The following is a 55,983-nucleotide window of genomic DNA, read 5'->3' as shown; positions in this document are numbered from 1 at the left end:
CACGCGCTGGGCTTGACAGATCGTCACCGAGGGGCGGCAGGACGTGAGCGAGGGGTACGAGGGCAACACCGGCAGGGCCTGCGCCACAGGCCCCCAGGACCGCAGACGGTCCACCGGTGGCACAGGAACAACCTCTGACCACGCGGGAATTCCGTTCCTGGGGCACGTAATCCGGGTATCGGAGTTTCGGCGGGACCAACTGCACCTCTGGCGTGCAGCCCCGGACGGATGGATTCGACACGCGTGACGGAGCAGCCGACCTCCTTCGAGCGCCCGCAGCCGGGCGTCGACCCCGCGGACCCCCGCGGGGCGCTCGTGCATACCTCGACACCGGCGCATGCGCCCGGTGCCGGCGCCTTACCGGTACAGGGCCGCTGCGGCGGCGACGTCAGCGCTCCGCTCACGACGGCGCACGCCACGCCGGGCACGTCGGAGCCGGGCACCTCCACGCCGTTCGGCAAGGGCAAGGACACCGTGAGCGACCCCGCCTCCGAGCATTCCCAGCCGGGTACCGAGCAGACCGCCGAGCGCGACACTCCTCGGCCTCGGCCCGCCCCCGAGGGCATTCCGGTCCAGCCGGCCGACGAACAGGACCGGCCGACGCCCGGTCCAGACGGGCAGGAGCGCCGCAGCGGCCAGAGTCTGCCGCCCGGCCGGCCCACGCCGATGCGGCGGGACGGCGACCGGCTGCGCTTCGTGGGTGCCGCCACGCGGCGGATCGCCCGCGGTATCGATCTCGACGAGATCGTGATGGGGCTGTGCCGGGCCACCGTGCCCACGTTCTCCGACGCGATCCTGGTCTATCTGCGCGACCCGCTGCCCGTCGGCGACGAGCGGCCCACCGGCCCGCTTGTGCTGCGGCTGCGCCGCACCGACCGGATACCGGCGGAGCGCGACACGGAGAACGGCTTCCTGCCGGCCGCGCAGCCCGAGCCGAACGAGCTGGACACGGTCGGCGCCGAGCTGTGCGAGGTGCGGCCCGGCAGCGCGCTGGCCGAGGTGCTGCGGGGCGTGCGCCCGGTTTTCACCGACGCCCCCGCGGCCCGTGCCGCGCTGCCCGAACTTCTCGGTGACGGCGGCGAGTTCGCCGTGCCGGACGGACAGCGCGCGATCCTCGCCCCGCTGCGCGGCCGGCGCCGGGTCATCGGTGCCGCCCTGTTCCTGCGCCGTCCCGAGCGCATCGCCTTCGAGCCGGACGACCTGCTGGTGGCCGCCCAGCTCGCCACGCACAGCGCCCTGGGCATCGACAAGGCCGTGCTGTACGGCCGCGAGGCCTACATCGCGGACGAGCTCCAGCGCACGATGCTGCCCGAGACGCTCCCCCGCCCCACCGGCGTGCGGCTCGCCTCGCGTTACCTGCCGGCCGCGGAGACCGCCCGGGTCGGCGGCGACTGGTACGACGCCATCCCGCTGCCGGGCAGCCGGGTCGCCCTGGTCGTCGGCGACGTCATGGGCCACTCCATGACCTCGGCCGCCATCATGGGCCAGCTGCGCACCACCGCGCAGACCCTCGCCGGTCTCGACCTGCCGCCGCAGGAGGTCCTGCACCACCTCGACGAACAGGCCCAGCGCCTCGGCGTGGACCGCATGGCGACCTGCCTGTACGCGGTCTACGACCCGGTATCGCACCGCATCACCATCGCCAACGCCGGCCATCCGCCGCCCGTCCTGCTCCACCTGGGCGGCCGGGCCGAGGTGCTGCGCGTGCCGGCCGGTGCCCCCATCGGGGTCGGCGGCGTCGACTTCGAGGCCGTGGAGCTGGACGCGCCCGCCGGCGCGACCCTGCTGCTGTACACCGACGGCCTGGTCGAGTCCCGGCTGCGGGACGTGTGGACCGGCATCGAGCAGCTGCGGGAGAAGCTCGCCGCGACCGCGCAGCTCACCGGGCCGGACCATCCGCCGCCCCTGGAAGCGCTGTGCGACGAGGTGCTCGACATGCTCGGCCCGGGCGACCGGGACGACGACATCGCGCTGCTGGCCGCCCGGTTCGACGGGATCGCGCCGAGCGATGTGGCGTACTGGTTCCTGGAGCCGGAGGACGCGGCACCCGGCCGGGCCCGCCGCCTGGCCCGCCGCGCGCTGTCGCGCTGGGGCATGGAGGAGCTCAGCGACTCCGTCGAGTTGCTCGTCAGCGAGGTCGTCACCAACGCCGTGCGCTACGCCTCCCGCCCGGTCACCCTCCGACTGCTGCGCACCGACGTGCTGCGCTGCGAGGTCGGCGACGACGTACCGCAGCTGCCGCGTCTGCGGCAGGCGCGCGCCACGGACGAGGGCGGGCGCGGGCTGTACCTGGTGAACCGGCTGGCACGGCGGTGGGGGGCGACGCGGCTGAGCACGGGCAAGGTGGTGTGGTTCGAGCTCAACCGCAGCTGACCCACCGGGGCAGTTGCCAAGGACGCCCCACCGAACCCGCAGTCGGCACGCGCCCGGCCCCGGGCAGGGGCGGCGAGCCTGCCGGCCAGAAGTTGCCACCGGCTTCCGGCAGGCGCCCGCCCCCATCCGGCGGACGCCTGCCGACCTGGTGAACGGCATGGCCGGGAGGGGACGACCCGGCTCTCCGCCCACGAGGCGGTCTGCCTCGCCCCCCGGCACGCCCATCGCGTCCGGCCGCCTCCGGTCACCGGCCGGTGCGTGCGAGAGGGCCGGGCCCCGGCTCTCTGGCCGGCGGTGTGGACCCGGCGGACAGCGGATCGTCCGTGTTCCACGGATGGCCGCGCGGCGGGCATGACCCGCCCCCCTGTTCGAGTGGCATTTGCGGCCTGCTGCGCAAGGCGCGTTGCGCTGCGGGATTCCGGCGCCTGGAATGACTCGCCAGTGCTCCTGAGGCCGAGCACCCACAGCCACACCCAGGAGGATGCATGCCCTCTGCCATTTTCCGCCGCGCCGTGACCGCCGGCGCCCTGACCGCCGCAGTGACCCTGTCGCTGACCACGACAGCCACGGCGGATGTCGGGGACGAAGACGTCGTGCGGGTCAAGTTCACCGGCATCACCGCGATCGACACGCAGGAGCGGTGGCTCGATCCAGGCGACAGCTGGGTCAGCTACCTGACCCTGTACACCCCCGAGAAGAAGTTCGCCGGCGATGCCAGCTCGCGGTGCACCGCCGTCGAAGCCAACGACAAGCGGCTGACAGCCCAGTGCACGCGGGTGCTCCGCCTGAAGCACGGGGAAATCACCCTCCACGACATGATCACCCGCGAGGGCGACAAGCCCGTCACGGCGAAGACCGCCATCGCGGGCGGCACGGGAATCTACAACGACGCCGAGGGAGAGGGCTACATCACCCTGGTGGGTGACCGCATCCTCTTCGATCTTTACGTCGATGACTGACCGGTGCGCCTCCCCCGGCGGCACGCCGGACGTTCCGCCGCACGACGGGTCCGTGCGCTCCGGCCACGCGGGGCGCTTCGCCCGGCAGGAACGAACTTCGTGGAATGACTCGCCCATGCTCCGGAATGCCTGGGGCACCCTGTTCGGCCTGGAGGTTCCGTGATCAGATCAGCTGTCCGTGGTGTTGCAGTCACCGCCCTCACCACGACGCTGGCCCTTCTTCCGACGCTGGCGCACGCCGAGGGGAAGGACAAGGACAACGACATCGAGAGGCTCGAGCTGACCGGCATCACCAAGCTCGACACATCGCCGTGGCGCCTCGTGGCGGGTGACAGCTGGACGACCCACCTGGCGCTGTACACCACGGAGAAGAAGGCGGGCAAGAAGCAGCTGCGGTACGCCGGTGACGGTGAGTCGGAGTGCAACGCGATCCGGGTCAACACCGAGCTCCTGACCAACCACAAGTGGCTGACGGCCCAGTGCACACGCGTTCTGCGCCTGAAGAAGGGGACGCTGACACTCAGCGACATGATCACGTACTACAGCCACAAGCGTGTGACGGCCAAGACCGCCATCATCGGCGGCACCGGCCATTACCGCTCCGCCTATGGTGACGGCTACATCACCCTGGACGGTCGGCACGTCCACCTGGAGCTCAACGTCGACGAATGACGCGGGGCACACTCCAACCGGTGCGGGGACGCGATTCGCGTCCCCGCACCGGCGTCATTTCAGCTGCCTTCATTCACTTCATTCACTGATGCCAGAGGTTTTCTCGATGAGACGGGTGAAAACGACGAGGGCTCCCAGCGCGGGAAGGAGGCTCGCCAGCGTCCACAGGATGCAGAATCCCGCTGCCGCCCCGGCCATCATGCGCAAAATCGTCGGGGCATCCTCGGAAATTCCGGCCACGATCAGCAGGAAAATAGTGGACAACACTCCCATGGCGATAATGGTGAAGAACGGCCACAGGTAATTAGTGATGGGCAGAATGCGCGCTTTTCTTGCTTTCCGCAGAAAAGTGTTGTCGCAGGCACGGGTGATCATCGCCAGGATGGCGAACACGGCCCCGATGATGACACCCACCATGGAGACGGCGACGCCCAGCACCTCATGCAGCGGCAAGTCGTCGTCATGACCGAGCCAGGCTCCCCCCGCCCCGCCGAGGATCGCCCCCAGCGGCTCCCCCCACCACCAACTCCTCAGACTCACGTGCACGAGACTCGTGAACTCCTTGAAGTACTTGTCGCCCAGGGTGCGCCCACTGGGTTCCTCCGGGTACGAGTCGAAGTCTGTCCGCTTTTCCGTGCCCATCAAAGCCCCACCCACTGGCGGCCGCTTTCACCGAGCCGCCCTGTGCGGCTCCGTCTTTGTAGCACCAACCTCCTTACGGACTGCGCAAGAGGCCGTCACCGTCGTCCCTGTGATTTTCTGCTTCTCTTCTCGATCCATACGCACTCATGTCCCGTATGGCGTCGTACAGCGAAGCGCAGCGCTCATCGGACGTTTCCGTCTCCGGCTCGGCTTCCGAAATCCCGGCAGCACGATCGAGACGGGTCAGGGGGATCTTCGGGTTGAAGTCGCGCGTGCCGACATCGCGTTCGCCGAGCTCTCGAAGAGAATTGTCCATCGCTCGTGCACCTTCCATGTGCGTGCCGGCCGGCACACCGGGAACGGGACTGAAGCATGCGCTCAACCATAAGCCGGTGCCGTTGACCGGGCCCGTCATGGTGACATTCGGGTGAACATCGAGTGAACTTCCCGCTCCGCCCGGCACGAGGAGGGCGCCCGGTGTGCACCGGGCGCCCTCCCGCCTTCCCTACCCCTCGTCGCCCGGCTTGACCGGGTCGAACGGGTCGCCGCCGCCGCCGTCGTCCGGCGGTGTCGTCTCCGGGGACGTCGGCGGAGTGAAGGTGGGCGGTGTCGTCGACGGAGTCGGCGGCGGTGAGCTGCTCGGCTGCTCCGTCGTCGGCGGCGGTGACGACGACGACGGCTCCTCGGTCGTCGGCTCCTGCGTCGGCTCCTTGGTCGGCTCCCGCGTGGGGGTCGGCGTCCAGGTCGGCTTGACCGCCGCGCCCTGCTGGGTGTCCAGCTCGAACTTGCTGACGTCGCCCATCACGCCGAAGGTGTACGCCGCCCAGATCTGCGCCGGGAAGCCACCGCCGTTGACCCGGGGCTCGCCGCCCGCCTTGTACATCGGGACCTGGGCGTGGGTCTTGGCGTCCTCGCCGAACAGGCCGACGGAGGTGACCAGGTTCGGTGTGTAGCCGGTGAACCAGGCCGACTTGTTGTTGTCGGACGTACCCGTCTTGCCCGCGACCTGCTGGCCGTCGCGCTTGGGGTTGTTGCGCACGGACGCCTGCGCCGTACCGTCGTCGACCACGCCGGTCAGCACCGAGGTCACCGAGTCGGCGGCCTCGCGGGTGATGGCCCGGTCGCCGACCGGGTCGGGCATGGTGACCGCCTTGTTCAGGTGCTCCGCCGACTTCACGAGGGCCGGGGTGACCTTCTTGCCGTGGTTGGCGAGGGTCGCGTAGACACCCGCCATATCCAGGGGGCTCGCGCCCATGCTGCCCAGGGTCTGGGCGGGCACGGCCTCCATGTTCTTGGTGTCCATGCCGAGCTTGCCGGCGACGTCCACCACGTTGGTCATGCCGACGTCGACGCCCATCTGCGCGAAGACGGAGTTGACGGACTTGTTCATCGCCGTCTGGACGGTGATCTTCCCGTAGTTCTCGTCGTCCTCGTTCTCGGGGGCGAAGCCGACCTTGCTGCCGTTTTCCACGACCTGGCGCTTGCTCGTGCCGTCGTAGATCGTGTTGGCGGTGATCGGCTTGCCGTCCTGCGTCTTGGCCTGCTCGTCCAGGGCCGCGGCGAGGATGACCGGCTTGAAGGTGGAGGCGGGCTGGTAGTCGGAGCGGGTGGCGTTGTTGGTGTAGTGCTTGAAGTAGTCCACGCCGCCGTACATCGCGACCACGGCGCCCGTCTTCGGGTTCACGGACGCGGCACCGGCCTGGACGTCCCCGTCGACCTTGCGCTTGTCCGGATCGAGCTTGCTGGTCAGCTGCTGCTTGACGGACTTCTCCAGCGCCGCCTGCTTCTTCTTGTCGATGTTGAGCGTGACGGTCCAGCCGCCGGCGCTGACCATCGCCTCGGCTTCCTTGGTGCTGCCCGCGGTGCCCTCGGCGACGAGCTGCTTCTCCAGCGCCGCGTTGGCCGCGTTGACCAGGTAGCCCTTCTGGCCCTCCATGCCGGGAGCGGGCCTGGGCTCCTTCGGCACCGGGAACTTCATGGCGTCACGCTCGGACTGGCTCAGCCAGCCCTCCTCGACCATGTTGTTCAGGACGTAGTTCCAGCGGGCCTTCACCAACTTCTTGCCCGTCGGGGAGGCGACCGCCCAGTCGTACTCGCTCGGGGCCTGGAGCAGCGCGGCGAGGTAGGCGCCCTGCGCGACCGTGAGGTCCTCGGCGTCGGTGCGGTAGTAGGCCTGGGCGGCGGCCTGGATGCCGTAGGCGTTGCGGCCGTAGTAACTGGTGTTGATGTAGCCGGCGAGGATGTAGTCCTTGGACTTCTCCCGGTCCAGCTTCAGCGAGATGACCAGTTCCTTCAGCTTGCGCGAGACGGTCTGTTCCTGCGTCAGGTAGTAGTTCTTGACGTACTGCTGGGTGATCGTCGAACCGCCCTGCGCGCCCCTGCCCGAGAGCGTGTTGAGCAGGCCGCGGGCGGTGCCCTTGAGGTCGACGCCGGCGTCCTTGTAGAAGGTCTTGTTCTCGGCTGCGACGAAGGTGAGCCGCACGTCCTTGGGGACCCTGGACAGATCGACGACCTCGCGGTTGACCTTGCCGTCGCGGGCCATGATCGTGCCGTCGCCGTACTTGTAGATGTTGCTCTGCCGCTTGGCGTCGGCGTTCCCCTCGGGGATGTCGATCACCATGTACAGCACGATGAAGGCGCCCATGCCGAGCAGGCACAGGCCGAAGAAGGTGCCGAGGAGCTTCTTCCAGGTGAAGAGCCTGCGTATGCCGCTCTTCCCGGCCGCGCCCGACGAACGGCGGCGCTTGGGTGCCGCCCGGCGCCCACCGCGCTGTCGGGCGCGTCTCTCTTCCGCTCGTCCCATGGGTCCGATCCGCTCCGCTTCGTTCATGTGTGCTCACATGTCACACGGGTTCGCCGCTCAGGTCAGCTCAGAAAGCTAACACCGGGAGATATGAGATAGGGCTGCCGATCCAGCCCTTTGCGGGCGTGACAATCAGCACCCATCCCAACGGAACCGACGTTCGAGACACGCGTAGGGTTGCCATGGCGGGAAAAAGTGATATCACTTAGATAGATGGAAGCTATGCAGGTGTGGCTTCCCTGGAGGAACGGGGGATCACCCATGTCCACACACCAACCGCAGGTCACCGCCGACGTGCCCGAGATGCCGGCGCCCCGCGTGCGGGAGGTCGCCGCGCACAGCATCGGCGGCGGACTCGCCCTGCTGCTCGGCCTGCTCGGTCTGCTGGCCGGCGCCGGGCTGATCACGGCCGCCACCTCGGTCGACGGGGGCGGGGCGAAGGCCGCCCTGATCATCGGCGGCATCCTGGTCGGGCTCGCGGCGTTCCTGGCCATGTGCGGGCTGAACATGGTGGCGCCCGGCGAGGCCCGGGTCGTCCAGCTCTTCGGCCGCTACCGCGGGACGATCCGGCAGGACGGCCTGCGCTGGGTGAACCCCCTCACCTCGCGCACCAAGATCTCGACGCGCGTCCGCAACCACGAGACCGCCGTCCTGAAGGTCAACGACGCCTACGGCAACCCGATCGAGCTCGCCGCGGTCGTGGTGTGGCGGGTCGAGGACACCGCGCAGGCCGTCTTCGAGGTGGACGACTACGTCGAGTTCGTCTCCACGCAGACCGAGGCGGCCGTGCGGCACATCGCCATCGAGTACCCCTACGACGCCCACGAGGAGGACGGCCTCTCGCTGCGCGGCAACGCCGAGGAGATCACCGAGAAGCTCGCGGTCGAACTGCACGCGCGCGTGGAGGCGGCCGGGGTGCAGATCATCGAGTCGCGTTTCACGCACCTCGCGTACGCCCCCGAGATCGCCTCGGCGATGCTCCAGCGGCAGCAGGCCGGAGCGGTCGTCGCGGCCCGGCGGCAGATCGTGGACGGGGCGGTGGGCATGGTCGAGGCCGCGATCGCCCGGATCACCGAGCGGGACATCGTGGAGCTGGACTCCGAGCGCAAGGCGGCGATGGTCTCCAACCTCATGGTCGTGCTGTGCGGTGACCGCGCCGCGCAGCCGGTCCTCAACACCGGGACCCTGTACCAGTGACGGTGCCTTCCGAGGGTCCGGGTTCGCAGCGCCGGCCGCAGCAGCAGCGCAAGCAGGTGCTGCTGCGGCTGGACCCGGCGGTGTACGAGGCGCTGGCGCGGTGGGCCGGGGACGAGCTGCGGTCGGCCAACGCGCAGATCGAGTTCCTGTTGCGGAAGGCGCTGGCCGAAGCGGGGCGCCTGCCGCGGGAGACCGGGCCGCTGCCCCGGCGCGGGCGACCGCCCGGGGGCTCCCCTCCCAGGCCCCCGTCGGCCTGAACGGCCTCACCCTCAGGCGTCGGGATGGGGACTGCTGCCCGGCCCCGCGGTGGAAAGCCGCTGTTGCAAAACCGTGACAACCACGCCCGACCTGCGCTTCCACACACCCGGCCATGACCTGGACACACACCGCGTATACATCATGCGTATACACCCCGTGTACAGTCCCGGTCATGTCCATTGGTCACGCTCTCCTGGGACTCCTGGAGTCCGGCCCGCGTCACGGTTACGACCTGAAGCGGGCCTTCGACGAGAAGTTCGGTCACGACCGGCCCCTGCACTACGGCCAGGTCTACTCGACGATGTCCCGGCTGCTGAAGAACGGGCTCGTCGAGGTCGACGGCATCGAGGCGGGCGGCGGGCCCGAGCGCAAGCGGTACGCGATCACCGAGGCCGGTATCACCGACGTCGCGCGCTGGCTCACCACGCCGGAGAAGCCGGAGCCGTACCTCCAGTCGACCCTGTACACCAAGGTCGTCCTCGCGCTGCTCACGGAGCGGAACGCGGGCGACGTCCTCGACACGCAGCGCTCGGAGCATCTGCGCAGCATGCGGATCCTGACCGACCGCAAGCGCAAGGGCGACCTCGCCGACCAGCTCATCTGCGACCACGCGCTGTTCCACTTGGAGGCGGACCTGCGCTGGCTGGAGCTGACCGCGGCGCGCCTCGACAAGCTGCGTGAGGCGGTGTCCGCATGAGCTTTCCTCCCGGCTCCCTGCTCACCGCCGAGAACCTGTGCAAGGCCTACGGGCCGACTTCCGCGCTCGACGGCGCCGAGTTCTCCATCCACCCCGGTGAGGTCGTCGCCGTGATGGGCCCCTCCGGGTCCGGGAAGTCGACGCTGCTGCACTGCCTCGCCGGAATCGTGACGCCGGACTCCGGGTCGATCACGTACAACGGACGCGACCTGGCGACCATGAGCGACGCCAAACGCAGCGCCTTGCGCCGGTCCGAGTTCGGCTTCGTCTTCCAGTTCGGTCAGCTGGTGCCCGAGCTGACCTGCGTGGAGAACGTGGCACTGCCGCTGCGGCTGAACGGCACCTCCCGCAAGGAGGCCGAGCGGGCCGCCCTCAGCTGGATGGAACGGCTCGAGGTCGATCACCTGCGCAAGCAGCGGCCCGGCGAGGTGTCCGGTGGTCAGGGACAGCGGGTCGCCGTCGCGCGGGCGCTGGTCACCAACCCGCGGGTGCTGTTCGCCGACGAGCCGACCGGCGCGCTCGACTCCCTCAACGGCGAGCGCGTGATGGGGCTGCTGACGGAAGCCGCCCGGTCCACCAACGCGGCGGTCGTGCTGGTCACGCACGAGGCGCGGGTCGCCGCGTACTCCGACCGCGAGATCGTCGTACGGGACGGCAAGTCCCGGGACATGGAACGCGCCATATGAACGCGCGCCAGTGGTCTCGCGACCTGGGCATGGGAGCCAGGTTCGCCTTCGCCGGCGGGCGGGAGGGGTGGACGCGGATGCTGCTCACCGCCGTCGGCGTGGGGCTCGGCGTGGCACTGCTGCTGCTCACCACCGCGGTCCCGAACGCGCTGGCCGTCCGGCACGACCGGGAGGAGGCGCGCACCGACCTCACGTACAACAACCCGCCGATGCGGAAAGCGGACGACACGCTGGTGGTCGGCGAGGCCAGGACGACCTTCCGCGACAAGGAGGTGCGCGGGCGGGAGTTGCAGCCCGACGGCCCCAAGGCGCCCTTGCCGCCGGGGGTCTCGGAGCTCCCGGCAGTGGGCGAGATGGTGGTCTCCCCCGCGCTGAAGCGGCTGCTGGAGTCCGGCGAGGGGAAGCTGCTGCGGGAGCGGCTGGCGGACCGGATCGTCGGCACCATCGCCGAGCCCGGACTGATCGGTTCCCAGGAACTCGCCTTCTACCGCGGCGCCGACAACCTCGTGGTCAAGGAGGGGTACGGCCTGGTCGCCCGCATCGACCGGTTCGGCGACCCCCATCCGACCCCGGAGAAGACGGACCCCGTCCTGGTCCTGCTCGTCCTCGTCGTGTTCCTGGTGCTGCTGATGCCCGTCGGTGTCTTCATCGCCGCGGCCGTGCGGTTCGGCGGCGAGCGCCGGGACCGGCGACTCGCGGCCCTACGGCTGGTGGGCTCGGACACCCGGATGACCCGGCGGATCGCCGCGGGCGAGGCCCTCGCCGGCGCCGTGGCGGGCCTGGTCCTCGGCACGGTCTTCTTCCTGATCGCCCGGGACATGGCCGGCTCCGTGGACCTGTTCGACGTGAGCGTGTTCCCGAGCTATCTGACTCCCTCCCCGCTGCTCGCCCTGCTGGTCGCGGTCGCGGTCCCCGCGGCCGCCGTGCTGGTCACCCTGTTCGCGCTGCGGGGCGTGGTGATCGAGCCGCTCGGCGTGGTGCGCACCGCGAAGCCCCCACGGCGTCGGCTGTGGTGGCGGCTGCTGCTGCCGCTGGGCGGGCTCGGACTGCTCTCCCCGATGATCGGCAACGGCCGGCACAGCGGGGAGTTCAACCAGTACCAGGTCACCGGTGGCGTCCTGTTGCTCCTCGTCGGGGTGACCGCGCTGCTGCCGTGGGTCGTGGAGACGGTCGTGAGCCGACTCGACTCCGGCGGGGTCGCCTGGCAACTGGCCGTCCGCCGACTTCAGTTGAGCAGCGGCACGGCCGCCCGCATGGTCAACGGCATCGCGGTCGCGGTGGCGGGCGCCATCGCCCTGCAGATGCTGTTCTCCGGGCTGGGGGGCCAGTACACCAGGCACTCCGCCAACGACCTCACCCGGGCCCAGATGGGGGCGACCCTGCCGGACGAGGTCCCGCTCGCCCGGGCGGCGGCCGATTTCAAGGCGACCAAGGGCGTCGAGAAGGTCTACGCCTACGACGAGGGCTTCATCGCCGACCGACGCGAGAACTCCGACTACTCCGCCCAGGTCACCATCGCCGACTGCGCGTCCCTGCGCCAGGTGGCTTCCCTCCCCTCCTGCCAGGACGGTGACTCCTTCGTCGTCCGGGGTGGCGACGACGACGAGGCGGCGCCCGGCATGTCCGAGCCCGGCAGCACGCTGTGGTTCGACTCGATCGACGACGAGTTCGTTCACAGGCCGGCGCCCTGGACCGTACCGGCCGACGTGAAGCAGGCGCGGTCGATCAAGGACCCGACCGGGTACAAGCGCAGCGGTTTCCTGCTGACGCCGGGCGCGCTGCCGTCGGGCGCCGCGCGGGGCGTCTCCGGGCACGTCTACCTCGCGCTCGACCAGGGGATGGCGAACGCGCCCGAGTACGCACGGAACACGGCCCGCCGTCTCGGCCTGCCCACCGATCCGACGACGTGGGTGTCCAGCAAGCGCACGGAGACCTACGACTCCATCCGCACCGGCCTGTTCGTCGGCGCCGCGTGCGTGCTGGCGCTGATCGGCGCGAGTCTGCTGGTGTCGCAGCTGGAGCAGCTGCGCGAGCGCCGCAGGCTGCTGTCGTCGCTGATCGCCTTCGGCACCCGGCGCCGCACGCTGACGCTGTCCGTGCTGTGGCAGACGGCGATCCCGATCGGTCTCGGACTGGTGGTGGCCACGGCGGTCGGGCTCACACTGGGCGCGGTGCTGCTGAAGATGACGGACCAACCGCTGGGCGTGGACTGGGAGAGCGTGCTGTCGATGACCGGCATCGGCGCCGGTGTCGTTCTCGTGGTGACCCTGCTGAGCCTGCCGCCGCTGCTGAAGCTGATGCGGCCGGACGGCCTGCGGACCGAGTAGAACGCCGCAAGGGCCGCGTCACGCCTCCTGGTCCAGGACCCGTACGGGCAACGGCCGCAGCGCCTCCCGCAGTGCGGCCGCCAGTTCCTCGTACTCGGCGCCGCGCGCGGCCCCGGCCCGCATCGCCAGAGCGACCCGGCGGGTGGGGGCCGGGTCGGTGAAGTACCCGGTGAGGAGCTGGCTGCTGCGGGAGATCTCGACCTTGAGGGCGGTGCGCGGCAGCAGCGTGACGCCGAGCCCGCCCGCGACGAGCTGCACCAGTGTGGACAGCCCGGCGGCGGTCGTGGTGACCGGCGCGTCGTCGCGGCCGGCCTCCCGGCAGATGTCGAGTGCCTGGTCGCGCAGGCAGTGCCCCTCGTCCAGCAGCAGCAGGTTCAGCTCGCGCAGCGCCTCGCGCGGAATGCCCTCGCGGCCGCCGAGCCAGTGGTCGAGCGGCGTGACGAGCACGAAGTCCTCGTCGAACAGCGGCAGTTCGGCCACACCCGGCACGCCCAGCGGCACGGCGAGCAGCAGCAGGTCGAGCCGGCCGTTGGTGAGGCCGTCGAGCAGGTTGGCGGTCTGCTCCTCGTGCACCTGGAGATCGAGGTGCGGATACCGGTCGTGGACGAGCCGCAGCACGGTGGGCAGCAGATACGGCGCCACGGTCGGGATGACCCCCAGCCGCAGCACTCCCGTGAACGGGGCCCGGACCGCCTCGGCCTCCTCCATGAGGGCGCCCATCTCGGCCAGCACCGCCTTGGCCCGTACGGCGATCCGCTCGCCCTCGGGTGAGAGCAGCACCTTGCGCGTCGTACGCTCCAGGAGCGTCACTCCAAGTGTCTCCTCCAGCGCCGAGACGGCCCCCGAGAGGGAGGGCTGGCTCATGCCGATCGCCCCGGCGGCGTCCCGGAAGTGCAGGCGCTCGGCGACGGCTGCGAAGGCCCGCAGCTGGGCGAGGCTGGGCTGCCTGCGCTTATTACCCACAGTCACTGATAACTACCTCCGATCAACCCGACCGAGTGTAGCTATTTCCGTAATCAATCCTCCCTGTGCCAACATCAATAACGTCCAACCCATGGGAAACACCCGCAATCCGGGTGTTTCTTCGCTGCAAGGAGAGTGTGTGCTCACCGTCGGTGACAAGTTCCCCGAGTTCGATCTGACCGCCTGCGTCTCGCTGGAGAAGGGCAAGGAGTTCCAGCAGATCAACCACAAGACCTACGAGGGTCAGTGGAAGGTCGTCTTCGCGTGGCCCAAGGACTTCACCTTCGTGTGCCCCACCGAGATCGCCGCCTTCGGCAAGCTGAACGACGAGTTCGCCGACCGCGACGCCCAGGTCCTCGGCTTCTCCGGCGACTCCGAGTTCGTCCACCACGCCTGGCGCAAGGACCACGACGACCTGCGCGACCTGCCGTTCCCGATGATGGCCGACCCCAAGCACGAGCTCATGCGCGACCTCGGCATCGAGGACGAGGACGGCTTCGCCAAGCGCGCGGTGTTCATCGTGGACCAGAACAACGAGATCCAGTTCTCGATGGTGACCGCGGGTTCGGTCGGCCGTAACCCGAAGGAGGTCCTGCGGGTCCTGGACGCGCTCCAGACGGACGAGCTGTGCCCCTGCAACTGGTCGAAGGGCGACGAGACCCTCGACCCCGTCAAGCTGCTGGCTGGTGAGTGAGGCATGTCCCTCGACTCCCTGAAGTCCCGCGTACCGGACTACGCCAAGGACCTGAAGCTCAACCTGGGCTCGGTCATCGGCAACTCCGACCTGCCGGCCCAGCAGCTGTGGGGCACGGTGCTGGCGACCGCGATCGCCTCGCGCTCCCCGATCGTGCTGCGCGAGCTGGAGCCGGAGGCGAAGGCGAACCTGTCGCCGGAGGCGTACACGGCCGCCAAGTCCGCCGCCGCGGTGATGGCGATGAACAACGTCTTCTACCGCACGCGGCACCTCCTTACGGACCACGAGTACGGCAACCTGCGCGCGGGCCTGCGGATGAACGTCATCGGCAACCCCGGCGTCGACAAGGTCGACTTCGAGCTGTGGTCCTTCGCGGTCTCCGCCATCAACGGCTGCGGCATGTGCCTCGACTCCCACGAGCAGGTCCTCCGCAAGGCCGGCCTCGACCGCGAGGTCGTCCAGGAGGCGTTCAAGATCGCGTCCGTGATCCAGGCGGTCGGCGTGACGCTGGACGCCGAGGCGGTGCTGTCCGAGTAACCCTCGGCTGTCCGCCACGAGTTACAGGGCCCCGCCCACCGACAGGTGGGCGGGGCCCTGTTGCCTTTCGAGCCAGGCGTCTTCTCCGACCGCTTCGGGCAGCGGGTGGGCATAGCTGGGGTCCAAGGGGCGGAGCCCCCTGGGAGGCCCGGGCTACTCCGACGGCACCTCGGAAGTGCCGGGCTGCTCCGCCGCCCCCGCTGCTGTCGCCCCGCGAGGCCGCACCGAATGCCGCAACGCCGACTGCCGCGAATACGCCCGCAGATACCCCGCCACCGTGTTCGTCACAGCCACCAACGGCACGGCGACCACCGCACCCCCGATCCCGGCCATCATCCCCCCGCACGCCACCGACAGCACCACAGCCAGCGGATGCACCCGCACCGCCCGCCCCAGAATGAACGGCTGCAGGATGTGGCCCTCGATCTGCTGCACCGCCAGCACCACCGCCAGCGTCATGACAGCCGTGAACACCCCCTGGGTGACCAGCGCGACCACCACCGCCAGCGCCCCGGACACCACCGCACCCACCAGCGGGATGAACGCGAACAGGAAGATGAACACCGCCAGCGGCACGGCCATCGGCACATCGAGGAAGTAGATCCCCAGCCCGATGAAGATCGCGTCGATCAGCGCGACGATCACCGTGCCCCGCACATACGCCGTCAGCGTCCGCCACGCCGCGGGCCCGGCCCCGGCCACGCCCGGCCGCGCCGCCGCCGGCACCAGCTTCAGCGTCCACTGCCAGATCCGCTTGCCGTCGTAGAGCAGGAACAGCGTCGAGAACGCCGCCAGCAAAATCCCCGTCAGCGCCTCGACGACGACCGTCACGCCCTCCAGACCGGCCGAGGTGATCTGGTCGGTGTTCGCGCCGACCGCCTCCCGCAGGTTCTTGGCGATCTCGTTGATCTGTTTGTCCGTGACGTGGAACGGGCTGTTCAGCAGCCAGTTCCGCAACTCGTCGATGCCGTCCTGGATCTGGCCCGAGAGGTCGTCGATGTTCTCCATGACCTGCCAGGTCACGAACCAGCCGATCAGCCCCATGACGACGAAGCCGAGGATCGCGGTCAGCGCCGTGGCCGGCCCACGCGGCACCCCCAGCCGCCGCAGCCGCGCCACCGCCGGCTGGAGAAGCGCGGTGATGAGCAGTGCGCTCGCGAACGCCAGCACCACCAGCTGGACGGCGCTGATGATCCGCATCAGCACCCACAGCGTGCCCGCGAGGACGAGCAGCCGCCAGCCGGCCTCCGCCGCGACCCGCACCCCCCACGGCACGGCCAGCGCGGGATCGGGCCGGGCGGGAACGTCGGGCGCGTAGTCCGGGGGCGGCGGCACCTGTTCGTCGGACGACGTCCGGGACTCGGTCTCGTCCCGCTCCCGTTCGGCCTCGGCGCGGCGTTCGTTCCACCGTTCGCTCATCTCGGTCAGTCCGGCACCGAGCCGGCCGAGCCACCCTGGCACTCGCGACATGATCCGTCCTTTTCCCCCGTCTCTCCGCACCACTCCCCCACCTGGAGTCGTCCGTCAAGACCGTACATGGCGCGAGCCCCTCACCGTACGACGGTGAGGGGCTCGCGCTGAGGAGTGGCTGCGGCTCAGGGCCGCGGGCTCAGTACCAGTTGTTGGCCTGCCAGAACGACCAGGCATCACACGGGCTGCCGTAGCGGTCGTTCATGTAGTTCAGGCCCCACTTGATCTGGGTGGCCGGATTGGTCCGCCAGTCGGCACCGACGGACGACATCTTGGAACCGGGCAGCGCCTGGAACATGCCGTAGGCCCCGGAGGAAGGATTGACCGCCTTGTAGTTCCAGTCGGACTCGTGGTCCACGATGTTGCTGAAGCACTGGAACTGACCCGCCGGCACCATCTGCCGCGCCATCGCCTGGATCTGCGCGATGGTGTAGGAGGTCGCGACGGGGAAGTCGGAGATGTCCTTGGAACGGCTGGCGGCCTCCTTGGCCTCCGCGCGCTCCTTGGCGGCCTTCTCGGCCGCGGCGGCCTTCTCGGCGGCTTCCTTCTTCTTGGCGATGGCCGTCTCGGCGGCAGCCTTGCGGGCGGCCTCCTCGGCGTCCTTCTTCGCGCTCGCGTCAGCGGCGATGGCCTGTGCGTCGGCCTGCTGGGTCAGCGACGCCGTCTGCACCTGGGCCTGCTGGCCCGCGGGGATGTCCGCGAGCAGCGTGGTGCCGCTGGCCGTCGCTTCGGCGTCGTTGTTCTGCGCGGTGCTGCCAGAGGCAACGCCGACGACGCTTCCGACAGCGGTGACCGCCGTGGCCGAAGCCACTGCGAATCCCCGGACCGAGATCCGGCTCACACGGTTTTCCTTCCAGCATCGCCCGCTTCGGTGACCCTCGCGGACGCAATCGTGCCCCTGGCACTGGCCTCCCCAACTGCGGGGTCACGGGAGGCGCGGGCCCGGTGGGCAACTCCCGCGTGGGGAGTGCCGCGTAGTGCTCGGGCGGCATACGACATCGCTATGCAGTTGACGCTGTGCTTTTAGTGGTGCCGTACCGCTGGGGGTACAGGTGTGTCGTATGCGGGGCCTGACAGGAGTGAGACTCTGCCGTAACCCGACGGGGCAAGGCAATTCCCAGTTGCGTGTGAAAGCTCACATCCCGTTTGACGCGGGAGATTCACAGGAACTGCCACATGCGAAGGCGCCGCCCGGCTAGGCTCTTCGCCTTTCCGGACGGCGCCAACTACTGCGTAACCGCCCCCGCTTAGGGCATGACGGTCAGATCTGCCCGTCTTCGAGCATTTCGGTCACAAGGGCGGCGATCTGCGACCTCTCGGACCGGGTCAGGGTCACATGCGCGAACAGCGGATGCCCCTTCAGCTTCTCGACGACGGCGACGACACCGTCGTACCGGCCGACCCTGAGGTTGTCCCGCTGGGCCACGTCATGGGTGAGAACCACCCGTGAATTGGCCCCGATACGGGACAGAACGGTAAGAAGTACGTTCCGTTCCAGCGACTGGGCCTCGTCGACGATCACGAACGCGTCGTGCAGCGAACGGCCGCGGATGTGAGTGAGCGGCAGCACCTCCAGCATCCCGCGGGCGGTGACCTCCTCGATGACATCCCGGCTGGTGACCGCCGACAGCGTGTCGAACACCGCCTGCGCCCAGGGGCTCATCTTCTCCGCCTCGGTGCCGGGCAGATAGCCGAGCTCCTGCCCGCCCACCGCGTACAGCGGACGGAAGACCATCACCTTCTGGTGCTGACGGCGCTCCAGCACCGCCTCCAGACCCGCGCACAACGCCAGCGCCGACTTGCCGGTGCCGGCCCGGCCGCCCATGGACACGATCCCGACGTCCGGATCGAGCAGCAGGTCCAGCGCGATCCGCTGCTCGGCGCTGCGGCCCTTGACGCCGAACGCCTCACGATCCCCGCGTACGACACGGATGTTGCCCTCGGGCGTGACCCGCCCGAGCGCCTTGCCGCGCTCCGACTGGATCATCAGGCCTGTGTGCACCGGCAGGTCGGCGGCCTCGGGGACGTAGACGTGCCCCTCCTCGAAGAGGATGTCCACCTGCTCGCCGGGCAGGGTCAGTTCGGACATTCCGGTCCAGCCGGAGGAGTCCGTGATGGCGAGTTCCGCGCGGTACTCCTCGGCGAGGAGCCCGACGGAGGACGCCTTGATCCTGAGCGGGAGGTCCTTCGACACGACGGTGACGTCGAACCCCTCGGCCTGGAGGTTGCGGGCGACCGCGAGGATGCGGGAGTCGTTGTCCCCCAGGCGGTAGCCGCTGGGCAGCACGCTGGGGTCCGAGTGATTGAGCTCGACACGGACGGTTCCGCCGAGGTCCCCGGTCGGGATGGGGGCATCGAGGCGGCCGTACCGCACCCGGAAATCGTCGAGCAGGCGCAGGGCCTGCCGGGCGAAGTAGCCGAGTTCGGGATGGTTCCGCTTGGCCTCCAGTTCCGTCACCACGACGATGGGAAGCACGACCTCGTGCTCGTCGAAGCGGCTCAGGGCGTTCGGGTCGGCCAGCAGGACGCTGGTGTCGAGAACATAGGTGCGCCGGTCGGGCTTGTGGCGCTTTGTGCTGGTCACCACGGAAGGACGTACCCCCTCGGATGAGGTCGGGGAGCGACGGAATGGAGCTGGACCGGTCGTCGGCCGCCCTGCGCGGGCCGAGAACCGGCCCTCCGCCTCTTCGTCCGTGCTGTGACCGCACGATCGGGCTGGTGCAAAGGGCCTCCCGGGCGGACGGCCCCGTGCCGTCCGCTGAGATCCGACACCCGGGGTTCGGGCGTCGACCTGACTGGCTTATGCCCTCGAACGAGCGTCGCCATGCCACGGCATATGACGGCGGTCCGGTGAACTCCGTGTTACGCGCGTCTTCGGAGGGGTACCGGAAACGATTGCGACGCACGGGGAAGGACTGCGACGCACCGGGGAGGTTTGCGACGTGCGGTGACCGCGGTGCCCGGCGGCCTGCGGGGCCGCGCGAAGTCCTCGCGCCGGGCGCAGTGCGCCGGGGTGCTGCTCGTGCGGCTCCTGCCGGCTCGTGCGGCTCAGCCGCCGTAGCGCCGGTGGCGGGCGGCGTAATCGCGCAGGGCGCGCAGGAAGTCGACCTTGCGGAAGGCCGGCCAGAACACGTCGCAGAAGTAGTACTCGGAGTGCGCGGTCTGCCAGAGCATGAATCCGGACAGCCGCTGCTCGCCGCTGGTGCGGATCACCAGGTCGGGGTCGGGCTGGTCGCTCGTGTAGAGGTGACGCCCGATCATGTCGATGTCGACGGCCTCGGCGAGCTTCTCCATCGAGGTGCCCCGGTCCTGGGCGTCGAGCAGCATGGAGCGCACGGCGTCGGCGATCTCCTGGCGGCCGCCGTAGCCGATGGCGACGTTGACCACTATTCCGTCGACGTGCGCGGTGGTCTCCTCGGCCTCCTTCAGGACCGTCTGCATCCCGGAGGGCAGCAGGTCGGGCGTGCCCACGTGGTGCACGCGCCAGCGGCCGTCGGTGGCGAGGGTGCGCACGACGTCCTCGATGATGCCGAGCAGCGGGACGAGCTCCTCCTGCGGCCGGTCGAAGTTGTCCGTGGACAGCAGCCAGAGGGTGACGACCTCGACGTCCGTCTCGGCGCACCAGCCGAGGAACTCCTCGATCTTCTCGGCACCTGCCCGGTGACCGTGGACGGTGCTGGAACCGGCGGCCTTCGCCCAGCGCCGGTTGCCGTCCATGATGACGCCGATGTGCTTGGGCACCTGAGCGTGGTCCAGGTGGCCTTCCACCCGGCGTGCGTACAGCCTGACCAGCAGGCCACGCAGCTTGTCGCGCAGGTTCACGTGATTGTCAGCCCCTCCGTACGGATCGGACAGGCCGCGGCGTGCGGCCCGGTCGTGGCCGCGGGCGGTCCCTGCCCGTGTGGCGGTCCCCGGGGTCGAAGCCTACCCCCGCTGCCGCCGTGGGCCGCCCACGGGTGCGGAACGCAGAATTCCGGCCGGTACTTCAAGCCGTGCCCGAGGCACAAAAAAACGGGCCGGTCCGTGGGGGGGAGACGGACCGGCCCGAGGGGGGGCTTCCACCATAACCCTTCGTAAGTGATGCTGCGTGCATCGGCGTGCCACAACTACTCTCCGGAGCCACCCGGCGACGCGGCGATGTCCGCGGAACCTCTCGTTCACGGCTCGCTCCTGGCCGAAACTCAGCCCCTACGGAGCCCGTGCGCAGCCCGGATGCAGCCCAGCCGCAGGGGAATCGTCCGCCACGAGGCGGCCTTCTGCGGACTTGCCACATTTTGGGGCGCACTCGCCGACTTGTCCCCGTATCCCCCCGACGGGTGACCCCGACCGCGAACGCCCGCTTGACTTCCCGCGCCGCCTCGATCCCGAGGCCCTGGCACCGCGCAGCCCCCTCCGCTGCGCGGTACCGCCCGCGCAGCCACTCTTTGCTCACGCGAATTACCTTGGTCTGAACTTACGCGAGGCGCGGCACGGAGGCGAGCCGCGGGCGATAACGATGTGAAAAACCTCGTCTGAAGATGCGCAAGGGAATCGGGTTGCGGGGAATCGGTTCGCACCGATGAGGCACGGCCCTTAGGACAGTATCTGTCCTCTTTCCGATCTAGCGTCGTCCCATGACGACCTTGAGGATCACGTGGGACGCGGCGAGCGCACGGCGGATCGGGCGGCAGTTCCTGACCGGGCCGGCCGGGAGCGGGACGCCGGTCGCCGAGGTGGTCGGCGCGATGATGGGGGCGCACGCGCAGGTGCTGTCCGCGGCCGAGGTGTCGGTGGGGGTACGGACATCCGCGCTGACACGGGCGGACGTACGGACGGCACTCCGGGACGAACGGTCGCTGATCAAGACGTACGGCCCGCGCGGAACGGTCCATCTCCTTCCGGCGCGGGAACTCCCCCTCTGGTCGGCCGCGTTGACCGCGGTCCCGACCGGGCCCAGCCCTTTCCCGCCCGACGTACGGCTCACCGGGGAACAGGCCGCCCAGGTCGTGGCGGCGATCGGGGAAGCGCTCGAAGGCACGTGCCTGACGCTCGACGAACTGACCGAGGAGATCATCGCGCGGACGGGCCCATGGGCCGGCGACCGCGTGATGCCGGCCTTCCAGGGCATGTGGCCGCGCTGGCGGCAGGTACTGCACCGGGCGGGCTGGGCGGGCACGCTGTGCTTCGGCCCGAACCGCGGCCGGAAGGCGACGTACACGCGTCCGCCGGTTGCGGGGGCGGCAGGCGGGGGCACGGGCGAGGGGACCGGCGGCGCGTTGGGGACGTTCGTACGCCGTTATCTGCACGCGTACGGCCCGGCGACCCCGCAGCACTTCGCGAAGTGGCTGGCGGCGCCGACCGGCTGGGCCGGCACCGTGTTCCGGGAACTGGCCGCCGCGGGCGGCATCGAGGAGGTCGACTTCGAGGGCACGCGGGCGTGGGTGGCCGCGGGTGACACCGAGTTCCCGGACGGGCCCGCGCGGGGCGTACAGCTGCTGCCGTACTTCGACGCGTACGTCATCGCCGCGCAGCCCCGCGAGCGGCTGTTCCCCGGTGCGGCCTACGAGCGTGCCCTGGCGGGCGGCCAGGCGGGCAACTACCCCGTGCTGCTGGTCGACGGTGTGGTGGCGGGCGTCTGGCACCAGCGGCGCCAGGGCCGTCGTACGACCGTCACGGTGGAGCCACTCGTCCGGCTGACGGCACGGCAGGAACGGGAGCTGGAGGAGCAGGTGGAGCGGGTGGGTGAAGTGCTGGAGGTGAAGGCGGAGTTGGTGGTGGGCGAGGTGAGAGTGGGGCCCCATGCTTGAGGCGCGACTGATCAGGGGGATGAGGCGCCGGTGTCCGGCTTGCGGGCCTCGAAGAGGTGCCGGGTGCTGTGGGCGACGAAGGGTCCTTCGGCCTGGATCCGCTCGTGCAGCGCGCGGAGCTGCGGCTCGTAGGCCGCGACGGTGAAGCCGGGCACCATCCACACCACCTTCCGCAGGAAGTGCACAACCGCCCCGATGTCGTGGAACTCCATGCGGAGCCGCTCCGCCCGCAGATCGACGACATCGAGCCCCGCGCCCTCGGCGTCGGCCCGCTCCCGCTCGGGATGACGACCGCCGCGCACCTCGTCCGGCTGGGGACCGAGGAAGTGCTCGACGAGCTCGAAGACGCTGCCCGGCCCCACGTGCTGGGCGAAGTACGTCCCACCGGGCTGGAGGACCCGGGCGATCTCGTCCCAGTGCGGGCGGACGGGATGCCGGCTCACGACCAGGTCGAAGGCCGCGTCGGCGAAGGGCAGCGGGTCGTTCTCGCGCACGGCGACGACCGGGACCCCGCGCGGACGGAGCAGGGCGGTCGCCTTGGCGACGTTCGGCGGCCAGCCCTCGGTGGCGACGGCGAGCAGGGGCCGCTTCGGGGCGTTGGCGAGAGCGAAGTCCAGCACTTCCCCGCCGCCGGTCTGGATGTCGAGCACGGCACTCGCCCGCCCCAGCCGCCCGGCCATCGACATCGCATACCCCCAGGAGGGCCGCGCCTCGGTGGCCCGCCCCTCGAACCAGGAGAAGTCCCAGCCTTCTGTTGGGACGGAGGCGCCTTCGGCGACGAGGTCTTCGAAGGATTCAAAGGATTCGAAGGAGCGGTGCGGGCTGCCTGTCATGTCAGAACGAACAGGACATGCTCGTCGTCTCCGTACCGGACGGTGCCGGCAGGACGGAAGCCGTGCTTCTCGAGGAGACGTACGGAACCGGTGTTGCCGCTGAAGGGGTCGGCGTGCAGGGGCCGGTTCTTCTCCCGCTCCAGGAAGAGTCCCAGGGCCCTGCTGCCGATGCCGCGCCCCCAGTAGGCGCGCCCGAGCCAGTACCCCAGGAAGCGGCGGTCCTCGTCCCACCAGGCGACGAAGTTGCCGGCGACGTCACCGCCCACGGTCACGGTCTGCACGAAGCAGCTGTCGTCCCCGAGGACCCGCTCCTTCCAGTGGGACATGAAGGCCTCCCGCGGCCGGGGTGTGAACCTCGACCGCCGGGCTGCCTCGGGATCCTGCTCGTAAGCGCAGAACGCGTCGAGATCGCTCTCCACGACATCACGCAGCCGCACGTCTTCGATACTCATGCCGGTGAGTGTGGCACCCGGCACTGACAATGCGATTGTGGAAGCCGCCACGGTCCAGACCTACGGCACGAGCGGCCGCACTTCCTCGGCGGCGAACCGTACGAAACCCTCGGGGCCGGTTCGTCATGGGTGCCGCAGGACCACGCTGCCGGCCCCGGCCGGCCTCGGCCAACCGCTCGACGGCCTTGGTAATGGCACCGGCGTCCCCGGCGACACCAAGATCCGGAACGAATTCGAGCCTCCGCACGCACACAGGATCGGTGGCGGCGGCGAGAACGGTCCCGTCAGCGACCTCCCTGGTGAGCCGCAGCGAACGCGGCCCCGTGGCGCCCGCCAGCACGCCGCCCCCGCCACCTGCCCCATCCAGTCCTGCAACGCCGTGCTGGTCCAATTGTCCTACGCATCGACCAGCGGCGACTCGAAGCTCGTGAGTTCCGCAATCTGCCGCAGGATCTCGCGGTACTGCTCGCGTCGCCCGACCTCCGGCGTGCTCATCATCAGGACGGCCATGCGCTTGCAGTCCGGGTGCGGGAGGTAGGCGTGGATCTGGAGCAATGGGGTTGGCGGAAGGCCGGATTCAGGAGTCGGCGTACGCACCGTCTCGCCCATGGACGCGGGACCACTGGGCAGGTCCAAGTACTCGATGTGGGAGTGCTGCTCCGCTGTGGCCACTGCCCGCGCCGCACTCACCGACCGTGGAGACCAGGCGATGTCTCGCCAGGACACCGTGAAGAGTGAGTGGAGGATTCCTCCGCTGCCGCCGTCCACGTCGTCGCGGTGCACGCCCATGGAGCAATGGACAGTGCCCACCTCACGCAGTGCGTGTAGGAGTTGCTGGCCCGATCCCAACTGGGCGATGAACTGCTGACGGGTGACGCCGTCCGGAATGGCTTCGACCAGCGGAGCGAGTGCTTCCCGGAGCCGGTCCGCCTCCGCGGAAGCGGGCGGGGCGAGGAGAACGTCGAGCGGCAGCTCGGTGAAGCCACCGGGCACGGCGAACCAGATACCCGAGCTGGGGTCGTGCACGGAATCATCGATGACGACGTGAGATGTCATGTGGTGGCATTTCCGGATGGTTGGCCGGGTGAAGGATCAGGTGCGGGCCGAGCGGACGCCGGCGCGGCGACCACGTTCGATGTCCTCGGCAGTGGCTCCCCAGTCCGCGACAGAACGGCGGCCTCCGTCCGATCCCGTCTGCTGGCTCAGGAAGCGCAAGCGGCGGGGCGTCGACGCGTCGGAGGCCGGCGCGGCGATCACGCCGATGAAGCGAGGGTCTCCCGCGAGCCACACCACGCCGATCTGGGCCTTCAGTTCAGGCTTCGCGCGAGGGGCCATCCGGCGGTTCCACCAGCCCACTCCCCAGTGTCGGGGAAACACCATGGGCAGCAGCTCCTCCGGGCGGGCCGGGTTCGGGAACTCGAACCACCCGTTCTGCCTACCGACGACGTCGGGCCGGTCGGCAAGTCCGTGCGGGGCGTCGCTGTACAGGCGCCACGGGTATTCCTGCAGGACGAGTCTCATCCGAAAGACGGTCGGAAGGACGAAGAGCTGGAGGAACGCGCGGTAGAAGCTGTACAGCAAGAAAGGCACGAAGAGGATCGTGTACCCGGGAGACAGGAACACCACCAGGATCGCCAGCAGGGCAGCCCACAGGGCGATCCAGCCGAGGAGAGCGATCGCGTTCGCAGCCAACTGCTTCGACCAGGCGCGCCGGGTCGGCGGGTGCTCCCAAGCAACGGAATGATCTGTTGGGTTCATATGAGCTCTCTTATCTCAGACACTCCTTCACTCCTGCAGCCGAAGCAATACGCGTCGTCTGCCAGGCCCCGTCACTGTTCTTCTCCAGCCGAGTGTTATAGAGGATGAAGTCCTCATCGGAGGGGGTAGTGACCTTGGGCTTGTTCGTCTTAAGGTCAGTGAGCCTTTTCCATCCTCAGTCTGAGCTGGCCAGATGGAGGATGGAAAAGGCTCAGTGAAGATCTACTCAGGCAGCTGCCGCAAGACACCTCCCTTCGGCGGGCGTATGTGACACACCTTCAATCTGGACGACACTGGCATGCACGCACCGGCTGGATAGCCTACTGACCGGCGGCGAACCGGGCCAAACACGCGTCCACCGGCTCCACAAGCCGGATCCTCAGCCCTTGCCTGGGCAGCACTCCGCCACCAGCTGATCAGCTCAGGCTGAGGTTGGAAAGGGCTCAGTGGCGTACCCCTTGCTCTCGTCGGCACAGAACACGACCGACGCCGCTTTGCTGCCGTCGAGCGTCACAGTCCGGTCGTAGTACCGGATGGTGCCCGTGATGCCAAGGTTGGCCTTCTTGAACTTCTCCACCCAGACGGCGGCCGCCTCCAATGCCCTGCCGGTGTTGTAGAAGTTCATTGCCTTCGCTGCGGGGTCCGTTCCGGCAATTGCCGCGTTGACCGCACGCATACGCTCGGCGTTGTCAGCAAGTACGGCGTCCTTGACGGCATCGCCCGTCTTGCCGCCCTCGAAGTTCATGGTCAGGTCGGACGGCAGCTTGATCTCCGGGCGACCGGCGGCCTGCGGAGCCGATTCGGTGGGCGATGTGGAGGTATCGCCCCTGCCATCAGCCCGGGCCCTCTGGTCGTTGTCCTTGCTCTTGGAGTTGTCATCGCTCCCGCACGCGGACAGCGTCAGCGCAGCAGTCGCGGTCAGCGTGAGCGCTGCGAGGAGGATGGGGCGGCGGTTCACGGTCGGCTCCTGGTAAGAGGCGAGGCTTCACTTGCCCCCAAAGCTATCCAGCGGTGCGGAGCCGCACCAGAGTGAAGTTGTCAACTCTTTCCGTCATGAACAAGCAATGGGTGCGCGGCATGGGTACGTGGGGGCCTGCTTCGGTGCGAGGAATTGGTCACGCACCGGGCGGGCGGAGACCGGCCGTTAACGTTCCATATCGCGTTCTCGGACCGTGTCTGCTTCCAGGGGATTATCGAAGCTGACCGACTCGGCGATCTGTCGGAGAATCGCGCGGTACTCCTCGCGATGAGAGGTAGCCGTTGTGCTGATTGTGAGGACGGCCAAGCGCTTGCAGTCAGGGTGCGGCAGGTGGGCGCGCATCTGCAGCAAGGATTGCAGCGGAAGACCGCGCCGACCGAAACCAAATTGCTCCAGAAGTCGGCATCGAACTCTTGTTTGGTGAAGCCGTCTTTCAGAGACGCCCATGTTTCGGCATCCGAAATCCTCAGCGAGAAGGCTGTCAGGCTGATCGCCGAAGACGTAAGCATCAATCCCGCCACCGTCGCCAGGCTCCACCCCAACGGCCCTGCAAGGAGTAGTGCTGCAACAGCGATCAGGCCGGCCGTAAAACTGAGAATGTCAGGGAGGTTGTCACCCAGCCAGTCAAGCGTCTTGTCGAACCACCCCGGCTCCTGCGGTGCGAGTTTCTTCGTCGCGTCGCGGATCTTGCCCGCCCGGTACGCGGCCTGGTGCTCATGTTCCTCAGCGAGCTTCTTCGCCTTGCCGATGATCTTGTCGAGTTCGGCCTGCGCCTCTTCGACGGCGCTGTTCGCACGGGTCAAAGCCTTCTGCGCGGCGTCGCGATCAGTCCCCTTCTCGTGAAGGTCAGGGCTGTCCTTTGCCGCGCTCGCCCGCCCATGTGCGCGGTCTACCGCAGCCTGGGCTTCCTTGGCGTCCTCCTCGAGACGCTTGGCCCGCCGTTGGAAGTCGTCAATTTCTCCTTCCCAGCGCGCGAGCTGTCTGGCCGCCTTGCGGATGGAGTGGGCGGCGTTCTTCAGGTTGAGCGGCAGCGGACCACCGTCAAGCTGTTCGCGAAAGGCGACGGCCGCGTCACCCTCCCAGTAGCTGCCGTCCAGAAGTTTGGTAACCAGGTCGTGGGCGTCTTGGATGACCTTCGCACACCCGGAGAGCTTCTTGTGCAGGCCGCGCACGGTCTCCGTGTCGCCTGGCACCGGGTTGAAGCCAAGGTGGGGATAGTGGGGATAGGGAATGTCCGGCGCCGACTTGAGCCCTTGAGGCTTACTGAGGTCCGAGCGGGACTGCGGGTCAGGGGCAGCACCGGACCGTTCCGTTCCAGGAGTGTAGGTCACTTCTTGCCCCCGGCCTTACCCTCTTTGGCCTTCCTCAAGGCCTCTTCGAGGGCCTTGTCGACTTCCTCAACTGCTTCATGAACCGCGCAAGTTCATCGCCGTCAACGGCTAACCGCTCGCCACGCGTCGGCTTCCTCTCCCTGATCCTCGTTGCAGTTCGAGTCGGCGACTCTACCCGTTCAGCGCATGCATCTGCTGGGCGGCCGCTGACAAGGGAGCAGTCGCCCAGCAGTATCCACCTGGGCGCTACCGGTTGACGGACTGGATCTCCTGCACGACGACATCCTGTGTGGCGCCGAAGTTGCCGTCGGGCAGGTCGCCGCCCGCGCCGCCGGTGCCGGTCCACTCGATCTTCCAGGTGACGGTGGCCTGGAGCGGGTACGTGCCGTCGCCTGAGGAGCGCAGGTATTTCACTCCGCAGGGCGGGGTCTGGTCCGCCTTGCCCTTGGCGTAGGGCTCGCCGATGCGGCCGTCGTTGATTTCGCAGACGCCGGAAGCCGGGTAGGTCACGGCGTCCTTGGTGCCCGGTTCGATCCTGAGCGACACCGGTTCGGCCGTCGCGGTCGCTTGGATGCCGATCACCGGTACCGACGCGGTGACGGAGACAGGCTTGAAGTCGGCGCCGTCCAGCCAAGCCCAGGTCGGCAGGTTGACCTTGGTCGCTTCGGCGGGGGCCAGGGTCACCTTGGTGCTGGGGACGCGGATCTCGGCGTAGGCGAGTTCGGCGAGGATCTGGGGAGTGACGGCGTTCTCGATGTTGGCGGGCGGAGGGTCGCCCTGGTCCACCCAGAAGATTTCTTCGTCACAGGAGTCCCAGCCCGGGGGGAAGTCCCTGTTGACGAAGGAGTCCCAGAAGTAGCCCTTGCCGGTCTTGTCCTTGTTGAAGTCCTTGTAGGGGTGCCCCTTGACGTAACGGTCCCGCTGTTTGGCGTCCCACTCGTAACCCGTCGAACCGGCCTCCCAGGTCGGCTCCAGGTAGTTCTGCAGCTGTTCCGGGGTGTACTTCGGGGCGTACCAGCAGGGTGGAGGCGTCCAGGACGTGGCCGACGTCAGCGCGCCTGCGGAGTTGCCGCTGCCGTTCTTGGAACGGTCGAAGACGACGCCGCCTACGGTTACGGAGACGGTGCCGTCTTTGCCGGCGTTGGCGCCCTGTTGCTCATCACCGTTGCTGCCATGCTCGTCACGCTCGGCGAAGGCTGTCGGTGCCACGAGAAGGGAAGAACACACGAGTGCCAGAACCGTTGCGGTTCTGGCCGAGTTCCTTAGGGCTGGCACGCCTTGCTCCCCCTGTTCGACGCGATGTTCGTGGTCTGCCAGACGCCTTCGGCATTCTTGGTGAGAACGGTGTTGTACAGCACGTAGGCGTTCGCGGTCGCCGGCGACCTGTCGACAGAACCGGTCTTCCTGTTCTTGATGAAGGACTTGCTCTCGTCGGAGCAGTAGGTCACGTAGGCCTTGCTGTCTCCGGAAAGAGTGATCTTGTAGTTGGAGTAGCGCGTCTGCCCGACCCACGTGTCGCCGTCGTCGATGTATCGCTGGACGTACGTGATGGACGATTCCAAGGCCTTACCCGTGTTGTAGAAGCCGAGCGCCTTCGTGTCGGTACTTCCCTCGAAGATCGCTTCGTCCACGGAGTTGACGCTTCGCGTGCTGTCTGCGAGAACCGCGTCCTTCACCTTGTCGCCTGTCTTCTGGTACGCGAAGACATTCTTGGCGTCGGAGGGGAAGGTGATCTTCGGACGGTCGGCGGAATCCGATGCGGTCGGGCTGGTCGAGGGCGAAGGCTTGTCGCCCGTATCGGCTCCCGCGATCTTGTCGTTGTCCTTGCTCTTGGAGCTGTCATCGCTCCCGCACGCGGACAGCGTCAGGGCCGCAGCGGCGGTCAGCGTGAGCGCTGCAAGGAGGGTGGGGTGGCGGTTCACGGTCGGCTCCCGGTAAGAGGCGAGGCTTCTCTTGAGCGAACCAAAGCTATACAGCGGCGTGGAGGCGCACCAGGGTGAAGGTTGTCAACTAGCGCGGTGTATGGGAAGGAATCGGCGATTCGTCGACCAGTACGAGCCGTTACGGTTACGTAACATGCGAATTCTTCCGGCAGGGCTGATGGACGGAAGCGTGGAGTTGGTCGTGCATGATGGTGATGGACGACCGGTTACAGCGCGGTGTCGGCAGAAGCGAGTCCGCACCGGGCCAAGCGAGGCGAGGTGGGGATCGAGCGACACATCAGAAGCCCGCTCCGCGAGGACGATCTCGGCGCTGAGACCTTCGTGGAGGGGACGGCGCGGCCCCGGTTGTCGATCCAGCAGATCGGCTCATCGCAGCCGAGCGTGCACGGGGCGCCGACCTGACTCTCCGGGGATATGGCCCCGTAGCCTTCGCCGGCCTACGAGCGTGGCCCCCCGTTCGCTTGCCCTGATGCCTTTCCCGATGTCCTACCGAGACCACCGCCAGGGCAGACCGCCGAGAACTCCCCTTTTTACTTGAGGCACTGCTTCGCCCCTGCGGTCGAAACGATGCGCGTGGTCTGCCAGATCCCGTCGCTGTTCTTCTTCAGCCGGGTGTTGTAAAGGATGAAGTCTTCATCGGACGGGGTGGTGACCTTGGGCTTGTTCGTCTTGAGGTCCTTGGCGTAGCCCTTGCTCTCGTCGGCACAGAACACGACCGACGCCGTCTGACTGCCATCAAGAGCGACGGTCCGGTCGAAATACCGGATGGTGCCCATGATCCCGAGGTTGGCCTTCTTGAACTTGTGCACCCACGTCGTGGCCGCTTCCAAAGCCCTACCGGCGTTGTAGAAGTTCAGGGCCTCCGCCTTGGGGTCCGTCCCTGCGATTGCCGCGTTGACCGCACGCATACGTTCGGCGCTGTCAGCAAGCACGGCGTCCTTGACTGCGTCCCCCGTCTTGCCGCCCTCAATGGTCATCGTCAGATCGGCCGGGAGCTTGGTCTCGGGGCGATCGGCCGCCGATGCGGCCGATTCGGTGGGCAAGGGCGAAGTGGCGTTCCCCGCGTCGGCTCCCGCGAGCTTGTCGTTGTCCTTGCTCTTGGAGCTGTCATCGCTCCCGCACGCGGACAGCGTCAGGGCCGCAGCGGCGGTCAGCGTGAGCGCTGTGAGGAGGATGGGGGCGGCGGTTCACGGTGGGCTCTTCCGGTGACGTGAGGCGAGGGCTGTCTCTTCGGCGAACCATAGCTATCCGACAGTGGGGGGCCGCGACGCCAGGGTCCGGCATGGCATGGGCCCGTGGGCCCATGTGGGGCCTGCTCCCCTCTGGGTAGGTTCGGTTGAGACAGCATCGGAGATGGGGTGGGACATGGGGAAGCGATGGCGTGACGGGAGGGGGGAGCTGGTGGTGCAGGGGAAAGATGGCGCGGCGTCCGTCAGCGTCCCGCTGGAGATCGCCACCTCCTACCGTGCCCGTACGAAGGGACTTCTCGGGCGGGACGCTGTCGACGGGGCGATCCTGCTCTCTCCGGCGAACAGCGTGCACACCTTTCGTATGCGTCTCTCCATCGACGTCGCGTACCTCGACCGCAACCTCCGCGTCATCGCGGTACGCACCATGCGGCCGGGACGGCTGGGGTTGCCCCGCGTCCGGGCACGGCATGTGCTGGAGGCCGAGGCCGGGGTGATGGACGGGTGGGGGGTGCGGCCCGGCGAGCGGGTGGAGGTCGTGGCCCAGCAGACCGGGTAGGGATCGTTGCCGCATGGTGTCGATCTTGTCCGGGTCGGCAGGGCGTAACGGTGGGTGACCCAGTTCGGCCCACCTTCCGACCGCGTCGGCGCCGAACCCGCGGTACGTCAGGCCGTTCCCGGGCGGCGGCAGCTCACGAGGCACAGAGGCTGGTGGCTGATGGCGGGCAATGCTCGCGCTTTCCGTCAGTTGGGAGGAACAGCCGAACGCAGCCGGCAACAGCGGGAGCTCAGATGAAGCCCCAGTGGCTCGCCAGCGTGTACAGGGCCACATAGGACAGCAGCCCCAGGGGCAGGCCGACCAGGAGTCTCACGTACACCGGTCCCCACGTGTCGGGGCCCGCGATGGTGGCTCGCTTGCGCGGACGGGCGGGGTCGTAGCAGACGCGGACCGGCGCGCCCTGCTCGTAGCCGAAGGCGCCCGGCCGGTCCCTGAACTCGACGACCTCGCCGTCCGGAGTACGGAAGGCGAAGGTGAACTGGGGGTGGTGGCTGTCGTTTGCGTTGAGCGCGAACATCTGGCGCTTGGCGCACCAGCCTTCGGTGCGCTCCCCTCCCAGCACCAGACTGATCACGATCAGCACCCGGCGGACGCACAGGACACAGACCACCGCGCACACCAGGCCTGTGATCAAGAAAGCGGCTTCCATCACCGTCACGCCGCGCACCTACTTCTTCGTGGCCTTCAGCGCGACACTGTCGATGATGTCCGAGACATCCCCGCTGGACAGGGTGCCCTCCTTGGAGTTCACCGTGATGAGGTACGGGCGCTGCCGCGTGTCGACGCCCGTCAGCATCACACCCTCCAGCTCGGTGCCCTTGGGCGGCGTGCCCTTCTTGCCCTGGGACGTGAAGGTGTAGGTGATCTTCCTGGCCTCTTCCGGTCCGTCGGACCCGGCCACCTCGATCTCCGTGGTCTTCACCGGGGTGGCACCCAACTGAACTCGGCTTTCCGCCCCTACGGCCGCCATGTCGGCGGTGTTCATCCCCGTGCCGAAGTCGAACTCCACGGTCATGGACGCCGTCATGAGGCCGTCCTCGGTGAGGGTCGCCCGGGCCACTTCGTACGGGCTGTTCGTCTCTGCGGGGACTTCCTTGAAACCCTCGGGGTAGGCGACGGAGAGCCGCTCAGTGGTCAGGGTGCCCCAGCCTGCTGGAGTGGCGGCCGCCGTATCGTCACCACCGCCGCAGCCGGTGAGGAGCAGACCGACGGCTCCGGCCGCCATCGCCACCCGCAGGCCACGCTTCGACTTCCAGTCCATCCCTGATTTTCCTCGCTCTTCCCGATCGGCACTTCCGTCGACTGTCGTGTGCCTGCTATGCATGTGCGCCTACTGCGCGCAATAGCTGTACGGCACGTAATCACGCTTCCCGTTCCGAGGTGCCCCCAGGAACTCAGCATTGTTGAGCGTCTCGGACTTGTTCTCCATCGAGACGGAGGCGCCGATGGACAAGCCCAGATTCAGCTCGAATCCGTACTCGTGCGCATCGGCCAGGCCATCGTACGTGGTCTTGCTGGACTTTCCCTGATCGAAGAGCAGCTGGCCGAAGGGGTCGTCCGCGCCCGGGCGCGTGGTGGGCGTGTGGTTATTCAGCATGTACGAGAACACCGCGCTGCCGTCACCATTGCCGTCCAGCCACTGCTGGGCGACGGCGCGATCGGCGTTCCCCTCCTCGCCTTTGGCGAAGGTCAGAGTGTTGGTGTAGACCTCGATCTGACTGGCGCCCGAATTGTCCGTACTCCCGGCGCTGCCGCTCTTGCCGTCCTTGCCGTTGTGGGTGCCCGCCTTGTCGGACGTCCCGGTGGCGCCGGTCTCCGTGGTCTGGGTGAAGTCGATACGGACCAGTTCCCCGGTTTTCTGGTCACGGGTGACGGTGATCGTCGCGCTGCGGTTGGCCTGCGCGTGGTCGCCCTTCTTGAAGCCTCCGGCGCTCGCGTTGCTGCCCCACTCGCCCGCGCCCTTCACCGTGTAGGTGTACGACTTGGTGCCTCGGTAGTCGTCCTTGGTGAAGACCACCTCACCGCTGATCTGGGCGTTGCCGTTGATGCCGGCGGAGACAACCCGGTCGTCGCCCGCGTTGATGGACAGCCCGCCGTCCACGTTGCCGTAGGCGCCGATGGAGCCGTAGCTGATGTGGCGGTCCTTCAGCTTGTCCTCGATCCGGTTGCGGAGCTTCTCCTCCTCCACGAGCGGGCCCTTGCCGAAGAGCGCCAGGATGCCGTCACCCGTGCTGGCCTCGGCGGCGCCGGGCGAGGTCCGGCGCATCTCGTACATCCTCAGCTTCTCGAGGTCCTCGCGGAACGACTCGGCCTCTTCCTTGCTCTTGAAGACCCAGGTGTCGCCGTTGTTCACCTTGATGCCGCCGCCGAGGTCGACCGAACCCTTGCCAAGCTTGCCGATCTTCCCGCCGAATCCGCCGGTGGCACCGATCGACGCGGAGTCGGTAAAGGTCGTGTGGATGAGCTGGTCGCCGCCGTCGACCTTGCCGTCGCCGTTGACGTCGTAGTTGGCCTGGTGGACCTGGTCCTGGAAGCCATATTCGGTGCCCCACTCGAGGAAGCCCAGCTTGGCCTTGCTCCCTGCCTTGTCCGTGATGGTGGATATGGTGCACAGCGGCGGTTCGTAGTCGGCGTCGCTCAGCGGCTTGTCCGTCGGCCCGTTACCGGAGGAGCAGTTGCCGCCACCGCCCAGGACCGACGCGAAAGTGCAGCGGAAGCGGTCGGAGACGAAGCCGGGCAGCCCCGCGGCGACGAGGGCCAGTACGAGCGCCACCACGACGACCACCGCACCGAGATATTCCACAGCCGCGGCGCCCCGGTCGGCTTCGGCCTGCGGGCGGATCCTCGTGCGGCGGGACCACCACCCGACGGCTCTCTGTATCCGTGGCGTCCTCACCGTTCCCCCTCCTGCAGACGGTCCACGGCGTAGCCCGTAACCGCGCCGACGACCACGACGACGCAGGACATCAGGAAGCCCTCCAGGGAAGCCCGGCCCAAGTGCATGACGATGGTGACGACCTCGGCGAACAGCGGAACTCCGAAGACCGCCGCGAGATGCCGCGGCATCGAGTCGCGGAACGGCTCCCGGTGCAGCCGTCCCGCGATCCAGGCGGTCAGCGCGACGCACACGGCGTTGGGCAGGTGAACGAGCAGCAGCCGACCGCCGAACGACTCCAGGCGGTCAACACTGGCGAACGTCTCGTAGTAGTACGTGACCTGTACGTACTCGCTGATGAACAGCACGATGAGCCCGGCTGCCCAGGCGCGCATGAGTGCGAAGAACTCCCCTCGCTCAGCCGCCCCGGAGGCCACATCAGTCCATGGGGGCCCACCTGTCTCACGCATGCCTGATGCCCCTTGGATCGCTGCCGTGATGTGCTGCGACACCTTAGGCATCGGGGCGTTCGGGGCTCATGGGTCCGTGGGCCCAGGAACGGACCCAAATTCCGAACAGCGTGGCCCGTGCACCTAATCCTCGACAGGCACTGGTCGGGGAGTCTCTCGCTCCTAGCTACGTGGTGAACCCCTGCGCGGAACCGGTCACTCCGGCGAACAGCACGACCGGCTCCTCCTTGTCCTCATGACCGACGCTCGCGGCGAGCAGACGGTCGCCGACCCGCCAGTACAGGAGGTCGCCGAAGTATCCGCTCTCGCACAGTTCCCGGAAGAAGGGCGGGACCTCGTCGTCGTCCGGATCCATGTAGGAGTAGTCCTCCATGGACATGGACGCGTGCGGCCCCCACCGGGCGTCCAACGCGGCTGCCAGGTCTCTCAGCTCCCCCTCGAACTCCTCGCTGGTCCGCATGAGCTCATCCCAGTCGTCGTTCGGCGGAGAGAAGTCACGGCTCTCGCGCAGGGTCACGAGGTGGTAGGCGCCGCTCCCGGTCAAGGGGCGGGCGAGGAGTTCGTCGATCTGGGCGAGGTATTGCTTCACGCTCATCGAGGGGCACTCACTGCTTCGTCGTTCACCGCTAGTCCTCCAACTCGACGATGAGGCAGTCGTTGTCCGGGCCGACGACCAGCGACGTCAGCAGCGCCTCGATGTTGGACACGGCCCGAGACATCTCGAACCGCTCGCCGGCCCGCACCGTCACAGCTTCGCCCCCGTGGCGGGGACCGGCAGGGGATCCAGAGCACCGGTCCCGGCAAGGGCCTTGTGAGCGGCGAGCACCGTCTGAGTGGACGGCACTCCGCCGGAGCTGTCCGCGAGGCCCAGAACGACGCCGCCGTGCCTGGCGGGCAGGCGCCGGAGAGCAGAGAAGTCGTCCGGGACGCGCGCGGCACGGGTCTCCGACAGATATACCGCCCACCCGGCGCGTGGGTGAGAGGCCCGCAGGCCGTAAGCCGACCTGAGCTCGTTGAACAGTGGCCGGTCGTAAGTCAGCCCGTGGTCCGCATCCCACACGTTCGCCAGAAACGCCAGCACCTCGGTGTACCGTCCCATCAGGGGTACGGCCGCCGAGCCGGACGCGGGGAACAGGTGCAGCACCGCTGTGAACGGGGAGTACTCGTTCGAGCCTCCTGCGATCACCCTGGCTCGCGCATACGCGCCGTCCGGCTGGGTGGCCACAACCTGGGCGGTGTAGCCAAGGATGTCCCGGTCGTCCTGCGTATTAGCAGCCTCCAGTGCCGCCGCGAACTCATCGGTGTCCGCGGGTACGGGCTCCCCGGGGCCGGAATCCTCCTCCCAGCGCCACTCGGCCAACGCCCCCTCCGACAGCTCTGACAGCCCGGTCAGAAGCTCCAGCCAGCGCTGAGCCAATTGCAGAGGTGTCTCGGGCCTGGGACCCCAGGAGACCTTCACGACCACTTCGCCCGACATACGCGCTCCTCTTTCCTACTTCTCCACCGGGATGTGCTTGACCACCACGTCCAGGTCGGCGTCGTCAAACGCCTTCTGTGCCGCCTCAGCCACCCGTTTGTTGGAGAAGTTCCATTCGACAGGCTTGCCGTTCGCAGCCCGCAGCTGCCGCTGCGCCTGCTCGATGAACTTTTCCGCCTGGGCCTTCTGAAGGGTTCCGTCCTTGCCGACCTTCTTGCCGTATCCGAACTTCGCCTCGATGTAAGTCTGCCGCGACGAGTCCCAGCCATCGAAGTCGACGTCCCTGCCGGTCCTCGGGTCCTTGACAGCGTATTCCTTGCCGCGCTTCACATTGGTGACCTGCTCCTGGTAGCGCATCCAGCGCTCCATGCTCGGCCAATACGCCACCGACTTCTTGGCCTTCCACTGGCCGTCACCACCATCCTTGGAGCCCTTACGCGGGTTCTTCAGGTCGTTGTACCAGGACGGCTTCTTCCACTTGGCGACCTTCTTGCGGCTTTCTTCCTTCTTCGCCTCCTTCTCGGCCTTCTCGGCCTCCTCCGCCTGCTTGCGGGCTTCCTCCGCCTGCTTCTTGGCCTCCTCGTCGCACCCACCCTCGGCCAGCACGACATACGGGTAGCGGGACCCGCCGGCGGCGAGGACCGTGGTGCCGCTGCCAGCGGACCCGGTCAAGCCCGGGATATCGCCGTACGGGACACGGCGGACGGGAGCAGAGGCGATGGTGCAGCCGGACTTCCTCGCCCTCTCCTCGGCTGCGTCCGCCGCCTCGTCGGCCTCCTTCGCCGCCTTCTCGGCGGCATCGACATCACCGGCCTTGGCCGCCTTCTTGGCATCCTCCGCCGCCTTCGCGGCGTTCTCGGTGAGCTTGCCGAGCTTGCCCAGTTTGCCGAGTTTCTGAACGATCTTGGCTTCGCCGTATCCGGGGATGAAGAGCGAGCCGACGTTCCAGGCGACGTTCGTGACCGCGCGGGTCTTCTGGCCGTTGTTCCACTGGTCGCGAACCTCGTCGCCCACGAACATGTCGTCCAGGACCGTGACGCCCGTGTTCCACGACGCGCCGCCCCAGTCGGTGAGCGCGTCGAAGTAGTCGCCGTTCTCCCACTTCTCGCCTGCGTCTTTGACATCCTCGGACCACTGGTCGCCCAGCGAGCTGCCGTAGTCCTTCAGGCCCTCCCACGTCTCGCCCGGGTTGGTGACCGTGTCCCAGATGCCAGTGACGTCACCCCAGATGCCGTCGACGAACAGGCCCTGCCCCACCTGCTTGAACTGGTCCCCCACACAGCCGAAGAAGGCCCCGAAGCCGGAGGTGCAGCCCTCGTCGCCGCCCTCGTCAGCACCGTCCTCGGCGGCTTGCTCGTCCTCCTCCCATCCCGGCTCGTCCTCTGCTGCGTCGTTCTTCTCCTCGTCGGTCTCCTCGGTGTACGAAGCGCCGGTGTCCTCGCCGGAAACGCCGCCGGTAGCGCCGCCGGATCCACCGTCGCCGCCCTGCGAGGCGGAGCCGCTTCCTCCGCTCTTGCCGCCGGTCTGGCCACCCGAGCCGGACCCACCGTTGCCCTGACCTCCGGAGTCGGCGCCGCCGGGACCGGTTCCGCCTGCGCCGCCGTTCCCGGTCCCGGCGTTGCCTGTGCCGCCGCTCCCGGTTCCGCCGTCAGCGGCTCCGCCGTCCTCGTTGCCCTGGCCGCCGTTGCCCTGGCCCTGGCCGGCGGCCCCGTCACCGTCGGCACCTGCGTCGGCGCCGCCATCAGCCCCCGCGTCCGTACCGCCGTCGGCTGCCCCGGAACCGCCGGTCCCCTCACCGTCAGTCCCGTCCGCGCCGTCCCCGGCCTGAACCTCCTCGCCGCCGCTTCCCGTCGCCGCCGGGCACGCCGTACCGGTGACCTTGCACACCGCCGACTGGATGCCTGTGAATATCTGCGTCCCCAGGCCGCTGACCAGAAGCGCGACGATGATCGCCGCGACCACGGCCACCAGCCCCGCGTACTCCACCGCCGTCTGCCCCTCGTCCCGACGCCAGCGGATCATCCGCGCCAACGAGAACGGGCGACGCTCCGCTCGCTCCAGACCCGGCAGCCGGAACCACTCCCGGCTTTCCCTGCGCGTCAGGAACACGACAATCAGGATGGGCAGGAAGAGTTGTGTGAAGCCCCGCCCCGAACCGTCTCCGACGTTGCCCAGTGCGGCGATGATCAGCCATGCCTGCAGGGCGACCAGACCCCGCCACACCCACACGCCGCCCGACCACGACCGGCGCGCGAGCACCCACCCGATCGTGCCCGGCGCCGCCGCGAACACCACCTGGGCCAGCAGCCGACCGTCCACGGCGTCCAGCGAAGCCGCCGTCAGCAGCAGACCGATCCCGCCGAGCACCGTGAACCCGAACAGTGTGTGAACGAGCACCAGCGCAACTGACAGCGGCCTGGGCAGCTCCCGGCGCCGTCCACTCCCCGTCGACGACCATCCACCGTCCCCGAACACCGGGACGCCCCCGAACGCAGACATGCCACTCCTCAACTCACCGAGCAGGAGGACGAGTCAAGGGAAGGAGGCCCGTGAGGATGCGCCCCAGGACGTGGTGCAGAGGCGGCTACGTGTGCGGCGGCTTGTGTGTCGAGTCGTGGCGGTGTCCGCCCCGGGGCCAACCCGCGTACGTCGTACAGCCACAGCTCCGCGGCTTCCGTGGGCCCATGAACGCAGACCGTGGCCGCCCTCAGCCGTTCCGGATGACCTCGATCCCCCTCGTCAATCCAGGTCCAGAGCGTAACGTTCGGTCACGTCAGGCCACATGGGTCCACGGGCCTAACGCCAGGCCCAATTCCTCCGGGGTACGGGAGCGTTACGGCCGACACAGGAACCACGAAGGTGCTCGCTCGTTGAGCCACTTCGCCGTGCCGACGGGATCAGCGTCGAGCCGATGTTCTAGGCGGCGTTGCCGATGCCTGCGGTCACTTCACCAGGGGACGCGCCGTGGAATACGGCTCTGCCACCAACGCACCGCGTCGCCTCGCTCGACTTCCTCGGTGAACTCCTTCACCAGCTCATCGACCTGATCCACCGCAAAGCGAAGCGCATACGCCTGCTCGCCCACGGCCTCACTCATGAGCCGCGCCAAAGCATCCCTTGCCTGTAGGTCACGACGGAACATGTCTTCCCGGTAGCGGCCGGACGGAGCCCAGTCCGTCTGCAACCGACGGGCCAGCCTCTCCCACACCCACAGGTTGTAACGGACTTGCCCCTCAATGTCGCCTGTCCGGCCCTTGGGACAGGTCGAGAGGAATGCGTCGGAGACCGGTGTCTCGATGACTTCGTGGTCGAGAATCTCTGGAAGCACCTCGGCCCTTGCACGAGGGAGATCGTCCACTGGTTCCTCGACCGCATCGACCCGATAGGCCGACTCCTCGTCGTCCACTGCTTCCAGGCGGCACCTGACGGAGCGCCCGTCCGGAACCGCAACCCAATAGTCGCTGGGCAGTAGGAGTTCTGAAGGATAGAGGACCGAACTCCGTGTCCTCACCGCGAGACCGAGCGCCAGCCCAGGTTCCGTGAGGTCGCCGGCCGCCTTGTCCTCGATGTAGACATCGAGCTCAAGAGCCAGGTCGCCCGGCGGCAGTCGACGATAGGAGCAGAGCACAGGAGCGTCCCAGTCACGCACTTCCTGGTCTCCGTCCGCATCGGCGACGTCCACTGCCCGGACGGCCAGCCCGAGCAGGTCCGCGAGTGCTTCCCTGAGCCGTAACGGCTCAAGTTCCGCAACGCTGAAGAGGTTTCCGATCACGTGTAGGCCCCGTCGTGCACCATCTTCGGTCGGTTACAGCCTGCGATGCGTGGGGGCATCATGATGTCCACTGCTGCGCGACCTTCCTCGTCGTGATGGGCCGGCTCGGTTCTGAGGCAAGTCGCGCCAGGACCTCACGGCTGTCCGGCTCGTCATCCGTACGGTGGAGGAACCAGATGGCCTCCTCTACCGCGCTGCCGCGCCGGACGGACCGCTCGGCAAGTCCTGCCGCCCCGAGGGCCGTTGCCGACAGAGCCGCCGGTTCCTTGTCGCCTGCCGACGCTCCGCCGTGAGGGAGGTCTGCGAGCCAGCGGAAGACGGCTGCGGTGACCCGGTCGGCGATCCGCGTGCACCAGACCTTGGCGAAGGACGCGGCGTTCATGCCTTGCAAGTCGAACCCAAGCGACTCGCACTCGCGCCACGCCTCGTTCATCCGCTCGCGAGTGACCAGCCGTGGGTACGGCATAAGGGCACGGACCACCTCAGCGATGGCACTGCAGTCCTCCGGAGCGTCTCTGCACAGTTGCACATCCGGCACCCGCTCGACAGCCAGACATGCTTCCAGTGCCGAACGCGCTCGGCCGAGGCTCTTGGTATCCGGCGCGATCGCGTCCCACCCGAATTCGTTCTGCCAGGAATACGGGAGGTCGTGCAGCGCCTCGGGGAGCAGCGGCTCCTCGTCACGGGTGACTTCCCGGGACCGAGCCTCGTACACCGAACGGCGCAGCCCGAGAAGCCGGGAGCGCACATAGGGGCGGAAGTCCCGGACCTCGTCGTCGTGTGCGAGACCCAGCAAAACCTGTTCGCCACGCGGACTACCGAGCGCGACCAGCACGCGCACCGCCGCCTCGACCGCCAGGCCGACCCGCACGAACGCGGCTGCGAGTAGCGCGGCGTCTTCCGCCTCCGCATCGTTCAGCGATCCGGCGGTGGTTGCACGCTCGAGGAAGGCGAAGGCGTCACACACCAGCGCCTGCCGCACCGAGGCCACCCACTCGGCCGCCACCCTGTCGATCTGCTGTTCAGTCGGTGGCGCAGGCACCGTGGGGATTCCCATGCCAGCCCAAATTCCGACCACCTGCGCTACCCGCTCCCGAGTGACCTGGGACGTGGTCGGCATGATTCGGGTCAGCCAGGCGTCTGCCTCGTCCAAGGTGTGGTCATCGCGGTCGTCGTAGAAGTCCCGCAGTTGCTCGTCCCAGTCGTGCACACTCTGCCGTCGCTCGGGCAGGCATGCGCGCAGCACCGACCGAGCCTGCTCACGTGTCTGCTCCGTGGGCGCAAGTTCCTCCAGATCCTGAGACCTGCGGTATGTCAGATCGTGCCAAGGCGGCGGCAGCTCGCGCATGGCAGCGGGCAGCAGGTAGGTGTCCACAAGTCGCTCTCCGTTCGTGCCCCGGCAGCGGAGTGAAGTGTTCCTCTCAACGAGTGTGTCCAGTCTGCTGGCGGCCGCGTCGGGAACTGGGGAGGTCTGTGACGGGACCGACGGGTACGAGGTGCCGGAACGGAGGTTAAGTCCACCGCCGTGCTTCGAAAACGAGCGAACGGCCTGGTGGCGTTTTTGGTGCTCCGGGCCGCAGCGCTCAGCTGCGCACCGTGGGTGCCGATCGGGAGCGTCATCCTGAGCGACGGCGGTAAGTCGCTCTCCGCCCTGAGGGCTTTTGGCCTTCGCGCTCTTGTTCCGGGCGTGGGGGTCTACCCGTTCGACGGAATCCAGAGTCTCGGCGGATCCGCCGAGCACTGGACAACGATGCCTCTCGGGCCGGGCCCCGCCCGGGAGGCATCTCCCTCCCACTCAGCCGAAGCAAGAACTTCCTGGCGGCGGGTCGGAGAACACCCCCTGAGCCGCTTCCGCGTTGTCCCGACTCGCCGCGCTGTCCGGCTTCACCGACAGACGCCCCAAAGCCGCCCTGGCCTCCGAACTCCCCAGCGCGCCCAGCAACTCGATGGCTGAGTCGGCGCCGATCTCCTCGATCACGCACGGCCGACTCGACCGTCCAGCCGGCGAAGGGGCCGGGGCCGGGGTCGGGGTCGGGGGGCAATAGCCAGCCCATAGCGCACTCAGCGGCCGCATTGGCTAGAGTCGCTTTTATGAGTACCGACTTGTACGGATGGCTGGAATGCAGGCCCCAGCCTGGGCGCTATGGCACTGAACACTCCCTGTGGGAGCCCTTTTCTGAACTCCGGCACCTTCATTGGGCCCGTGATTACATGTCGTGGTCAGCACTCTTCGACGTCCGGAGTGTGGAGCCTGTCAGAGCTCTCTTCCCTGAGCGCGGAGTCCCTGTAGATATTTCGGACGCGGTACGAAGGGATGCGGACGATTTTGAGGGCCACAGTCATTCGTGGTTCTCGTGGCGTGAACTGTCGGCTGTCGACTGGGATGCGCCCTGCACCGACGGCCCGTCTCGGTACTGGGTCCGCCGCTGGTCCCGTGCCCAAGGATCCTTCGTGCCCGACGGATTGGCCGCACTCCCCGATGAGCTGTACGACTCGGCCGCCGCCAAGTTCGGAGACGGCAACATCGCTCCCTCCCGGTGGCCCGCCGACGGAGAGCTCCTGCTCGGCAACGAGGTGTACCGACCTGTCGTCCCTGCCTATCGCGACCTGGTGCCGACCGACGGACCATGGCAACCTGTGTGGAATGTGATGGGCACGCTGTCCGAACTCCATGGTGAGGACAACGTCCGCCTCGTCGTCTGGTTCGGCGGCTGAACGGAAACCTGGGGCATCAGCCGTGCGTCACGGGGTGACGGCATCCGAGCCGTCACCCTCCTTCTCGTCTTCACCCCGGCCTACTGTCATTCCAGACCTAGGTACTCCAACGCCCCCTTGGGATTGTCGTTCAACCGCTTCCAGTCGATTTCCTCACCTCGGCTGTGCTTCGCCTCCAGCGCCCGCTGCATGTCACCCAGCTGCTTGGCCGTGAAGCTCGCATCACCGATACGTGCGTCAACCCCCTTCTCGTTCATGAGCTGGGCAGGAGAGACCTTCTGCCCCTTGATGGGCCGGAAAACCTCAGTCCATTTATCAGGTTTGTCGATCTCAACTCGAGTCGTTCTGCCCGGATTCGCCTTCTTCCACTCGGAGAGTGTGTTGATCTTTCCGACGAATTCCGGCTGACGTGTCGGGTTCACCGTGTTCTTCACTTCGACCAGGTGCACCCTGCCGTCCCGCCCCTTGTACAGGACATCGGCGTCCGGCACGTTCGACACATCCACGGTTTCTCCGGGCGCGACCTCGACCTGATGCCGGTTGTGTTCCGAGCCGACGGCGGTGTGCACGGTGCTGTCGGGTGCCGCGTCCTCCGAGGCGCGCCGCACACCGCGCACCTCAGCAAGCATCTCCTCAAGCCTGCTGGCGGTACGCGCGTTGGTCACTTCGGAGCCGAGCTTGCTCGCGCCCGCCCGGTCGACGTTTTTGCGTCCTGCGAGATCAGTGAGCTCGTCGAGCGCGGCCGCCGCCTGGTCCTTGCCGATCTCCTTCTTGCCAGGGTTCTTCTTGGCGTTCCTGACGAAGTCGTCAATGTTGCGCTCGTCAATACTGAGCCTGCCCTGCCTGATGGCGGCCTTCGCCGCCTCCGCCTGGGCCTCCAGCGCCTGTTGCTGTGCCTCGTCCGCCTTCTTCCGGGCATCCTGAGCCTGCTCCTTGGCCTCCTCGTCGCAGCCGCCCTCGGCGAGGATGACGTACGGGGAGTCGGACGGGCCGGCGGCGAGGATCGTGGTGCCTGTGCCGGAGGAGCCGGTGAGGAGGCCAGTGGTGGTCCCGGGTGGGTTGCCGCCGTACGGGATCCGGCGGGCCGGCGCCGCGATGGTGCAGCCCGACTCGCGGGCCTGCTTCTCGGCCGCGTCCGCCGCCTCGTCGGCGTCCTTCGCCGCCTTCCGAGCGCCCTCGGCATCGCCCGCCTTCGCAGCCTTGCGCGCCTTCTCCGCCGCGTCGGCCGCCTTGTCGAGGGATTCACCGACCTCGGCCAGCTTCTCGAACTTGGTGAACTTCGTGATGGTCTTCGGGCTGAAGATGCCGATGACGCCGACAAAGGTGTTGCCGATGGAGGCGCCGTAGTTGCCCTTCTCCCAGTTCTCCTTGTCGACGAACGTGTCGACCGCCAGGTCGGACACGAAGTCCTCGGGCGAGTTGACCCAGCCCCATACGGAGGAGACGTAGTTCCCCTTGTCCCACTCTTTGCCCAAATCGTCGGCCTTGTCGCCCCACCAGTTCGTGGTGTAGCCCTTCAGGCCGTTCCAGCTGTCCTTGACCGAGCCGACCGGGTCGCTGACGAAGTCCATCGTGCTGGCCAGGAAGCTCTTGGTCGGTGCCACGAAGAAGCCCCGGACATGGTCCATGAACGTCCTGTCGTGGCGCTCCTGGTCATGGACGTCGCCCCAGAGCGACTTGTCATCGAAGGGGCCCGGAGCGAGCGGAACCGTGTCGCCCGGCCCCGCGCCCTCATAGGTGATGATCTGGGCCGACGACGCCGGACTACCGCCGCCGTTGTTGTTGCCGCCCGTGCCACCGCCCGTGTCCGTGCCGCCGCCGGCGTCCGTGCCTCCCTGGCCACCCGAACCGCCCTGGGTGCCCGGGTCGCCTTCGGCACCCGCCTCGCCGTTCGCGTCCGGACCACCGTCTGCCCCAGCACCACCGTCCACATTCGCGCCGCCGTCCGGGGCGGCGCCGTTGCCGCCGCTGCTGCCGTCGGCGCCGGGGTCCGAACCATCGTTCTGCGTACCGTCGTTGTTTCCGGCCGCACCCGTCTCCGTACCGTCGCCCTGCGGAGCGGGGCAAGCCGTGCCCGTCACCGAGCAGGCCGCCGACTGGATGCCGTCGGCGATGCGCCCGCCGAGGCCACCCACCGACAGCGCGACGATGATCGCGGCGACTACCGCGATGAGCCCCGCGTACTCCACCGCGGTCTGGCCCTCGTCCCGCCGCCAGCGGATCATCCTCGCCAGGCTGAACGCCCGCCGCTCCTCCCTGTCTTGGGGAGGGATCTCGAACCACTCACGCGACCGGGCTCGGCGCAACAGCACGATGACCGCCACGGGCATCGCCGCTTGCGTGATGCCCCGCAGGTCACCGTGCATCAGCGTGCCGAACGAGAGCCACACGATCCACGCCTGTACGGCGATCAGTGCGCGGCTCGTCCACACGCCGCCCCGCCACAGGCGCCGGGCCAGGTAGACCCCGGCCACGCTGGGCAGCGAGTCGTACACCAGGATCCCGAAGATCTCCCCGGAGTAGTACGACACCACCGACAGCACGGTGACCACGTACAACACCGTCAGCGCGAACTGCACCCACAGCAGTACCTGCGCCCAGCCCAGTTCCCGTGGCAACGGCGAACGCCGGTCCCATGACGGGATATTCTGCGCCCCCCAAATACCGCTCGGGGGTATCGGGCTACCGGAGCCGGACATACGTGACCTCAGTTCGCGGGCGGCAATTCAAGGCGGACACCCGGCTGAGGCTAATGAGAATCGATTACTGACACATGGGCCCCTGGGCCCAATCCTGGGCCTGCCTGAACCGCAGTTGCCCCCGCGCACTGCCGAGCCGGCGCGGGGCAGCAGAGTTCACTCACGGCGAGGAACAGCTCTCCCCAGCACCGTGTGTACATGGACTGGTGGCACGCCAAGTCGCCTGACTCGCCGGCGTCACGAGACGGACATCACAAAGCCCGTAAGGCGGATCACCTGCCGCAGGCGTTGCCTGCGCGGCGCCCGGAGTCGGGCTGGTCAGCGGTTCAGGTCCATGACCCCGACCCCGAGCCCGGCATAGAGTTCCGGCGCGACAGTGGTCACGAGCCCTCCGTCGGGGAGCATCGGGTTCGGCCGCGCAGTATGTACGGCTGCCGCGACGCCGAAGCCGAGACCGTCGCAGCACAGCTCGGCAACGGTCACAGCCATCGCGTAGTCGTCATCGACGATACGGAGTACGTCCAGCAGCACACCGGCGTGAGCGACGATCCCCCCACGCTCGCGCTCAGCCTCAAGGAGGCACAGCACTGGCACCCACAAGCGCACGTCATCGCTGGCCGCCGCCGCATGGATGAGACCGGAGACCTGCTTATTGCCTCCCATTGCCAGGAGCGTGGCAGTGTCGAGGACATAGTGTTCAGTGAGGTTCAACGCGACGACTCCGCCTCGGCGAGCGCAGCCCGGTGAGCGGCAGTGGATTCACGCATCTTGCGCCGCATCTCCGCAGACTCCTCGTCCGTCACATAATGCCCGAACCGCTCGGCAAGCAGGGCGCGGGTGTGCTCGGCCCGTTCCTTGATCTGCTCGGGAGTCAGCGTCTGAGCAGCTATCTCCTGCATGAGGGCGCGCAGGCTGGTCCCTCGCGCCTCCGCCACGGCGGCGAGCTGGTCACGGACTTCAGCGGGCACACGAATCATGACGTCGGACATGCCGAGAGTATACGTGATGTATACGCCGAGCACCTCCTGTCCATGCTGCGCATGCCGGAAGCCCTCCCTGTTCGCGGTTGTACGGGACGGGCCCCCGGCATCCGAGCGGCGCTCAGCTCTCCGTGCGCGGGAAGGAGACCTCAACACGGCGGTTCTTCTTGCGGCCCGCCTCCGTGGAGTTGTCCGCGATCGGGTACTGCTCGCCGTAGCCGCGCACCTCGTACGTGATGCCCGAGTCCGCGAGCTCGTCGTCCAGGACACCGTGTACGGCTGACGCGCGCTGGCGGGACAGGACGTCGCCGTGGGCCGACGAGCCCAGATTGTCCGTAAAGCCGAAGACGCGGACCTTCTTCGCGTTCTGGGCCTTGATCTCCTCGGCGATGTCGGCGATGCGCGCCTTCGCCTGACCGCTGAGCTTCGCGCTGTCCTTGCCGAACAGCACCTCTGCCTGAAGCGCGAACTTCACGTCTGAGTTCGTGTCCTCGCGGCGCTCCTCGCCGCCTTGGTCCTCTATGACGGACTTGATGTCGAGGACCTTGGACTCGGCGAGCGTCGCACCGTCGACCAACTTCAGGTCGGGGTCGTTCGCGTCGATTTTGACCGGCGCGCTCGCCTCCGGCTCAGTGCCCGGTGGGTAGCTCGGGCCGTCGGCCGCGTGAGCGGATACGGCACCGAAGAGGTTCGTGACTGCCATGACTGAGGCTGCAGTGAGGACGACCGTTAGGCGTGAGGCTTGGGTTCGGGTGTGGGTCATGGTTGTCTGCCTCAGCCGGAGATCTTGATGGTGGCGGTGGCGAAGGTCGGAAGCTGGAAGCTAACTTCGGTCGTACTCTCGGGCGGCGCTGGGAACTGCATGAACACGGGGATCGTTTCACCAGCCTTGATCGTCGTGAGGCCGGTCGTAGTGAGCGGACGCCCCTCCGTGTCGCGCAACACGTAGTAGCGCTTCTTCTCCTTGGAGTCCGCGAGAGTCGCCCCACCGAAGGACTGACCGTTTCTCATGACCTCGGTCTCATTGCCGGTGAGCCGGGACGATACGACGGTCGACTTGCTTCCGTCATTCTTGAGTTCCGCGTTGACGGTGAGGAATCCTCCAGAGTCCCTCTCGGCTGACGTGATCTTGAAGAACAGGCCATCCGGCCCCTTCAGCTCGGCCAGCGGCTCCTCCGACTGGCCTTCCTGAGCACTCGGATTCGATCCGCTGTCCTTAGAGGCAGACGCCGACGTGTCACCGCTCTTGTCATCCCCGCTGCTGCAACCGGCCACACCGAGGGCCAGGCTGACCGCAACTGCCGCTGCGGCCATCCCCCTGCGGGCCGTCGTGGTGAACCGAATGCTCATGAGTTCCGCTTCCTTTGTTCGTCGTTCTCTTTGTCAGTCGGCCAGATGGACATCGAAGAGGTCCTCGGGACCGGGAAGATCCGAGGGATCGTCCGGGTCGAGGTCCCAGTTCTTGCCCCTGCAGTTGAGCTGCGGCAGGTCCTCGTTGTTGCCGTTGTCCTCGTCGGGCGGTTGGAAGGAACAGCGTGGCTCGATCACGGCCCTGGCTCTTGCCGTTGCGTACGTGTCTTCCGTACCGGGGACGATGCTGTCACCGACGGGATCGTTCGTCTTGACCTCGACCTCGTAGCCCAGCGGGTTCCACTCGGGCTCGCAGCCGCCTCCCACGACATGTGCGTCGTTCTCGTCGGCGAGCTGCTGCGCCCGCCAACAGGAGGGTTCGAGCCCGTCCACCTCGCCCTCGAGGATGTCCTCCCAGAGGTCCGGGTTCAGGAGGTTGTCCAGCCACCTGCCCGTAAGTTGGTCCCGCTTGTCCTGCGCGGCCGCAAGGGCAGCGGCGTCCGCCGCCGTCTGCGCGCCGTTCCGTGTAGCCGCGGCCTGGCCGACCGCAAGGTACGCGAACGCGAGGAAGAGCAGGCCCGCCACCACCGTGATGTAGATGGGGAAGGCCTGCCCTGCGTCGCCGTACTTACGGGGCTGCATCAGCCGCCGGTGACCTCGCCGATCTTGGTGGTGATAGCGTCGTAGATCGACTTGCCGATGTCCGTACCCGTGATCGCCAGAACGATCGCCACAACCACCGCGATGATCCCCAGGTACTCGACCGCGGTCTGACCCTTGTCGTTGCGGGCGGCGCGGGACTGCAGGTACGAGACGGTGGTGTTGATCCAGTTGCTCATGGTGTTCCCCTCCGGTACCGGCCGGCCGCCTGCCGACCGACGTACAAGTCTCTTCGGCGCTACTGGCGTTACCGGCTTCCTCCTTGCCGGTCCCGCTTTCGACACCAGAAACGTACGCCGCACCCCCGGTGCCGCCAGAGGGTCCCTGGGCCCAATCCCGGGCCCAAAGCAGGCTTTGGGCCCTGCCGCCCACGCGCTGGGCCCATGAGCCCAGCCCCCCGTTCCCCCGTTCAGCCACGCCTGGTGGCCCCCCTCTCAGTCCCCGAACCGGGCGCCGTGCCGAGCCACTTGGCCACGGCCTCACTGCGGCTGACGCTGTGCAGCTTGGCGAAGATCCGGTTGATGTGGTTCTTGACGGTCTTCTCGCTGATGAAGCAGGTGGCGGCGATCTGCTGGTTGTTCATGCCGGATGCGATGAGGTCCATGATCTCCACCTCCCTGGAACTCAGCCCGAAGCTCTCCCTGGTCGAGGACCTAGACGACGACTGTGCCACATTCGATTGCAATTGCGAAAGACTTTGCTGGGAACTGAGGCGGGGAGCTTCCGCTTGCTGCTGGTGCAGTGGGATGTTTCCCGCGACTTGGGCGGACTCCGGCGTCGTTACGGACGGAAAGTTGCCGTATGCATTCGCGTCGGGCGCCGCCCTCCCCAACCCGTCCGGCAGTGGCGCGGACCCGGCACCCGCCCCCTGGTCCTGCCGTACGTGAGCCAGCAGCGCCCCCGCCGCCGTGGGCGTGAAGTGGGCCCTGCCTTCCTTGATGTCCCGTACCGCGGCGACAAGCTGGTCCGCGGTGAACTCGCCGTGGACCAGGTAGCCGCCGGCGCCCAGCCGGAGTGCCTCGTGGACGATCTCGCTCTCGCGGCTGTAGGTGAGCATCAGGACCGGGGCGATGCGCACCAAGTACGGCAGGGCGGATATGCCGTCGACGCCCGGCATCCGGACGTCGAGCAGGACGACGTCGGGGCGGTGGTGCTGGGCCGCCTCGTAGGCCTGGTGGCCGTCCGCCGCCTCCGCGACGACGTCGATGTCGTCGCGGCCGGAGAGCAGGACCGTGAGGCCGGCACGGACAACCGGGTTGTCGTCCGCGACGACGACACGGAGCGGCCGGCGGGCCGGGGGCACCGGGAAGCCGCCGGAACCCTCGACGGTTCCGGGGCGGCCGGTCCAATCGGGGGACGCCTGGGCGGGGACGCCGGGCAGTGTCGACGCGTCGGCGGGCATCGGCGCCTGGGGCGAAGTGTGGTCGGTGTGGGCGATGGAGTGTGCCGAAGTGTGCTGGGAGAGATGAGCGGGCGGGTGGACGTACCCGCTGGAACGGGGAGTCGCTTCCGGCATCGTCGGCCTCCTCTCGGGGGGTTGGGGGGAAGGAGCAGGGGTGGCGTCCGGGTCAGGGCGGGCCGACCGGTGCGGCCGGTGGCGGGGCTGGCTGAGCAGTCAGTGCGGCGAGCGGCATGTCCACGCGTACCTCGGTTCCCTTCACGTGCTGCCCCCGCCCGATGCGGATGCGGGCGCCGACAGAGGCGGCGCGTTCGACCATGCCGACGAGGCCGAAGTGGCCGGCGCGTCTGAGGCTGTCGAGGGTCGTACCGGGGGGCAGGCCCCGGCCGTCGTCGTAGACGCTGAGGCGCAGTTGGTCGCCCACGACGCCGGCGGAGATATCCACGTGCGTCGCGTGTGCGTGCCGGTGGGCGTTCTCCATGGCCTCGGTGGCGATCGTCAGCAGCTGGCGGCCGACGGCCTGCGGGACCGGGGGGACGGGGGTGTCGCCGACGTGGCGGTAGGTCGCGTGCAGACCGGTGCGGCGTCCGATGTCGGAGGCGCGTGCGGCGAGTTCCGCTGTGACGTCGACTCCACCGTCCAGGCCCGACTCGCGGCGCAGGTCCGCCAGGAGTTCGCGGGACTCGGAGGCGGCGCGGCGGGCGGAGCGGGCGACGAGTTCGGCCTGGTGTTTGACGGTGCGCGGGTCCATACGGTCGGCCGAGGAGGCGAGGCCGTCGGCGGCCAGGGCGAGTCCATGCAGGGTCTTGGCGACGGAGTCGTGCATCTCGCGGGCGAGGCGGGAACGCTCGCTCTCCACCGCCTCGTTGACGGCGAGGCGCGCCTGGACCGTGGTGAGGGCCTGCGTGGCGGCGCCGAAGCGCAGGACCAGGCCTCGCAGGGTCACGCCGGCAGCGCCAACGAGCACACAGAAGCCCGGCATCAGAGCCGATTCGGCGAAGGTCGCGTCGGTCTCCGTGCTACGGGAGACGACGACGAGGATGGCGGCCTGCAGACAGGCGAAGAAGGCCGCCCCGCGCCAGCCGTACACCAGGCCGGCCAGCAGCGGCGTGCAGACGCTGACGTAGGCGAGGGTGCTGTCCGGGCCGGCCGCGATGAGGAGCAGGGAGCCGAAGAGGGTGTCCGCGGCCAGCAGGGCCGGGTGCTTCAGCAGAAGGGGACCGAAGCGTTCCCAGTCGCGGAAGAGGGCGTACGAGACCATGAAGGTGACGACGACGGATGCGGCGACCAGCTGGGTGGCGAGGCCGGGCGCCGCATTGAGCAGGGCGGCCGGGGATGCTAAGGCGATCATCGCCAGGCGGAAGCCGAAGACTTGACGGCACATCGCCTGCAGGGCACTGACCTGGATTTTCAGGGCTGCCGTGGAGCCGCCGGGCGTCCTGCCCGCGCCCACCGGGCGCTGGGTGTTCGCCTGGGGGGAGAGCTGCTCGGTCAGGTGCGGGGGCAGGAATGTGCCTGCCGGCGGTGTGGTGATCTCCGTGGCACCGCCGTTCGTCGAGGTTCTCGCCCTCAGCCTGGGCATCCGTATGGCCATGACTGCCTCACTTGCCCGCGATCGAGCCGAAGTCGGTTCCGGAGCCGAGGAGGAGGCCCGCGCCCAGGAGGATCATGGTGGCCGGAACCATGAAGGTTGTGATCATCATGGTGGCTTTGGGGACTGCGCGGGCGGCCTTGCGGCGGGCGTTCTGGGCGTCCGTGCGGCGCATGTCGTTGGCGATCGCGACGAGCGTGTCCACGATGGGTGCGCCGAGTTCCTCGCCCTGCTGGAGGGCAGTGACGAACATGGCGACCTGTTCGGAGTCGTTGCGCTTGCGCAGTTCGGTGAAGGCCTGGCGGCGGCTCATGCCCATGTCCATCTGACGCAGGGTGATGCGGATCTCGTCGGACCACGGACCCTCGTAGTGGCTGGCGACCCGGTCCAGGGCCTGGCGGAAGCCGAGACCCGCGCTGACGACCACTGCGAGGACGTCGAGGAAGTCCGGCAGCGTCCGCTCGATCTGGTCCTTGCGGATGCGGACGGCCGACCAGATGCCGACCTCCGTCCAGAAGGCGGCGAAGGCGAACAGCATGAGGGCGACAAGCACGTTGCCCTTCATGAGCATGATGAACCCGCCAACACCGCCGAGCGCCCCGTACACCGCGCGGCGGGCGGCGTACCGGTCGATGGTCAGACCGCCCGGGTTGCCCGCGAGATCGATCTTGCGGCGGACCTGGTTGACACGCTTGGGCCCCATCCACCGCAGCACAGCGGGGGCATAGCGCATGCCGAGCCGGTCGACGAGCGAGTCCACGGCGCCGGTACGCGTCGAGCCGACCTCCAGGGCGACGGCCAGATCGCCCGGGAGTTTGGCGTCGGCCCGGTACATGCGGATGCCGTGGAAGGCTCCGTAGACGCCGATGCCCACCACGAGGGCGAGAAGGATTTCCATGGTGCTTCTCCTGAGTCCTACGGCCTGGGCCTCGGCCTACACATCGATCCGGGACATGCGCCGGATCAGGACGAAGCCGATCGCATAGAGCGCGAAGGCGACGATCACGCTGATTCGGCCGGCACCGGAGCCGGTCATGCGGTCCAGTGCTCCGTCCTTGACGCTGTCCATGAGAAGCAGCGAGCCGACGCCCATGACGGGGACCGCGTACGAGGTCATGCTGACCTGCGACAGCTGGGTGCGGACCTCTCGCCGGGTCTCCTTGCGCTCCTCCAGCGTCTCGGTGAGGTTGCGCAGAGCGCCGACGACGGTGCCGCCCGCGCGGTTGGACAGGATCAGTGTGGTGACCAGCACCGACAGTTCGCGGGACGGGAGGCGTTCGGCCAGCTCGCCGAGGGCGTCGTCGATGGAGTGACCGACGGCGAGCTGACTGGCGACCTTGGCGAGTTCCTCGCCCGCCGGGGCCTCGAGCTCGTCGGCCGCCATGCTGAGGGCGGTACGCAGGGCGAGGCCCGCCTGGGTGGCATTGGCGAGGATCCGGGACAGCTCGGGCAGCTGGTTGATGAACTTCTCGATGCGTTTCTGCCGCTGCCAGTTGAGGAACTGCATCGCGACGTAGATGCCGAGCAGGCCGCACAGCGGGCCGAAGAACGCGGCGAGCATCGACTGGCCGATGATCCACAGGCCGCTGATCGTTGCGACCATGTAGACGAAGAACTCGCCGGGGGTCACGTCCAGTCCTGTCGCGGCCAGCTTCAGTTCGAGCTTCTTGCCGAACTTCGTACGGCGGATTCGGCGGTCGATCTCCCGGAAGCGACGACGGCGGCCGATGGGGATCTGGCCGGTGGTCGACAGCCGGTCGACGAGCGCCTCGCGCTGGGCCTTGCCGGACGCGTAGGCGTGAATGCCCAGGACGATCAGGACGCACGCCAGCAGCGTCACGCCCGTCGTCAGGAGTATCAGGTCGTCCATGTCCATACGGGGGTACCTATCGGGCCTCTCGGGTGGCGAGCTGGTCGGCGGACGCGGCGACTCCGAAGGCCTGCGGGATGGGCTGGCCGGCCATGTACAGGCGCTCCGCGACGCGGCGGGGGAGCGGGAAGTACTCGAAGTGGCCGTGGATCCGGCCGTCCGCCGCCATGGGCTGGGCGGCGAAGCGGGCGACGGTGACGATGCGGTAGGGGTCGCTGCCGTGGCTGTCGAGCACCGCGATCTCGGTGATCTTGCGGGCGCCGTCGGCATGCCGGGTGAGCTGGACGATGACGTCGACAGCGCTGTTGATCTGGTCGTGCAGCGCCACGAAGGGAATCTCCACCTCGGACATGGAGGCCAGCGTCTGCAGACGCATCAGCGCGTCCTCGGCGCTGTTGGCGTGCACGGTGGCGAGCGATCCGTCGTGACCGGTGGACATCGCCTGAAGCATGTCAAGCGCCTCGCCACCACGGACCTCGCCGACGACGATGCGGTCGGGGCGCATACGCAGCGAGTTGCGGACGAGGTCACGGATGGTGATCTGGCCCCGGCCCTCGACGTTCGGCGGGCGCGACTCCAGACGGATGACGTGCGACTGCTGGAGCTGGAGCTCGGCGGAGTCCTCGATGGTGATGATGCGCTCGCCCTCGGGGATCAGCCCGGACAGCGCGTTGAGGAGGGTCGTCTTGCCGGTGCCGGTGGCACCCGACACGATGATGTTGAACTTGGCCTGGACGAGCCCGGAGAGCAGGTACAGCATGTGCTCGTCGAGCGAGCCGAAGCCGATCATCTCCTGGAGCGAGAAGGACCGCGGGAAGCGGCGGATCGTCAGTGTCGCGCCGGTGAGGGAGAGCGGCGGGATGATGACGTTGACGCGTTCTCCGGAGGGGAGGCGTGCGTCGACCATCGGGTTCGACTCGTCCACCCGGCGGTTGACGGTGGAGACGATGCGTTCGATGGTCTGCATCAGCTGGTCGTGCGAGGCGAAGCGCATCGGCAGCTGCTCCACCCTGCCCGCCCGTTCGACGAAGATCGCGTCCGGCCCGTTGACCATGATCTCGGTGATGGAGGCGTCTTCGAGGAGTGGTTCGAGGATGCCGAGGCCGAGTGCCTCGTCGACGACCCGGCGGATGAGCTGGGATCGCTCCACGGTCGACAGGACCGGGCCCTCACGGCTGATGATGTGGCCGAGTACACGCTCCAGTCGCGCCCGTCGCTCGGCGGCGGCGAGCGAGGACATCTCCGCGAGGTCGATCTCCTCGAGGAGCTTGGCGCGGTACGTGGCGACCATGTGGCCGTCCTCCGACCGCGCGCCGTTCTCCTCGGGGGAGTTGATACGTGCCCGCAGGCTCATGGATGCGTACTCCTCGGTTCTCACTCAGCCCGTCGTCACGGGGCGGGTCAGTCCTTCGGCATGGTGGCGGTCTTGCGTGCCGGGTCGAAGTCCCAGCCGGGGACGATCGACGGGATCTCGACGATCGCGGTGACCTCCACCTGTTCGAAGCCGTCCGCCCGGCGGAAGTCGGTACCGTCGGCGACCCAGGCGCTGACCGCGGCCCTGCCGTCCTGCTGCCACCCCGGGTTGTCGAGCGAGGCGCTGCGCGCGGCGGTACGGGCGGCGGTGCCGGCCTGCTGGGCGGTGTAGGCGACCAGTCCGAGCTGGACGGCGGCCATCGCGACGAGGATCAGGACCGGGATGAATCCCAGGTACTCCAGAGCGACCTGTCCGCGGTCGCCTCTGCGCACGGATGGCGTGACTGTCATGGTCTGCTCTCCCCCGGTCGTCTCTCCCCCGGTCATCGGGTCAGCCCGTCGTCTTCCTCGATGGCACCGGCCTCGCCCTCCACCTCGAACGGGAAGGCGATGGCGCCGGGGAACAGCACCGGGACGTCGAGGATGACGCGTGCCGTGACATAGCCGTTCGCGGTGGTGCACTCGACCTCGGCGTCGCCCACCCAGGCGTCCGGCAGCTTGTCCTTGCCCGCCTCGTCGCAAACGTTCTGCCGGTCGTAGGGGTGGGCAGCCGTCGCCTGTCGTACCGCTTCGTCGGCCGCGTTTCCGGCGAGGGTCCAGGTGTAGCCGGCCAGGACGAACTGCCAGAGCAGCACCAGCGTGAGGATGATCAGCGGTGTCATGCCCAGGAACTCGATGGTCACCTGACCGCGGTCCGCGGATGCGCGCAGGCCGTCGCGGCGGGCCGCGGTCCCGTGCCCGGTGCCCGCCCTGGGGTTCCATGTGCCGGGACGTAACCGTGCCCGGGTACGTATCCGTAGCCCCGTCCGTCCGTGTGTGCTCTGGCCGACCATGTCAGCCGTCCCCCTCCCCCTGTCCTCCACCACGACGGCGTCGGGTGCTGAACGCGCCGCGGTCGCTGCGGAACTTCGTGCTCCTGCCGCCCTTGCCCGCGCCCTCGGGGACAGCGACGAGGCCCAACTCGCCGGCCAGCCCCCACAGGGCCTGCTTCACCACGCTCTTGCTGTCCAGGTCCTGGACGCGACCCGCGTCGACCACTGCCTGCAGTTCCTTGAAGCCCGCGGGTACGGCGATGCCGGCGACCCGCGTGCCGGTGATCTTCTGGATGAGCGGCGGCTGGATCTCCGTGTTGCGGGTGTGCCGGTTGACGAGGATCACCGTCTCCTCGGCCTTGCGGATCTGCAGCCGGTCCCACAGCCGCACCATTCGCTTGGCGGCGCGGACGGCGACCACATCCGGCGTGGTGACCAGCAGCGCGATGTCCGCCATCTCGACGGCGGCGGCGTTCGCGCCCGTCATCTGGGCACCGCAGTCGACGATCACGACTTCGTAGCGCGACCGCATCGCGCTGACGATCTGGCGGACGGACCGGTCCGTGACTTCTTCCCCGCGCTCGCCCTCTCCCGGCGCGAGCAGCAGCGACACCCCGGTGTCGTGCGTGAACACGGCGTCGGCCAGCACCCGCGGCGAGAGGTCGGTGATGCCCGCCAGGTCGACGACGGAACGGCGGAACTGCACATCCAGGTATGACGCGACGTCTCCGGTC

General features: G+C 68.2%; 56 protein-coding genes and 1 pseudogene (1 of these 57 only partly in view). 14 read left to right on the top strand and 43 right to left on the bottom strand.

Features of this window, described 5'->3' with window-relative positions; all coding sequences use genetic code 11:
• The first annotated feature begins 228 nt into the window (after positions 1–228).
• The 3 genes from ACIBNA_RS02145 (at position 229) to ACIBNA_RS02135 (ending at position 4,004) form a co-directional block, all read left to right on the top strand.
• A complete protein-coding gene (locus ACIBNA_RS02145; RefSeq protein ID WP_399163359.1) occupies positions 229–2,373 on the top strand; it encodes a SpoIIE family protein phosphatase in 2,145 nt (714 codons plus the stop codon).
• Between the two features lie 485 nt (positions 2,374–2,858).
• Positions 2,859–3,332, top strand: coding sequence for a hypothetical protein (locus ACIBNA_RS02140; RefSeq protein ID WP_399163358.1), 474 nt, complete (start codon positions 2,859–2,861; stop codon positions 3,330–3,332).
• Between the two features lie 159 nt (positions 3,333–3,491).
• Positions 3,492–4,004, top strand: a complete 513-nt coding sequence (locus ACIBNA_RS02135) for a hypothetical protein (protein WP_399163357.1) — start codon at positions 3,492–3,494, stop codon at positions 4,002–4,004.
• A gap of 78 nt (positions 4,005–4,082) precedes the next feature.
• On the opposite strand, the gene ACIBNA_RS02130 is transcribed toward ACIBNA_RS02135, so the two are convergent.
• From ACIBNA_RS02130 to ACIBNA_RS02120, 3 genes are all read right to left on the bottom strand, one after another.
• Positions 4,083–4,646: a hypothetical protein gene (locus tag ACIBNA_RS02130; protein WP_274819007.1), complete on the bottom strand. Its 564-nt coding sequence runs from the start codon at positions 4,644–4,646 to the stop codon at positions 4,083–4,085.
• Positions 4,647–4,719: 73 nt separating this feature from the next.
• On the bottom strand, positions 4,720–5,061 hold the full coding sequence (locus ACIBNA_RS02125; RefSeq protein WP_399163356.1) for a hypothetical protein: 342 nt from the start codon (positions 5,059–5,061) through the stop codon (positions 4,720–4,722).
• Positions 5,062–5,151: 90 nt separating this feature from the next.
• Positions 5,152–7,449: a transglycosylase domain-containing protein gene (locus tag ACIBNA_RS02120; protein WP_399163355.1), complete on the bottom strand. Its 2,298-nt coding sequence runs from the start codon at positions 7,447–7,449 to the stop codon at positions 5,152–5,154.
• Between the two features lie 261 nt (positions 7,450–7,710).
• On the opposite strand from ACIBNA_RS02120, the gene ACIBNA_RS02115 reads away from it, so the two are divergent.
• The 5 genes from ACIBNA_RS02115 to ACIBNA_RS02095 all read left to right on the top strand — a co-directional run bounded on the left by ACIBNA_RS02115 (position 7,711) and on the right by ACIBNA_RS02095 (position 12,614).
• On the top strand, positions 7,711–8,646 hold the full coding sequence (locus tag ACIBNA_RS02115; RefSeq protein ID WP_399163354.1) for an SPFH domain-containing protein: 936 nt from the start codon (positions 7,711–7,713) through the stop codon (positions 8,644–8,646).
• Positions 8,643–8,903 (top strand): hypothetical protein, encoded by a 261-nt coding sequence (locus ACIBNA_RS02110; RefSeq protein WP_399163353.1) that lies wholly within the window; start codon positions 8,643–8,645, stop codon positions 8,901–8,903. Before ACIBNA_RS02115 ends, ACIBNA_RS02110 begins: the two co-directional genes overlap by 4 nt.
• A gap of 173 nt (positions 8,904–9,076) precedes the next feature.
• The gene (locus ACIBNA_RS02105; protein ID WP_399163352.1) at positions 9,077–9,601 is read left to right on the top strand and encodes a PadR family transcriptional regulator; all 525 of its coding nucleotides are present in this window, start codon (positions 9,077–9,079) and stop codon (positions 9,599–9,601) included.
• Positions 9,598–10,287: an ABC transporter ATP-binding protein gene (locus ACIBNA_RS02100; RefSeq protein WP_399163351.1), complete on the top strand. Its 690-nt coding sequence runs from the start codon at positions 9,598–9,600 to the stop codon at positions 10,285–10,287. The genes ACIBNA_RS02105 and ACIBNA_RS02100 overlap by 4 nt, the downstream gene beginning before the upstream one ends.
• Positions 10,284–12,614: an ABC transporter permease gene (locus ACIBNA_RS02095; protein ID WP_399163350.1), complete on the top strand. Its 2,331-nt coding sequence runs from the start codon at positions 10,284–10,286 to the stop codon at positions 12,612–12,614. The genes ACIBNA_RS02100 and ACIBNA_RS02095 overlap by 4 nt, the downstream gene beginning before the upstream one ends.
• Positions 12,615–12,632: 18 nt before the next feature.
• On the opposite strand, the gene ACIBNA_RS02090 is transcribed toward ACIBNA_RS02095, so the two are convergent.
• Complete coding sequence (locus ACIBNA_RS02090) at positions 12,633–13,577, bottom strand: LysR substrate-binding domain-containing protein (protein ID WP_399163494.1); 945 nt, start codon at positions 13,575–13,577, stop codon at positions 12,633–12,635.
• A 139-nt stretch (positions 13,578–13,716) separates the two neighbouring features.
• On the opposite strand from ACIBNA_RS02090, the gene ACIBNA_RS02085 reads away from it, so the two are divergent.
• Together ACIBNA_RS02085 and ACIBNA_RS02080 are read left to right on the top strand one after the other, a co-directional pair.
• On the top strand, positions 13,717–14,271 hold the full coding sequence (locus tag ACIBNA_RS02085; protein ID WP_399163349.1) for a peroxiredoxin: 555 nt from the start codon (positions 13,717–13,719) through the stop codon (positions 14,269–14,271).
• A gap of 3 nt (positions 14,272–14,274) precedes the next feature.
• Positions 14,275–14,808 (top strand): alkyl hydroperoxide reductase, encoded by a 534-nt coding sequence (locus ACIBNA_RS02080; RefSeq protein ID WP_274818992.1) that lies wholly within the window; start codon positions 14,275–14,277, stop codon positions 14,806–14,808.
• Between the two features lie 153 nt (positions 14,809–14,961).
• Here the strand turns inward: ACIBNA_RS02080 and ACIBNA_RS02075 are convergent, their stop codons facing one another.
• The 4 genes from ACIBNA_RS02075 to ACIBNA_RS02060 form a co-directional block, all read right to left on the bottom strand.
• A complete protein-coding gene (locus ACIBNA_RS02075) occupies positions 14,962–16,278 on the bottom strand; it encodes an AI-2E family transporter (protein ID WP_399163348.1) in 1,317 nt (438 codons plus the stop codon).
• Between the two features lie 139 nt (positions 16,279–16,417).
• Positions 16,418–17,119 (bottom strand): transglycosylase SLT domain-containing protein, encoded by a 702-nt coding sequence (locus tag ACIBNA_RS02070; protein ID WP_274818989.1) that lies wholly within the window; start codon positions 17,117–17,119, stop codon positions 16,418–16,420.
• Between the two features lie 420 nt (positions 17,120–17,539).
• Positions 17,540–18,865 (bottom strand): PhoH family protein, encoded by a 1,326-nt coding sequence (locus tag ACIBNA_RS02065; protein WP_399163347.1) that lies wholly within the window; start codon positions 18,863–18,865, stop codon positions 17,540–17,542.
• Between the two features lie 461 nt (positions 18,866–19,326).
• Positions 19,327–20,100, bottom strand: coding sequence for an isoprenyl transferase (locus ACIBNA_RS02060; RefSeq protein ID WP_399163346.1), 774 nt, complete (start codon positions 20,098–20,100; stop codon positions 19,327–19,329).
• 791 nt (positions 20,101–20,891) lie between these two features.
• On the opposite strand from ACIBNA_RS02060, the gene ACIBNA_RS02055 reads away from it, so the two are divergent.
• Positions 20,892–22,064 (top strand): winged helix DNA-binding domain-containing protein, encoded by a 1,173-nt coding sequence (locus ACIBNA_RS02055; RefSeq protein ID WP_399163345.1) that lies wholly within the window; start codon positions 20,892–20,894, stop codon positions 22,062–22,064.
• An 11-nt stretch (positions 22,065–22,075) separates the two neighbouring features.
• Here the strand turns inward: ACIBNA_RS02055 and ACIBNA_RS02050 are convergent, their stop codons facing one another.
• The 5 genes and pseudogenes from ACIBNA_RS02050 to ACIBNA_RS02030 form a co-directional block, all read right to left on the bottom strand.
• Positions 22,076–22,897 (bottom strand): class I SAM-dependent methyltransferase, encoded by an 822-nt coding sequence (locus tag ACIBNA_RS02050; protein ID WP_399163344.1) that lies wholly within the window; start codon positions 22,895–22,897, stop codon positions 22,076–22,078.
• On the bottom strand, positions 22,894–23,349 hold the full coding sequence (locus tag ACIBNA_RS02045) for a GNAT family N-acetyltransferase (protein WP_399163343.1): 456 nt from the start codon (positions 23,347–23,349) through the stop codon (positions 22,894–22,896). Before ACIBNA_RS02045 ends, ACIBNA_RS02050 begins: the two co-directional genes overlap by 4 nt.
• Before the next feature lie 60 nt (positions 23,350–23,409).
• A pseudogene (locus tag ACIBNA_RS02040) lies at positions 23,410–23,689 on the bottom strand (LLM class flavin-dependent oxidoreductase); the annotation flags it as partial.
• Between the two features lie 56 nt (positions 23,690–23,745).
• The gene (locus ACIBNA_RS02035; protein ID WP_399163342.1) at positions 23,746–24,405 is read right to left on the bottom strand and encodes a hypothetical protein; all 660 of its coding nucleotides are present in this window, start codon (positions 24,403–24,405) and stop codon (positions 23,746–23,748) included.
• Between the two features lie 36 nt (positions 24,406–24,441).
• Positions 24,442–25,107 carry a hypothetical protein gene (locus tag ACIBNA_RS02030; RefSeq protein WP_399163341.1) on the bottom strand — a complete coding sequence of 222 codons (666 nt, stop codon included), beginning with the start codon at positions 25,105–25,107 and terminating at the stop codon, positions 24,442–24,444.
• A gap of 171 nt (positions 25,108–25,278) precedes the next feature.
• Here ACIBNA_RS02030 and ACIBNA_RS02025 point away from each other — a divergent pair, with 171 nt between their 5' ends.
• Entirely contained in the window at positions 25,279–25,434 is a 156-nt protein-coding gene (locus ACIBNA_RS02025; protein ID WP_399163493.1) for a hypothetical protein, read from the top strand.
• Positions 25,435–25,528: 94 nt separating this feature from the next.
• Here ACIBNA_RS02025 and ACIBNA_RS02020 read toward each other — a convergent pair whose 3' ends face one another.
• The 5 genes from ACIBNA_RS02020 to ACIBNA_RS02000 all read right to left on the bottom strand — a co-directional run bounded on the left by ACIBNA_RS02020 (position 25,529) and on the right by ACIBNA_RS02000 (position 30,403).
• Complete coding sequence (locus ACIBNA_RS02020) at positions 25,529–26,065, bottom strand: hypothetical protein (RefSeq protein WP_399163340.1); 537 nt, start codon at positions 26,063–26,065, stop codon at positions 25,529–25,531.
• A gap of 80 nt (positions 26,066–26,145) precedes the next feature.
• Positions 26,146–27,417 carry a putative T7SS-secreted protein gene (locus tag ACIBNA_RS02015; protein WP_399163339.1) on the bottom strand — a complete coding sequence of 424 codons (1,272 nt, stop codon included), beginning with the start codon at positions 27,415–27,417 and terminating at the stop codon, positions 26,146–26,148.
• Positions 27,418–27,663: 246 nt separating this feature from the next.
• A complete protein-coding gene (locus ACIBNA_RS02010) occupies positions 27,664–28,692 on the bottom strand; it encodes a hypothetical protein (RefSeq protein WP_399163338.1) in 1,029 nt (342 codons plus the stop codon).
• Positions 28,680–29,339: a hypothetical protein gene (locus tag ACIBNA_RS02005; RefSeq protein ID WP_399163337.1), complete on the bottom strand. Its 660-nt coding sequence runs from the start codon at positions 29,337–29,339 to the stop codon at positions 28,680–28,682. The genes ACIBNA_RS02010 and ACIBNA_RS02005 overlap by 13 nt, the downstream gene beginning before the upstream one ends.
• 551 nt (positions 29,340–29,890) lie before the next feature.
• Positions 29,891–30,403, bottom strand: coding sequence for a hypothetical protein (locus ACIBNA_RS02000; protein ID WP_399163336.1), 513 nt, complete (start codon positions 30,401–30,403; stop codon positions 29,891–29,893).
• 322 nt (positions 30,404–30,725) lie between these two features.
• On the opposite strand from ACIBNA_RS02000, the gene ACIBNA_RS01995 reads away from it, so the two are divergent.
• Positions 30,726–31,106, top strand: coding sequence for a DUF192 domain-containing protein (locus ACIBNA_RS01995; RefSeq protein WP_399163335.1), 381 nt, complete (start codon positions 30,726–30,728; stop codon positions 31,104–31,106).
• A gap of 229 nt (positions 31,107–31,335) precedes the next feature.
• On the opposite strand, the gene ACIBNA_RS01990 is transcribed toward ACIBNA_RS01995, so the two are convergent.
• The 10 genes from ACIBNA_RS01990 to ACIBNA_RS01945 all read right to left on the bottom strand — a co-directional run bounded on the left by ACIBNA_RS01990 (position 31,336) and on the right by ACIBNA_RS01945 (position 41,075).
• Complete coding sequence (locus tag ACIBNA_RS01990; protein ID WP_399163492.1) at positions 31,336–31,755, bottom strand: DUF3592 domain-containing protein; 420 nt, start codon at positions 31,753–31,755, stop codon at positions 31,336–31,338.
• 18 nt (positions 31,756–31,773) lie between these two features.
• Positions 31,774–32,367: a hypothetical protein gene (locus ACIBNA_RS01985; protein ID WP_399163334.1), complete on the bottom strand. Its 594-nt coding sequence runs from the start codon at positions 32,365–32,367 to the stop codon at positions 31,774–31,776.
• Positions 32,368–32,436: 69 nt separating this feature from the next.
• The gene (locus tag ACIBNA_RS01980) at positions 32,437–33,909 is read right to left on the bottom strand and encodes a hypothetical protein (RefSeq protein ID WP_399163333.1); all 1,473 of its coding nucleotides are present in this window, start codon (positions 33,907–33,909) and stop codon (positions 32,437–32,439) included.
• 89 nt (positions 33,910–33,998) lie between these two features.
• Positions 33,999–34,376 carry a hypothetical protein gene (locus tag ACIBNA_RS01975; protein ID WP_399163332.1) on the bottom strand — a complete coding sequence of 126 codons (378 nt, stop codon included), beginning with the start codon at positions 34,374–34,376 and terminating at the stop codon, positions 33,999–34,001.
• A 241-nt stretch (positions 34,377–34,617) separates the two neighbouring features.
• Entirely contained in the window at positions 34,618–35,046 is a 429-nt protein-coding gene (locus ACIBNA_RS01970) for a hypothetical protein (protein WP_399163331.1), read from the bottom strand.
• A 31-nt stretch (positions 35,047–35,077) separates the two neighbouring features.
• Positions 35,078–35,200, bottom strand: coding sequence for a hypothetical protein (locus tag ACIBNA_RS01965; protein WP_399163330.1), 123 nt, complete (start codon positions 35,198–35,200; stop codon positions 35,078–35,080).
• Positions 35,197–35,928 (bottom strand): hypothetical protein, encoded by a 732-nt coding sequence (locus tag ACIBNA_RS01960; RefSeq protein WP_399163329.1) that lies wholly within the window; start codon positions 35,926–35,928, stop codon positions 35,197–35,199. Before ACIBNA_RS01960 ends, ACIBNA_RS01965 begins: the two co-directional genes overlap by 4 nt.
• A gap of 15 nt (positions 35,929–35,943) precedes the next feature.
• On the bottom strand, positions 35,944–38,325 hold the full coding sequence (locus ACIBNA_RS01955; protein WP_399163328.1) for a Tox-REase-5 domain-containing protein: 2,382 nt from the start codon (positions 38,323–38,325) through the stop codon (positions 35,944–35,946).
• Positions 38,326–38,875: 550 nt separating this feature from the next.
• A complete protein-coding gene (locus ACIBNA_RS01950) occupies positions 38,876–39,700 on the bottom strand; it encodes a hypothetical protein (protein ID WP_399163327.1) in 825 nt (274 codons plus the stop codon).
• Positions 39,701–39,758: 58 nt separating this feature from the next.
• Positions 39,759–41,075 (bottom strand): hypothetical protein, encoded by a 1,317-nt coding sequence (locus tag ACIBNA_RS01945; RefSeq protein WP_399163326.1) that lies wholly within the window; start codon positions 41,073–41,075, stop codon positions 39,759–39,761.
• 1,076 nt (positions 41,076–42,151) lie between these two features.
• On the opposite strand from ACIBNA_RS01945, the gene ACIBNA_RS01940 reads away from it, so the two are divergent.
• Complete coding sequence (locus ACIBNA_RS01940; protein ID WP_399163325.1) at positions 42,152–42,415, top strand: hypothetical protein; 264 nt, start codon at positions 42,152–42,154, stop codon at positions 42,413–42,415.
• A gap of 86 nt (positions 42,416–42,501) precedes the next feature.
• On the opposite strand, the gene ACIBNA_RS01935 is transcribed toward ACIBNA_RS01940, so the two are convergent.
• The 15 genes from ACIBNA_RS01935 to ACIBNA_RS01865 all read right to left on the bottom strand — a co-directional run.
• On the bottom strand, positions 42,502–45,114 hold the full coding sequence (locus ACIBNA_RS01935; RefSeq protein WP_399163324.1) for a hypothetical protein: 2,613 nt from the start codon (positions 45,112–45,114) through the stop codon (positions 42,502–42,504).
• Positions 45,115–45,432: 318 nt separating this feature from the next.
• A complete protein-coding gene (locus tag ACIBNA_RS01930; RefSeq protein WP_399163323.1) occupies positions 45,433–45,825 on the bottom strand; it encodes a hypothetical protein in 393 nt (130 codons plus the stop codon).
• Positions 45,822–46,103, bottom strand: coding sequence for an Arc family DNA-binding protein (locus ACIBNA_RS01925; protein ID WP_399163322.1), 282 nt, complete (start codon positions 46,101–46,103; stop codon positions 45,822–45,824). The genes ACIBNA_RS01930 and ACIBNA_RS01925 overlap by 4 nt, the downstream gene beginning before the upstream one ends.
• A gap of 112 nt (positions 46,104–46,215) precedes the next feature.
• Positions 46,216–46,857, bottom strand: a complete 642-nt coding sequence (locus tag ACIBNA_RS01920; RefSeq protein ID WP_399163321.1) for an OmpA family protein — start codon at positions 46,855–46,857, stop codon at positions 46,216–46,218.
• Positions 46,858–46,868: 11 nt separating this feature from the next.
• Entirely contained in the window at positions 46,869–47,444 is a 576-nt protein-coding gene (locus tag ACIBNA_RS01915) for a hypothetical protein (protein WP_399163320.1), read from the bottom strand.
• A 33-nt stretch (positions 47,445–47,477) separates the two neighbouring features.
• Complete coding sequence (locus ACIBNA_RS01910) at positions 47,478–48,086, bottom strand: pilus assembly protein TadG-related protein (protein WP_399163319.1); 609 nt, start codon at positions 48,084–48,086, stop codon at positions 47,478–47,480.
• Complete coding sequence (locus ACIBNA_RS01905; RefSeq protein WP_399163318.1) at positions 48,086–48,283, bottom strand: Flp family type IVb pilin; 198 nt, start codon at positions 48,281–48,283, stop codon at positions 48,086–48,088. Before ACIBNA_RS01905 ends, ACIBNA_RS01910 begins: the two co-directional genes overlap by 1 nt.
• 230 nt (positions 48,284–48,513) lie before the next feature.
• On the bottom strand, positions 48,514–49,620 hold the full coding sequence (locus ACIBNA_RS01900; RefSeq protein WP_399163317.1) for a response regulator: 1,107 nt from the start codon (positions 49,618–49,620) through the stop codon (positions 48,514–48,516).
• A 52-nt stretch (positions 49,621–49,672) separates the two neighbouring features.
• A complete protein-coding gene (locus ACIBNA_RS01895) occupies positions 49,673–51,097 on the bottom strand; it encodes a sensor histidine kinase (protein ID WP_399163316.1) in 1,425 nt (474 codons plus the stop codon).
• 7 nt (positions 51,098–51,104) lie between these two features.
• On the bottom strand, positions 51,105–51,992 hold the full coding sequence (locus tag ACIBNA_RS01890) for a DUF5936 domain-containing protein (RefSeq protein WP_399163315.1): 888 nt from the start codon (positions 51,990–51,992) through the stop codon (positions 51,105–51,107).
• Positions 51,993–52,028: 36 nt separating this feature from the next.
• The gene (locus ACIBNA_RS01885) at positions 52,029–52,970 is read right to left on the bottom strand and encodes a type II secretion system F family protein (RefSeq protein ID WP_399163314.1); all 942 of its coding nucleotides are present in this window, start codon (positions 52,968–52,970) and stop codon (positions 52,029–52,031) included.
• 10 nt (positions 52,971–52,980) lie between these two features.
• Positions 52,981–54,318, bottom strand: coding sequence for a CpaF family protein (locus tag ACIBNA_RS01880; protein ID WP_399163313.1), 1,338 nt, complete (start codon positions 54,316–54,318; stop codon positions 52,981–52,983).
• A 47-nt stretch (positions 54,319–54,365) separates the two neighbouring features.
• Positions 54,366–54,728, bottom strand: a complete 363-nt coding sequence (locus ACIBNA_RS01875; protein WP_399163312.1) for a TadE/TadG family type IV pilus assembly protein — start codon at positions 54,726–54,728, stop codon at positions 54,366–54,368.
• A 32-nt stretch (positions 54,729–54,760) separates the two neighbouring features.
• The gene (locus tag ACIBNA_RS01870) at positions 54,761–55,099 is read right to left on the bottom strand and encodes a pilus assembly protein (protein ID WP_399163491.1); all 339 of its coding nucleotides are present in this window, start codon (positions 55,097–55,099) and stop codon (positions 54,761–54,763) included.
• A 172-nt stretch (positions 55,100–55,271) separates the two neighbouring features.
• Positions 55,272–55,983: the 3' portion of a CpaE family protein gene (locus ACIBNA_RS01865; protein WP_399163311.1), read on the bottom strand. It continues 566 nt past the right edge of the window; the window shows 712 of its 1,278 coding nt (coding positions 567–1,278); its start codon lies off the right edge, out of view — the gene reads right to left on this strand; its stop codon occupies positions 55,272–55,274.

Origin of the sequence: Streptomyces sp. NPDC050164 (assembly GCF_044459945.1) — a bacterium.
In the GTDB taxonomy this organism is placed as follows: domain Bacteria; phylum Actinomycetota; class Actinomycetes; order Streptomycetales; family Streptomycetaceae; genus Streptomyces; species Streptomyces coeruleorubidus_A.
This window is presented reverse-complemented; position numbering and strand designations above follow the sequence as displayed.

What these genes read in the sequence shown, in the direction of transcription:
- ACIBNA_RS01915 (WP_399163320.1), bottom strand. Translation starts at nt 47,444, where the DNA reads ATGAGCATTCGGTTCACCACGACGGCCCGCAGGGGGATGGCCGCAGCG.
- ACIBNA_RS01905 (WP_399163318.1), bottom strand. Translation starts at nt 48,283, where the DNA reads ATGAGCAACTGGATCAACACCACCGTCTCGTACCTGCAGTCCCGCGCC.
- ACIBNA_RS02100 (WP_399163351.1), top strand. Translation starts at nt 9,598, where the DNA reads ATGAGCTTTCCTCCCGGCTCCCTGCTCACCGCCGAGAACCTGTGCAAG.
- ACIBNA_RS02095 (WP_399163350.1), top strand. Translation starts at nt 10,284, where the DNA reads ATGAACGCGCGCCAGTGGTCTCGCGACCTGGGCATGGGAGCCAGGTTC.
- ACIBNA_RS02030 (WP_399163341.1), bottom strand. Translation starts at nt 25,107, where the DNA reads ATGAACCCAACAGATCATTCCGTTGCTTGGGAGCACCCGCCGACCCGG.
- ACIBNA_RS01920 (WP_399163321.1), bottom strand. Translation starts at nt 46,857, where the DNA reads ATGACCCACACCCGAACCCAAGCCTCACGCCTAACGGTCGTCCTCACT.
- ACIBNA_RS01935 (WP_399163324.1), bottom strand. Translation starts at nt 45,114, where the DNA reads ATGTCCGGCTCCGGTAGCCCGATACCCCCGAGCGGTATTTGGGGGGCG.
- ACIBNA_RS01910 (WP_399163319.1), bottom strand. Translation starts at nt 48,086, where the DNA reads ATGCAGCCCCGTAAGTACGGCGACGCAGGGCAGGCCTTCCCCATCTAC.
- ACIBNA_RS01900 (WP_399163317.1), bottom strand. Translation starts at nt 49,620, where the DNA reads ATGCCGGAAGCGACTCCCCGTTCCAGCGGGTACGTCCACCCGCCCGCT.
- ACIBNA_RS01990 (WP_399163492.1), bottom strand. Translation starts at nt 31,755, where the DNA reads ATGGAAGCCGCTTTCTTGATCACAGGCCTGGTGTGCGCGGTGGTCTGT.
- ACIBNA_RS01875 (WP_399163312.1), bottom strand. Translation starts at nt 54,728, where the DNA reads ATGACAGTCACGCCATCCGTGCGCAGAGGCGACCGCGGACAGGTCGCT.
- ACIBNA_RS02045 (WP_399163343.1), bottom strand. Translation starts at nt 23,349, where the DNA reads ATGAGTATCGAAGACGTGCGGCTGCGTGATGTCGTGGAGAGCGATCTC.
- ACIBNA_RS01925 (WP_399163322.1), bottom strand. Translation starts at nt 46,103, where the DNA reads ATGTCCGACGTCATGATTCGTGTGCCCGCTGAAGTCCGTGACCAGCTC.
- ACIBNA_RS01960 (WP_399163329.1), bottom strand. Translation starts at nt 35,928, where the DNA reads ATGTCGGGCGAAGTGGTCGTGAAGGTCTCCTGGGGTCCCAGGCCCGAG.
- ACIBNA_RS02140 (WP_399163358.1), top strand. Translation starts at nt 2,859, where the DNA reads ATGCCCTCTGCCATTTTCCGCCGCGCCGTGACCGCCGGCGCCCTGACC.
- ACIBNA_RS02145 (WP_399163359.1), top strand. Translation starts at nt 229, where the DNA reads ATGGATTCGACACGCGTGACGGAGCAGCCGACCTCCTTCGAGCGCCCG.
- ACIBNA_RS01985 (WP_399163334.1), bottom strand. Translation starts at nt 32,367, where the DNA reads ATGGACTGGAAGTCGAAGCGTGGCCTGCGGGTGGCGATGGCGGCCGGA.
- ACIBNA_RS01870 (WP_399163491.1), bottom strand. Translation starts at nt 55,099, where the DNA reads ATGACACCGCTGATCATCCTCACGCTGGTGCTGCTCTGGCAGTTCGTC.
- ACIBNA_RS01975 (WP_399163332.1), bottom strand. Translation starts at nt 34,376, where the DNA reads ATGCGCGCCTGGGCAGCCGGGCTCATCGTGCTGTTCATCAGCGAGTAC.
- ACIBNA_RS02115 (WP_399163354.1), top strand. Translation starts at nt 7,711, where the DNA reads ATGTCCACACACCAACCGCAGGTCACCGCCGACGTGCCCGAGATGCCG.
- ACIBNA_RS02050 (WP_399163344.1), bottom strand. Translation starts at nt 22,897, where the DNA reads ATGACAGGCAGCCCGCACCGCTCCTTCGAATCCTTTGAATCCTTCGAA.
- ACIBNA_RS01895 (WP_399163316.1), bottom strand. Translation starts at nt 51,097, where the DNA reads ATGGCCATACGGATGCCCAGGCTGAGGGCGAGAACCTCGACGAACGGC.
- ACIBNA_RS01890 (WP_399163315.1), bottom strand. Translation starts at nt 51,992, where the DNA reads ATGGAAATCCTTCTCGCCCTCGTGGTGGGCATCGGCGTCTACGGAGCC.
- ACIBNA_RS02120 (WP_399163355.1), bottom strand. Translation starts at nt 7,449, where the DNA reads ATGGGACGAGCGGAAGAGAGACGCGCCCGACAGCGCGGTGGGCGCCGG.
- ACIBNA_RS02075 (WP_399163348.1), bottom strand. Translation starts at nt 16,278, where the DNA reads ATGTCGCGAGTGCCAGGGTGGCTCGGCCGGCTCGGTGCCGGACTGACC.
- ACIBNA_RS01995 (WP_399163335.1), top strand. Translation starts at nt 30,726, where the DNA reads ATGGGGAAGCGATGGCGTGACGGGAGGGGGGAGCTGGTGGTGCAGGGG.
- ACIBNA_RS02080 (WP_274818992.1), top strand. Translation starts at nt 14,275, where the DNA reads ATGTCCCTCGACTCCCTGAAGTCCCGCGTACCGGACTACGCCAAGGAC.
- ACIBNA_RS02105 (WP_399163352.1), top strand. Translation starts at nt 9,077, where the DNA reads ATGTCCATTGGTCACGCTCTCCTGGGACTCCTGGAGTCCGGCCCGCGT.
- ACIBNA_RS02035 (WP_399163342.1), bottom strand. Translation starts at nt 24,405, where the DNA reads ATGACATCTCACGTCGTCATCGATGATTCCGTGCACGACCCCAGCTCG.
- ACIBNA_RS02130 (WP_274819007.1), bottom strand. Translation starts at nt 4,646, where the DNA reads ATGGGCACGGAAAAGCGGACAGACTTCGACTCGTACCCGGAGGAACCC.
- ACIBNA_RS01880 (WP_399163313.1), bottom strand. Translation starts at nt 54,318, where the DNA reads ATGAGCCTGCGGGCACGTATCAACTCCCCCGAGGAGAACGGCGCGCGG.
- ACIBNA_RS02125 (WP_399163356.1), bottom strand. Translation starts at nt 5,061, where the DNA reads ATGACGGGCCCGGTCAACGGCACCGGCTTATGGTTGAGCGCATGCTTC.
- ACIBNA_RS02055 (WP_399163345.1), top strand. Translation starts at nt 20,892, where the DNA reads ATGACGACCTTGAGGATCACGTGGGACGCGGCGAGCGCACGGCGGATC.
- ACIBNA_RS01970 (WP_399163331.1), bottom strand. Translation starts at nt 35,046, where the DNA reads ATGAGCGTGAAGCAATACCTCGCCCAGATCGACGAACTCCTCGCCCGC.
- ACIBNA_RS01885 (WP_399163314.1), bottom strand. Translation starts at nt 52,970, where the DNA reads ATGGACATGGACGACCTGATACTCCTGACGACGGGCGTGACGCTGCTG.